At 46.1% G+C, this 57,671-nt stretch carries 47 protein-coding genes, 1 tRNA gene and 1 riboswitch (1 of these 49 running past the window's edge); of the genes, 11 read left to right on the top strand and 37 right to left on the bottom strand.

The annotated features are described in order from the left end of the window. The 8 genes from mgtE to FOT42_RS05290 all read right to left on the bottom strand — a co-directional run. On the bottom strand, nt 1-923 hold the 5' portion of the coding sequence (gene mgtE / locus FOT42_RS05325; protein ID WP_151889544.1) for a magnesium transporter. 433 nt of this gene lie to the left of the window's left edge; 923 of the gene's 1,356 nt are visible here — the first part of the coding sequence; the start codon lies at nt 921-923; its stop codon lies beyond the left edge, outside the window. After that, complete coding sequence (rsmA, locus tag FOT42_RS05320) at nt 910-1,770, bottom strand: 16S rRNA (adenine(1518)-N(6)/adenine(1519)-N(6))-dimethyltransferase RsmA (RefSeq protein WP_151889543.1); 861 nt, start codon at nt 1,768-1,770, stop codon at nt 910-912. Before rsmA ends, mgtE begins: the two co-directional genes overlap by 14 nt. A gap of 18 nt (nt 1,771-1,788) precedes the next feature. Then, nucleotides 1,789-2,097: a gamma-glutamylcyclotransferase family protein gene (locus FOT42_RS05315; RefSeq protein ID WP_151889542.1), complete on the bottom strand. Its 309-nt coding sequence runs from the start codon at nt 2,095-2,097 to the stop codon at nt 1,789-1,791. A gap of 4 nt (nt 2,098-2,101) precedes the next feature. After that, the gene (locus FOT42_RS05310) at nt 2,102-2,419 is read right to left on the bottom strand and encodes a DUF4286 family protein (RefSeq protein ID WP_151889541.1); all 318 of its coding nucleotides are present in this window, start codon (nt 2,417-2,419) and stop codon (nt 2,102-2,104) included. Between the two features lie 144 nt (nt 2,420-2,563). Further along, nucleotides 2,564-4,300 (bottom strand): tetratricopeptide repeat protein, encoded by a 1,737-nt coding sequence (locus FOT42_RS05305; RefSeq protein WP_151889718.1) that lies wholly within the window; start codon nt 4,298-4,300, stop codon nt 2,564-2,566. A gap of 129 nt (nt 4,301-4,429) precedes the next feature. Beyond that, entirely contained in the window at nt 4,430-5,701 is a 1,272-nt protein-coding gene (gene serS / locus FOT42_RS05300) for a serine--tRNA ligase (protein ID WP_151889540.1), read from the bottom strand. 52 nt (nt 5,702-5,753) lie between these two features. After that, entirely contained in the window at nt 5,754-7,070 is a 1,317-nt protein-coding gene (locus FOT42_RS05295; RefSeq protein ID WP_151889539.1) for an HTTM domain-containing protein, read from the bottom strand. Further along, complete coding sequence (locus FOT42_RS05290) at nt 7,071-8,000, bottom strand: bifunctional riboflavin kinase/FAD synthetase (RefSeq protein ID WP_151889538.1); 930 nt, start codon at nt 7,998-8,000, stop codon at nt 7,071-7,073. A gap of 56 nt (nt 8,001-8,056) precedes the next feature. Between FOT42_RS05290 and FOT42_RS05285 the strand changes: the two genes are divergently transcribed. Together FOT42_RS05285 and FOT42_RS05280 are read left to right on the top strand one after the other, a co-directional pair. Further along, entirely contained in the window at nt 8,057-11,827 is a 3,771-nt protein-coding gene (locus tag FOT42_RS05285) for a zinc-dependent metalloprotease (RefSeq protein ID WP_151889537.1), read from the top strand. Continuing rightward, nucleotides 11,824-12,510 carry a hypothetical protein gene (locus tag FOT42_RS05280; RefSeq protein ID WP_151889536.1) on the top strand — a complete coding sequence of 229 codons (687 nt, stop codon included), beginning with the start codon at nt 11,824-11,826 and terminating at the stop codon, nt 12,508-12,510. Before FOT42_RS05285 ends, FOT42_RS05280 begins: the two co-directional genes overlap by 4 nt. 3 nt (nt 12,511-12,513) lie before the next feature. Here FOT42_RS05280 and pth read toward each other — a convergent pair whose 3' ends face one another. The 3 genes from pth to FOT42_RS05265 form a co-directional block, all read right to left on the bottom strand. Continuing rightward, nucleotides 12,514-13,143, bottom strand: coding sequence for an aminoacyl-tRNA hydrolase (gene pth, locus FOT42_RS05275; protein ID WP_151889535.1), 630 nt, complete (start codon nt 13,141-13,143; stop codon nt 12,514-12,516). Between the two features lie 88 nt (nt 13,144-13,231). Next, nucleotides 13,232-13,876: a 50S ribosomal protein L25/general stress protein Ctc gene (locus tag FOT42_RS05270; RefSeq protein WP_151889534.1), complete on the bottom strand. Its 645-nt coding sequence runs from the start codon at nt 13,874-13,876 to the stop codon at nt 13,232-13,234. A 101-nt stretch (nt 13,877-13,977) separates the two neighbouring features. Next, nucleotides 13,978-14,919, bottom strand: a complete 942-nt coding sequence (locus FOT42_RS05265; protein ID WP_151889533.1) for a ribose-phosphate pyrophosphokinase — start codon at nt 14,917-14,919, stop codon at nt 13,978-13,980. A 159-nt stretch (nt 14,920-15,078) separates the two neighbouring features. On the opposite strand from FOT42_RS05265, the gene FOT42_RS05260 reads away from it, so the two are divergent. Then, nucleotides 15,079-15,160 (top strand) — tRNA-Leu (locus FOT42_RS05260). A gap of 295 nt (nt 15,161-15,455) precedes the next feature. Here FOT42_RS05260 and FOT42_RS05255 read toward each other — a convergent pair. The 3 genes from FOT42_RS05255 to FOT42_RS18475 form a co-directional block, all read right to left on the bottom strand. Continuing rightward, the gene (locus FOT42_RS05255) at nt 15,456-15,950 is read right to left on the bottom strand and encodes a PAS domain-containing protein (RefSeq protein WP_151889532.1); all 495 of its coding nucleotides are present in this window, start codon (nt 15,948-15,950) and stop codon (nt 15,456-15,458) included. A 52-nt stretch (nt 15,951-16,002) separates the two neighbouring features. Then, entirely contained in the window at nt 16,003-18,324 is a 2,322-nt protein-coding gene (gene metE / locus FOT42_RS05250; protein ID WP_151889531.1) for a 5-methyltetrahydropteroyltriglutamate--homocysteine S-methyltransferase, read from the bottom strand. Nucleotides 18,325-18,486: 162 nt separating this feature from the next. Beyond that, nucleotides 18,487-18,684, bottom strand: a riboswitch (cobalamin riboswitch). 69 nt (nt 18,685-18,753) lie between these two features. Then, nucleotides 18,754-18,957, bottom strand: coding sequence for a tyrosine-type recombinase/integrase (locus FOT42_RS18475; RefSeq protein ID WP_151889530.1), 204 nt, complete (start codon nt 18,955-18,957; stop codon nt 18,754-18,756). Nucleotides 18,958-19,369: 412 nt separating this feature from the next. Between FOT42_RS18475 and FOT42_RS05240 the strand changes: the two genes are divergently transcribed. Then, nucleotides 19,370-21,874 carry a hypothetical protein gene (locus FOT42_RS05240; RefSeq protein ID WP_151889529.1) on the top strand — a complete coding sequence of 835 codons (2,505 nt, stop codon included), beginning with the start codon at nt 19,370-19,372 and terminating at the stop codon, nt 21,872-21,874. Nucleotides 21,875-22,001: 127 nt separating this feature from the next. Here FOT42_RS05240 and FOT42_RS18020 read toward each other — a convergent pair whose 3' ends face one another. After that, nucleotides 22,002-22,157, bottom strand: coding sequence for a hypothetical protein (locus FOT42_RS18020; RefSeq protein ID WP_192938326.1), 156 nt, complete (start codon nt 22,155-22,157; stop codon nt 22,002-22,004). Between the two features lie 266 nt (nt 22,158-22,423). Here FOT42_RS18020 and FOT42_RS05235 point away from each other — a divergent pair, with 266 nt between their 5' ends. Both FOT42_RS05235 and FOT42_RS05230 read left to right on the top strand, forming a co-directional pair. Next, the gene (locus FOT42_RS05235) at nt 22,424-23,698 is read left to right on the top strand and encodes a ribonucleotide-diphosphate reductase subunit beta (RefSeq protein WP_151889528.1); all 1,275 of its coding nucleotides are present in this window, start codon (nt 22,424-22,426) and stop codon (nt 23,696-23,698) included. A 2-nt stretch (nt 23,699-23,700) separates the two neighbouring features. Next, on the top strand, nt 23,701-25,494 hold the full coding sequence (locus tag FOT42_RS05230) for a ribonucleoside-diphosphate reductase subunit alpha (protein ID WP_151889527.1): 1,794 nt from the start codon (nt 23,701-23,703) through the stop codon (nt 25,492-25,494). A gap of 57 nt (nt 25,495-25,551) precedes the next feature. Here FOT42_RS05230 and FOT42_RS05225 read toward each other — a convergent pair whose 3' ends face one another. The 15 genes from FOT42_RS05225 to FOT42_RS05155 form a co-directional block, all read right to left on the bottom strand. Then, nucleotides 25,552-27,783 carry a DUF5916 domain-containing protein gene (locus tag FOT42_RS05225; protein ID WP_151889526.1) on the bottom strand — a complete coding sequence of 744 codons (2,232 nt, stop codon included), beginning with the start codon at nt 27,781-27,783 and terminating at the stop codon, nt 25,552-25,554. A gap of 25 nt (nt 27,784-27,808) precedes the next feature. Continuing rightward, on the bottom strand, nt 27,809-29,221 hold the full coding sequence (locus FOT42_RS05220) for an alkaline phosphatase (RefSeq protein WP_151889525.1): 1,413 nt from the start codon (nt 29,219-29,221) through the stop codon (nt 27,809-27,811). Between the two features lie 23 nt (nt 29,222-29,244). Continuing rightward, on the bottom strand, nt 29,245-29,682 hold the full coding sequence (locus FOT42_RS05215) for a hypothetical protein (protein WP_151889524.1): 438 nt from the start codon (nt 29,680-29,682) through the stop codon (nt 29,245-29,247). Then, nucleotides 29,672-30,883 (bottom strand): ABC transporter permease, encoded by a 1,212-nt coding sequence (locus FOT42_RS05210; protein WP_151889523.1) that lies wholly within the window; start codon nt 30,881-30,883, stop codon nt 29,672-29,674. The genes FOT42_RS05215 and FOT42_RS05210 overlap by 11 nt, the downstream gene beginning before the upstream one ends. Beyond that, nucleotides 30,880-31,509 carry an ATP-binding cassette domain-containing protein gene (locus tag FOT42_RS05205; RefSeq protein WP_151889522.1) on the bottom strand — a complete coding sequence of 210 codons (630 nt, stop codon included), beginning with the start codon at nt 31,507-31,509 and terminating at the stop codon, nt 30,880-30,882. Before FOT42_RS05205 ends, FOT42_RS05210 begins: the two co-directional genes overlap by 4 nt. Nucleotides 31,510-31,565: 56 nt before the next feature. Then, complete coding sequence (locus FOT42_RS05200; protein ID WP_151889521.1) at nt 31,566-31,961, bottom strand: MerC domain-containing protein; 396 nt, start codon at nt 31,959-31,961, stop codon at nt 31,566-31,568. A 52-nt stretch (nt 31,962-32,013) separates the two neighbouring features. Beyond that, complete coding sequence (locus FOT42_RS05195) at nt 32,014-33,441, bottom strand: DUF3526 domain-containing protein (RefSeq protein WP_151889520.1); 1,428 nt, start codon at nt 33,439-33,441, stop codon at nt 32,014-32,016. Nucleotides 33,442-33,443: 2 nt separating this feature from the next. Then, nucleotides 33,444-34,850, bottom strand: a complete 1,407-nt coding sequence (locus FOT42_RS05190) for an ABC transporter permease (RefSeq protein WP_151889519.1) — start codon at nt 34,848-34,850, stop codon at nt 33,444-33,446. Continuing rightward, the gene (locus FOT42_RS05185; RefSeq protein ID WP_151889518.1) at nt 34,847-35,563 is read right to left on the bottom strand and encodes an ABC transporter ATP-binding protein; all 717 of its coding nucleotides are present in this window, start codon (nt 35,561-35,563) and stop codon (nt 34,847-34,849) included. The genes FOT42_RS05190 and FOT42_RS05185 overlap by 4 nt, the downstream gene beginning before the upstream one ends. A 29-nt stretch (nt 35,564-35,592) precedes the next feature. Further along, entirely contained in the window at nt 35,593-36,072 is a 480-nt protein-coding gene (locus tag FOT42_RS05180) for a DUF4625 domain-containing protein (protein ID WP_151889517.1), read from the bottom strand. A gap of 65 nt (nt 36,073-36,137) precedes the next feature. Further along, complete coding sequence (locus FOT42_RS05175; protein WP_151889516.1) at nt 36,138-36,968, bottom strand: hypothetical protein; 831 nt, start codon at nt 36,966-36,968, stop codon at nt 36,138-36,140. A gap of 40 nt (nt 36,969-37,008) precedes the next feature. Further along, nucleotides 37,009-37,788: a DUF4625 domain-containing protein gene (locus FOT42_RS05170; protein ID WP_151889515.1), complete on the bottom strand. Its 780-nt coding sequence runs from the start codon at nt 37,786-37,788 to the stop codon at nt 37,009-37,011. 39 nt (nt 37,789-37,827) lie between these two features. Then, entirely contained in the window at nt 37,828-40,197 is a 2,370-nt protein-coding gene (locus FOT42_RS05165; RefSeq protein WP_226789808.1) for a TonB-dependent receptor, read from the bottom strand. A gap of 202 nt (nt 40,198-40,399) precedes the next feature. After that, complete coding sequence (locus FOT42_RS05160) at nt 40,400-40,705, bottom strand: hypothetical protein (RefSeq protein WP_151889514.1); 306 nt, start codon at nt 40,703-40,705, stop codon at nt 40,400-40,402. A 100-nt stretch (nt 40,706-40,805) separates the two neighbouring features. Further along, nucleotides 40,806-41,714 carry an NAD(P)/FAD-dependent oxidoreductase gene (locus FOT42_RS05155; protein WP_151889513.1) on the bottom strand — a complete coding sequence of 303 codons (909 nt, stop codon included), beginning with the start codon at nt 41,712-41,714 and terminating at the stop codon, nt 40,806-40,808. Between the two features lie 78 nt (nt 41,715-41,792). On the opposite strand from FOT42_RS05155, the gene FOT42_RS05150 reads away from it, so the two are divergent. The 4 genes from FOT42_RS05150 (at nt 41,793) to FOT42_RS05135 (ending at nt 48,119) form a co-directional block, all read left to right on the top strand. Next, complete coding sequence (locus FOT42_RS05150; RefSeq protein ID WP_151889512.1) at nt 41,793-42,167, top strand: Fur family transcriptional regulator; 375 nt, start codon at nt 41,793-41,795, stop codon at nt 42,165-42,167. 261 nt (nt 42,168-42,428) lie between these two features. After that, on the top strand, nt 42,429-46,532 hold the full coding sequence (locus FOT42_RS05145) for a T9SS type B sorting domain-containing protein (protein ID WP_192938325.1): 4,104 nt from the start codon (nt 42,429-42,431) through the stop codon (nt 46,530-46,532). 7 nt (nt 46,533-46,539) lie between these two features. Further along, nucleotides 46,540-47,472 carry a PorP/SprF family type IX secretion system membrane protein gene (locus FOT42_RS05140; protein ID WP_151889510.1) on the top strand — a complete coding sequence of 311 codons (933 nt, stop codon included), beginning with the start codon at nt 46,540-46,542 and terminating at the stop codon, nt 47,470-47,472. Nucleotides 47,473-47,537: 65 nt separating this feature from the next. Then, complete coding sequence (locus FOT42_RS05135) at nt 47,538-48,119, top strand: precorrin-2 dehydrogenase/sirohydrochlorin ferrochelatase family protein (protein WP_151889509.1); 582 nt, start codon at nt 47,538-47,540, stop codon at nt 48,117-48,119. Between the two features lie 10 nt (nt 48,120-48,129). Here FOT42_RS05135 and FOT42_RS05130 read toward each other — a convergent pair whose 3' ends face one another. The 3 genes from FOT42_RS05130 to FOT42_RS05120 form a co-directional block, all read right to left on the bottom strand. Next, entirely contained in the window at nt 48,130-48,882 is a 753-nt protein-coding gene (locus FOT42_RS05130) for a LytR/AlgR family response regulator transcription factor (protein WP_151889508.1), read from the bottom strand. A gap of 10 nt (nt 48,883-48,892) precedes the next feature. Further along, nucleotides 48,893-50,677, bottom strand: coding sequence for a sensor histidine kinase (locus tag FOT42_RS05125; protein ID WP_192938324.1), 1,785 nt, complete (start codon nt 50,675-50,677; stop codon nt 48,893-48,895). Nucleotides 50,678-51,743: 1,066 nt separating this feature from the next. Then, the gene (locus FOT42_RS05120) at nt 51,744-52,421 is read right to left on the bottom strand and encodes a hypothetical protein (protein WP_151889506.1); all 678 of its coding nucleotides are present in this window, start codon (nt 52,419-52,421) and stop codon (nt 51,744-51,746) included. 118 nt (nt 52,422-52,539) lie between these two features. Between FOT42_RS05120 and FOT42_RS05115 the strand changes: the two genes are divergently transcribed. Beyond that, nucleotides 52,540-53,607: an IS481 family transposase gene (locus FOT42_RS05115; protein WP_151889505.1), complete on the top strand. Its 1,068-nt coding sequence runs from the start codon at nt 52,540-52,542 to the stop codon at nt 53,605-53,607. A 274-nt stretch (nt 53,608-53,881) separates the two neighbouring features. On the opposite strand, the gene FOT42_RS05110 is transcribed toward FOT42_RS05115, so the two are convergent. The 4 genes from FOT42_RS05110 to FOT42_RS18510 form a co-directional block, all read right to left on the bottom strand. Continuing rightward, nucleotides 53,882-54,268 (bottom strand): hypothetical protein, encoded by a 387-nt coding sequence (locus FOT42_RS05110; protein ID WP_151889504.1) that lies wholly within the window; start codon nt 54,266-54,268, stop codon nt 53,882-53,884. Nucleotides 54,269-54,466: 198 nt separating this feature from the next. Further along, nucleotides 54,467-55,471: a dienelactone hydrolase family protein gene (locus FOT42_RS05105; protein ID WP_151889503.1), complete on the bottom strand. Its 1,005-nt coding sequence runs from the start codon at nt 55,469-55,471 to the stop codon at nt 54,467-54,469. 12 nt (nt 55,472-55,483) lie between these two features. Further along, complete coding sequence (locus FOT42_RS05100; RefSeq protein ID WP_151889502.1) at nt 55,484-56,434, bottom strand: PorP/SprF family type IX secretion system membrane protein; 951 nt, start codon at nt 56,432-56,434, stop codon at nt 55,484-55,486. Between the two features lie 15 nt (nt 56,435-56,449). Then, on the bottom strand, nt 56,450-56,728 hold the full coding sequence (locus FOT42_RS18510) for a T9SS type B sorting domain-containing protein (RefSeq protein ID WP_470295078.1): 279 nt from the start codon (nt 56,726-56,728) through the stop codon (nt 56,450-56,452). Between the last annotated feature and the right edge of the window lie 943 nt (nt 56,729-57,671).

Here is a 57,671-nt window from a genome sequence, read left to right as displayed (position 1 = left end):
TGGAAACTGTTGATGATGCTTGCGGCGCCGATTCCCCCGAACATTCCTATGAGTAGCCAGGGCAGGCGTGCACGGGTGAGTTCCCAGATACTGTCATCGGCCTCCACTTCCCGGGAGATACCTGCAGCCATTTGGTAATCTTTATCAGCTTCTTCCCGGATCACGTCCACAATGTCATCAATGGTGATGCGGCCCACCAGTCTCCCTATCTCGTCCACCACGGGAATGGCCTCCAAGTCGTACTTGGACATGATCTTGGCGACTTCTTCTGCCTTTTCGTTCACATTTACCGAATCCACTTTAGGAATGTAGACATCTTTGATATTGGTCTTGGTAGAAGTGGTGAGGAGATCTTTTAAGGAGAGCCTTCCTTTGAGTATTCCGTCGTCATCCACTACATAGATGGAGTGTACACGTGTCACGTTCTCGGCCTGTGCCCGCATCTCCTTCACGCAGGTGAGCACGTTCCAGTTCTCGTTCACCTTCACGAGCTCTTTGGCCATCAATCCCCCGGCAGTGTCCTCGTCATAGCGCAACAGATCCACAATGTGCCTGGCATGCTCCCTGTCCTCGATCTCGGAAATGACCTCTTGGATGATTTCCTTTGGAAGCTCGTTGATGATGTCCACAGCATCATCCGTGTCCAGTTCCTCCAACTCGCTGGCTATCTCCTTTGCGGTAAGATTGCCCAATACAGCTTCCCGGATGTCCTCGTGCATTTCCGCAAGGATATCGGATGTCTTCTCGCTGTCCAGCAGTTTGATCAGATAGGTGGCCTCGTCCACGTCCAGTTCATCGGCAATTTCCGCGATGTCGGCGTAGTGGAATTCCTGCATCATCATCTGGAGCTCGGCGTTCTTCTGCTCCGCGATCAGTTGCTGGATCTCTTCTAAAAGCTCGTCTGTAAGTTTAAATGGGGTCATTGGCTATCTTTTGGGTCAACGTTACAAAATCTGCCACACTGAGCTGTTCCGGGCGTTGGTCAAAGATAGTATCTTCTTTGAGATTATTGGATAGGTCGAAGGTTTTAAGACTGTTGCGGATGGTCTTCCGGCGTTGGTTGAAGGCCGTTTTCACCACTTTGAAAAAAAGGCGTTCGTCACAGGCCAATTTCTGCTCATCCCTTCGTATCAACCTCAATACACCGGAATCCACCTTTGGTGGTGGGTCAAAAACGGTGGGTGCTACGGTGAACAGGTATTCGGCCTCGTAGAAGGCCTGTACCAGCACGGACAGGATGCCATAGGTCTTGCTCCCCGGTTTTTCACAGATGCGCTGGGCCACTTCTTTTTGGAACATACCCGAAAATTCCGGGATCTGTTCCCGCATTTCCAGCATTTTGAAAACGATCTGACTGGAAATGTTGTAGGGGAAGTTGCCCGTGATGGCAAATGGCTCATCGCCATAGAGCTCGGTCAGGTCGAACTTTAAAAAATCAGCCTCAATGACGTTCAGCCGATTGTTTTTTTGGAGGATTTCTGCGTGTTCCAAGGGAAAACTGTGGTTCAGGTACACGATGGATTCCGCATCGAGGTCCATGGCCACGAGATCCAAGTCACGCTTGAGGAGATGTTTGGTGAGCACGCCCATTCCCGGGCCGATCTCCAGCACGTTTTTATACCCTTTTAGGGTAAGGGTCCCTGCTATCTGTTCGGCAATTTCCTCATCCTTGAGAAAATGTTGTCCCAAATGTTTTTTGGCCCGAACGGTACCTTCTTCCTGTTTTTTGGTTCCACCTTGGGCAGACCATTTTTTCTTCTTTTTGGACACGGCCGGTTTTTTTGCAAGTTACTGGGAATTTTCGATATAGACCCATGCCTCCAGCCCAGATTCCAAAGGGATTTTTTCCCGTTTGTAGGCATCGGTCTCGTATGCATCTGCCTTTTCCAGGTCGATGATGGAGAGGGTGTACACGGTTCCTTTGACCTTGTCCTTCACATTCTCGGTCCGGATGACCACAGGATACTGGCCATACACGGCATTTTCCATCTTTTTGAAACTCAAAAGCACATCGGGATGGCCTTCCATAAGATGCCCAAATACATCTAGCTGTACCTGCCTTTCTTGCAGGGTGCCGTACGTGAAGAGGTGCTCCAAAGTATTAGGGAATTTGTTGGCTGATGACTTCCAATTCCGTTCTGAAGGTCACAAATTTGTTGGGAAAGTTTTTTTGTGCCTCGGCCCTAAGGCGGGTTGCATCTTCCCGATAATAGGCCTCAAGGGTCTGCCTGTCCTGTGTGGTGTATTGGATGGAATAGGTGACACCGCCCATATCGTCCTCCACCAGGACCTTGACCATTTTGGCATGCGAGAATTTACCTGTTTCCAACATATCGGGAATGTGTTTGTCCCTCATCCATACCAACCATTGGTCATGGACACTTTCATCAATATTGATGGTTACGTTGTATATGAGCATGCTTTGTCTGTTTCTATGCGGATGAAATTAGTGTATTTTTTAGGAAATTGGCAGCTATTTTTGAGTCATTTCGCATGGAGGGCCCATGGGTTGTAACGCTTACTCATTCTATGAGATTCCCGTTTTCACGGGAATGACAAAAAATCAATTAATGGCATCCCCACGGAGCTTTCTAAAATTGGTCCGGGCCTGTGGGAAATAATAACTATCCTGATAGTTGTAGATGATCTTTTCAAAATGGGTCTTTGCCTTTTCGGGCTCGTTCAAGATGTTTTGGTAGAGTTCCCCAAGAGCAAAATGGGCATCATCGGCCAAAATACCATCAGCATAGAACTCCACGATTTTTTGATAATTGAACTCGGCACTCTCATATTCCCTTTGTTCCACCAAAAGCTGGGCCTGTTTCAAAAGGGCCTCGTCCTCTATTTTTTCCCCTTTGTGGTTTTGCAAAATATCTTCCAACGCCTCAATGGCCTCTTTGTTCTTGTTTTGGTAGGCGAGCAAATCTGCCCGGGCATATTTTTTCAACGCGGTCTGGGTGGAATCTTCCAAAGAATTATCGGAGATCAAAAGGCTCAGCTGCATGGCGTCGTTGGCAATGAGTTGGGAGGTGGATCCCCTGAGAACTTTCAATTGGGTGAGTGCCCAATCAAAGTCCCCTTTGTAGAAACTGGTCTGTGCTACCTTGAAGCGGGCATCCTGTCCGAGCACATCGTTCTTGAGGCTTTTTTGTACTTGGGTGTAGAGGATAAGGGCCTCATTGAACCGCTGATCATACACCAGAATATCCCCAAGGGCCAATTTTACATAGGCCATGGCCAACCTTCCCATGGGCAGTTCCAGACTTTCCTTGAGCATGCCAATGGCAGGCTCTGGCCTTTCCCGTTTGAAGGTGAGGAAATTGGCGTAGGCTATCTGGAGTTGCAATGTTTGGCTTTGGTTCCCATATTCGGCGACGAGATTATTGAACTGTTTTTCCACATCGTCCAACATTTTTCCCGTGGGGTTTTCCAGTACGATATCGATGAGTTGGAGTTGGGCATTCAGTTTGACCCTTGGGTCGTCACTGTTGTCCACAATGTACTGGAATATAGAGGTGGCCGTTTCCAAGTCCTTGTCCCCTAGGGCAATATCCCCCAGATTTTCCAAGCGGGCCATGTTGCTTCCTTCGGCACGCTTGTAAATGGCCTTTTCCTGTCCAAAGGCGCTGTTGTACTGTTTTTGCTGCACAAAGAGCCAACTCAGGAGTTCGTTCCAGAGCACATCGGGATTTTGCTGTGCATTTCTGAGGAGTACCTTTCTGAGCAGCACGTTGTTTTCATCCGTGGGATCTTCGGAAATAAAATCATCGATGTTGCGAAGCACATTGGAGCGTGAAGTTTTTCCTTCCCAGATCAGGTTGATATAGGATTGGTACATTTTCTCGATATCTCCCTGTTCCCCATAAATGCGTGCCAGTTGAAAATCGTAGTTCAGGTCCGGTTTGAGTTCCATGGCCCTGGAGTAGGCCCGTATGGCATAGTCGAGCAGGGCATATTGTTGGAAACGATACCCTACACTGTATCCATAATTGGGGTTTTCGTCTATTTTTTGAATGGCCTGTTCATAGTGGACTGCTGCTTTTTCAGATTGTTCCTGAAGGGTGTAATTATAGCCCAGTTCAATGAAAAAAGTGGGAAAGGTGTAGGGGTCGGCTATCTTCCCCAGCAAAAAGGCCTCGGCTTCATCGTAGCGTTCCAATTGTTGGTAGCAGGCCACCAGTCCTTCGGCATAATCGGTGCGTCTGGGATTGGTCTCTGCCAACTTTTCGTAGAAGACCACTGCTTTTTCATAATCCCCATCATTGAAGTACTGTTTGGCCAAAAAGTCCTCTTGGGCCATGGCCGAGATGTGGAGCACGCAGAATGATATGAGAAACAAAAAGTGCCGCAAGCGCTTGTTTTTATTTCAAATATAACGTAGAAATGTCCGGGATTCTGTTAAGCGAATCCAAATAATTGATTGAAAACCCTAGTCGATTACATCGAACCCACAATAGGGAACCAAGACTTCGGGAATCTGGATGCCGTTTTCGGTCTGGTAATTTTCCAAGATGCCCGCCAATACCCTGGGCAATGCCAAAGAGCTACCGTTCAGGGTGTGGGCCAACTGGCTCTTCCCGGTCTCGTCCTTGTAGCGGAGCTTGAGGCGATTGGCCTGAAAGGTCTCAAAATTGGAAACGGAACTGATCTCCAACCAACGGTCCTGTGCGGTGGAAAAGACTTCAAAATCGTAGGTGAGGGCAGAGGTGAACCCCAGATCTCCCCCACAAAGGCGAAGGATGCGGTAGGGCAGTTTCAGTTCTCTTAGGATATTTTTCACGTGCTCCACCATTTCGTCCAAGGCCTTGTAGGAATTGTCGGGATGTTCCAAACGCACAATTTCCACCTTGTCGAACTGGTGCAGGCGGTTGAGTCCGCGCACATGCGCGCCATAGCTTCCGGCCTCCCTTCTAAAACAAGGGGTGTAGCCCGTGTATTTGATGGGAAAATCACTTTCGGCCAATAGGTCGTCGCGGTGCAGGTTGGTCACGGGTACCTCGGCGGTCGGGATAAGGTACAGGTCATCGGCCTGCACATGGTACATTTGCCCTTCCTTGTCGGGCAATTGTCCGGTTCCATAACCAGAGGCTTCGTTGACCAAGTGCGGCACCTGCATTTCGGTATATCCCGCTTCGGTGTTCTTGTCCAGGAAATAGGAGATCAGGGCGCGTTGCAGACGGGCACCCTTGCCTTTATAGACGGGAAACCCGGCACCTGTGATCTTGACACCCAGTTCAAAATCGATGATGTCGTATTTTTTGGCCAGCTCCCAGTGTGGCAATGCCCCTTCGGATAGTTTGGGAACGTCACCCTCGCGGTAAACCTCTTCATTGTCTTCTTCGGAACTTCCGGCAGGCACCAAGGCATGGGGCATGTTGGGAATCAGGTACAATTGCTCCTGCAGGGCGGTCGCGGTGGCATTCAGGTCGTCGCCCAATTGTTTTGAGGCTTCCTTCAGGCCAGCGGTCTTTTCCTTCAGTTCATTGGCCTCTTGTGCCTTTCCAGATTTGAAGAGCATCCCGATTTCCTTGGAAAGTTTGTTGGATTCGGCCAATGTGTTGTCCAATTGGGTCTGTATGGCACGTCGTTTTTCATCGAGTTCCAAAACCTTGGACACCATGGGTCCTGCATCGATATTGCGCTTTTTTAGAGCAGTGATGACATTTTCCTTGTTTTCCCTGAGAATCTGTAATTGAAGCATGGCCTTATTTTGAGCCGCAAATTTAATCGAATATTAAGAAGTCCCCAACTTATTATTCCTTGGGTAAAGGGAGAATCCATTCGTTGTGGGAGAAATGCTTCCACGGCACACTGGCCAGATCTACTTCCGGGTCGATGAACTCATGGTACGACCCTTGGTTCACCTTTACCTTGTTGTCCACAAAAACTTGGACATCCTCTCCTTTTTCGGCAAATTCTTTTTTGAGGCGTTGGGCAAACTGCCATGAAAAATCGGGATAGCAGGCCACTCGATTACGCTGTTTGGCGGTGAGGTATTCTTTGAGGTCGATGTAGGTCACCTTTTCGGTTTCCTTGTTCACCACCCGGTAGCGGATGGTCCCGGAGCGGCTGCGCAGCATCATGCGCCAACTCAATCGATGCCCCTCCTCGGTCCAGAGCACATCATCCACAAAAAAATGATGCCTCAGCGGCAATGAGATCTGGATTACAAAGTAAATCCCCAAGATGACCAGAATGCGGTTTTTGGATTTTGGAATGACGATGGTTTTGTCAATTTTAACGGCCTTGGTCTTGAGAAAAATATTCCGGATGGTCTGTGGTTCAAAAAAGAATAGGGTAAAGGCAAGGGACAGATAGGGAAAGATCCCGATCTGGAACACAATGCTGTTGAAAAGATGAAAAAAAATGGACAGCACAAAGGCAATCTTCCGTGTGGGCTTCCACAAAAGCGCGGGAACGATGAGCAGGTCAAAGAGAATACCGAAGATGGCCACAATTTTGTGCACCCACTTTTGTTGGAGCAACTCACCAATAAGAAAATAATCTTTTTTGGACTGCATCAAAACATCTATCATGCTGAAATCCAGCCAATCGGCATACAGTTTGGCAACGGAGGCATAGGTATAGACAATGAACAATTGCAAGATGATGGTCCACCGTATCCAGTTGAACATACTGTGCGACCGTAGGCTGGGATTGCGCTTTGCGTCCAGCGAAGCATCCTTGTGGGCCGGAAAAAAGGCCATGATGTAGGCCAACAGCATCAACAAGTAATAATGGTTGTTGTAGGACGTCTTTTGCATGAGATAGACCCCAGTCCACATCACGGCGAAGGCAAGTGCCGAAAAACGGTACCGATAGCCCAGGGCGATCATCAGGCCCAAAGTGCCCATGATAGCGAAATAGATGTACATGCCGTTGCCTGGAAGGGGCTGTAGCCATTCAAAACCGATAAAGGAGAAGGTGAACTTGGGTTCCACCAAGGTTCTCCGCACCCAACCGGTGGCTATGGCACCATAGCATTCCGCGCTCACCAAAAGCCCGTAGAAAATCCGAAAGACGATGAGTTGGGCGTTGTCTATCTTTTTGAACAGGAAATGGGCCAGCATCTATTTGGAGATTAGTTCCAACGAGTAGTCTTTGTCCTTTTTCAGTTGCGTCTTGAGTTCTTCAATGGAACTGAATTTTTGTTCGTCCCGAATCCGGTGGAGGAGGGATACCTGTATCTTTTGACCATAAAGGTCGCCTTCAAAATCGAAAAAATTGACCTCGATGCTCTTTTCGGTGCCATCAACTGTGGGGTTGAATCCTATGTTCATCATCCCAAAATACACTTTACCATTGATGGTGCTGTTGACCACATAGGCCCCTGTCTTAGGAATGAGTTTATAGGTTTCGGCAATGTGTAGGTTCGCAGTCGGAAACCCGAAGTCCCTTCCCATTCCCTTGCCTTTTTTTATGGTTCCGGTGAGCATATAGGCATAGCTCAGGTAATTGTTGGCCGTGGTGATGTCGCCTTCCAAAAGTGCCTTTCGGATCTTAGTGGAACTCACCGAAATGTCGTCCACTTCCTGGGCGGGGATTTCCTCCACCTCAAAGTCCAAGGTTTCGCCAAAGGCAATGAGGTCTTGGATGTTGGCATTTCTGTTGCGCCCGAACCTATGGTCGTAACCGATGATGATTTTTTTGGTCTTGAGACCGTTCACCAAAATATCGTTCACAAAATCAGTGGCGGACAACCTTGAAAACTCCTTTGTAAATGGGTGTACGATCAAATATTCCAGGCCCAAGGTTTCCAATATCTGGGTCTTTTCCTCCAGGGTGTTCAACAGTTTGATGTCCACATCTTTCTGCAGTACCATCCGCGGATGGGGAAAGAAAGTGAGCACGGTGGATTTCAGCCCTGTTTTTTTGGCATTATTTGTGAGGCGTTCCAATATCTTTCGGTGACCTAGGTGCACACCATCAAAGGTGCCGATGGTGGTCACTGTTTGGAATTGGATATCATTGAATTGAGAAATGTTATGGATTGTTTCCAACTGATCAAGAAATAAAAAAGGCTTACATTTGAATTAATACTACGCCCTGAATCGGTATGAAAGCTAAATTACACCTTGTTTTTTCAATAACCATAATTTTTAGCTGCTTTTCCGTTCGTGGGCAGCAGGGGTATTGGAAATCCATCCCCAAACAATCCCATCTGAAGAGTGTGTCCATCAAGGACATGGGAAAGGCCGAAAAGGTCTTTACGCTGGATAGGGCCCTTTTTTCCAAAGAAATGGGGTCAATGTCTACTTCCAAAGGAAAACAAGTGGTCTATCTGCCGGGTGCCGATGGGGAGGTCGTTCCTTTCTATTTGGAGGAAACCCCAGTATTCCACCCTGATCTCGCAAAAAAATATCCGGACATCAAATCCTACACAGGGGTAAGCCCCGACGGAAAATATAAGATCAAACTAAGTAGCTCGCCAAAGGGCCTTGAAGGTATGGTAGTGGATCTGGGCACACACAAAAAGACCTTTATGGAGCCCGTATCCAATGCCACGGACACCTATGTTGTTTATAATGAAGGGGCAGGGGCTGCCGAAAAGGAGAACTTTATCTGCGAGACCCAAAAATCCGTAATGGCCACGGGAAAGACCATTGTGCCCTTGGTGGACGATCAGGTATTGCGAAAGTTCAGGATCGCTGTGTCGACCACAGGGGAATATACGGCCCACCATGGGGGCACTGTCGCAGGGGCTTTGGCAGCCATCAATGCCACCATTACACGGGTGAACGAGGTTTTTGAGACCGATCTAGGAGTCACTTTGGAGTTGGTCGCCAACAACGACCAGATTATTTTCACCAACGCCGCTTCGGACCCTTATAGTAGCAGTTTCAATTCGCAGGTACAATCTACGCTCACTTCGGTCATTGGAGAGGCCAATTACGATGTGGGCCATTTGTTCCACAAGGTGCAATCGGCTTCCCAGAACAATGGGAATGCAGGGTTTATTGGCTCCGTTTGCATCGATAATAGAAAGGGTAGTGCTTTTTCATCTGCATCCATCCCGCAAGGTGATGTTTTTGATATTGATTTTGTGGCACATGAATTGGGGCATCAGTTTGGGGCCTTCCATACTTGGTCCTTTGAATCCGAGGGTACAGGTGTGCAGGCCGAACCGGCCAGTGGGAGCACCATTATGGGCTATGCAGGAATCGTGTCAGGGAACAATGTTGCTGCCAATGGGGATGATTACTTTCATTATAATAGTATTCTACAGATATCCGCGTATTTGGAAACGGTTTCCTGCGCTGTGACAACACCATTGACCAACTCACCTCCTGTGCTGACCCCGGTGGACGATTTTATCATACCCAGAGGCACGGCTTTTGTGCTGGAAGGAAACGCAACAGATCCAGATGTAGGGGATGTGCTCACCTATACTTGGGAGCAAATTGACGATGGGGTTGTGACCACGGCAAATTTTGGGCCCACAAATCCCAGTGGCGCCATTTTTAGGTCATTGCCGCCCAGTACAGACCCAGCCCGTTACTTTCCCAGACTTTCGGAAGTGGCCCAGGGCAATTTGATCCAAACCTCACCTGCGGAGGGCAGTGCATGGGAAACCGTGTCAGAAATTGAACGTGATCTACGCTTTGCCTGTACCGTGAGGGACAATGTGGCTGGTGGTGGACAGGTCATTTCCGATGTGTTGGAGGTAAAGGTGGTGAAGGCTGCTGGACCCTTTGTGGTCACCTCACAAGCTTCAAACGAAACTTACGAAGCTGGTTCCGTACAAGAAATCACATGGGACGTTGCCCATACCAATATCTTGCCCATAGATGCCAAGACCGTGGATATTTTCCTTTCCTTGGATGGAGGGTTGAGCTTTCCCATCATCCTGTTGGAAAATACCCTCAACGATGGAGGCGAGGAAGTCCTTTTACCCGGAAACGTTACCAGTTCGGCCAGAATTATGGTGAAAGCAAGTGACAACATATTCTTTGCCATGAACGCATCCAACTTTACCATTGAAGAATCACAGGTGGTATTGAACTTTGATGCCCTGGATTTTGAGGTCTGCCAGCCAGATGATATCGTGATCCCATTTGTGTATGAAGCCTATTCGGGCTTCGGCGAAACATCCACTTTTTCTGCGGATGTCCCTGTGGGCCTCAACGCCATTTTTACTCCCTTGGATGCCAGTGCCAATGATACGGCTGTGAATCTGACCCTATCCAACACCATTGGAGTTGCTCCTGGCGTATATGATATTACGGTGACCTCCACTTCCGCTTCCGTGACCAAGAGTGTGGTCTTGTCCCTAACGGTACAGGATGGGGTATTTGCAGATGTTTTGCCCAGTTCCCCCGCCAACGGGGAGACCGGGGTTTCCTTGAACGCCCAACTCCTCTGGGAAGAAAATCCCCTTTATTCAAGTTATGATGTGGAAATTGCCACGGACATTGGTTTTGTGGATGTGGTAGAATCCGTTACGGTGCCTTTCAATTTTTACAAGACCACGGCCCTGGAACAGGAAACCGAATATTTTTGGAGGGTTCGTCCCAGTAATGGCTGTGGCACGGGAGCCTTTGGTACTGTTTTTAGCTTTACCACTTCGCAGGTGAATTGTAAGAGCTACGAGGCCAGGAACGTCCGTCAGGATATTTCATCCGTGGGGACACCTTTGGTGACTTCTTCCATTCAATTTTTTGAAGACCTCCCGATTTCCGACATCAATGTGAACTTGGAAATTGACCATTCCTATCTGGAAGACCTTATCGTCACCTTGGTTTCGCCAGCGGGCACAAGAGTGGCCCTGATTTCCAATACTTGTGGCGAATTGAACAATGTCAATGCGGTCTTTGATGATGATGGTGAACCCATTTCATGTTCCGGTAACCCCGCAATTTCGGGAATGGTTCGTCCTTTGGGCTCGCTGGGTTCGTTGCAGGGAGAGTCCATTTTAGGCGAATGGACGTTGGAGGTGCAGGATACCGCTCCAAGCGATGGCGGTGAGTTGGTGGCATTTTCGCTCGATATCTGTGTCGAGGGAGTTTACAGACCGGATGATGATGAAGACGGGGTTTTTGATGATGGCGACGACCTGTGTTTGGGAACGCCGAAGGGCGTAGAAGTGGACACCAATGGTTGCGCCATTTATCGGTTTGCCTCGGATAATTTTGGGATAGAGATCCAAAGTGAAAGTTGTAGGAACAGCAATAATGGTTCCATCACCATTGTCCCAGAAAACACATCCATCGCCTATAGTGCTGTTTTGGAAGGTGGAGGGGCTCCGGTGAATGTTGATTTTACCAACTCCCATACTTTTGGAAGCCTTAGTGCAGGCGAATATTCCGTATGCATTACGGGGACCAATGGAATGATCACCTATCAGGAAGTGTGTTTCACCGCGGTGATTACCCAACCTGATGAACTGGACATTTCAGCCCTTTTGAACTCAAATGTCTTGGACCTTACCTTAAGCGGGGCGACCTTGTACAATGTGGAGCTCAACGGTCTGGTCACCCAAACGGAATTGTCCAAAGCACAAATGACCCTGAAAGAGGGCGTCAATATACTGAGGGTCTATTCCAATTTGCCATGCCAAGGGGTTTTTGAAAAGACCTTTTTCTATTCTTCTAGGCCGATACTTTCCCCCAATCCGGTGGATGCCGTTACCGAAGTTTATTTGGGCGGTTTTGTGGGGAATGTGGGTATAGAGGTTTTTTCGGTCAATGGGCGATTGGTTTTAACCGATGAAAGAAAAGCTACTGGGGAGAACCTTCAACTGGACCTGTCCATGCTGCCAAAGGGAATCTATTACCTTGGTCTGGACAAAAATGGGGCAAGGGAAATGTTTAAATTCATAAAAAGATGATTCGGAAGATTTTAGGGCTGTCCATATTGGCTTTGTTGGTTTCATGCGGGGGTGATGATGGTCCGCCGCCTGCACCCGAAGGGGCGGAATTGGTGTTTCCAGATGAAAATTCCGAGTGTACCACCGGTGTCAGTGTCAATGAAACCTTGAGCCAGGTCACTTTTCAGTGGAAGGCCTCCAAGAATACGGAAAGTTATACCTTGAGTGTGGTCAACCTTGATACCAATGTGCCCCAGACCATTTCAACATCGTCTACTTCGGCCAGCCTTTCCATTGCCAAGGGCACCCCTTTTGCATGGTCGGTCACTTCCCGAAGTTCCCGATCTGATCAGGTGGCTTCAAGCGAGACATGGCTTTTTTACAATGCGGGATCGCAGACCACGTATCCTCCCTTTCCTGCCCAATTGGTAAGTCCGTTATCAGGATCTACCGTATTGAAAAGTATTGCCAACGAAGTCGTCTTGGAATGGCAGGGTGCAGATGCGGACAACGATATAGCTTCCTTCGAGGTGTTCTTTTCAACAGATAGCCTTCCAGAAGACTCTGTGGGAACCACTAACGCCAATACCATGGAATTTCCGGTAAGTGTGGAATCTGCAACGGTATATTATTGGAAAATCATCACCACCGATGAGGAAGGCAACACTTCGGATTCCGGGGTATTTGAATTCAAGGTGTACTAAGGGCTATTTCCCATTAAATAGGTTCATGGTGTTCTTTACACCGGCAAAAACAAAGGATCGGACAAGTTCTGTCGCTATTTTTAAGCGTTCGGGCATGGTCTTCATCTCTTCCTCGTTCCATTCGCCCAGAACATAATCCACTTGTTTTCCTTTGCCAAAATCGGCCCCTACGCCAAACCTAAAACGATTGTACTGGATCGTCTGCAATACATTTTGGATGTCCTTGAGCCCATTGTGGCCCCCATCACTTCCTTTGGTCTTCAGTCTGATGGTGCCAAAGGGGAGATTGATGTCGTCTGTGATGATAAGGACGTTGTCAAGGGGGATGCCCTCTTTGTCCATCCAATATTTTACCGCTTTGCCGCTAAGATTCATATATGTGGAAGGCTTTAGACAGATGATGCTTTTTCCCTTATGCTTGAAGGTGGCCGCTGCACCCAGTTTAGCATCTTCAAAAGTAAAATCCTCCTGTTGCGCCAAAAAATCCAGGACCTTGAACCCGATATTGTGGCGTGTTTCGGCATACTTTGAACCAATGTTCCCTAGGCCTACGACGAGAAATTTTTTCATGGGGTCTTTTTCTTGCAATAGCTGCTTTGGTGTGCCAAAAAGCTTGTTGATGAAACTGAACACTCGGTGAATGGAATTTTCTTAAAAATACAAAAGCATCCCAAATTTTACCGAAATAAAAACAGGGATGCTCTTGAAAAGGTTATCTGGACTATTCCGTAGCCTCTGCCTCGGTAGTTGCTTCGCCACCTTCAGCAGCTTCGGCTCCTTCAGCTCCTTCTTCTTCATCTTCCGCCTCATCGGCAATGGAAGTCCTGGAAGCTTTCACCTGTACAATGGCGGTGCTATCTGGGTGAAGAATCGTGTAATCATCGCTCAACACGGTTTCCACGGCAATGGTACCGCCTATCCTCAACTTGGAAATATCCACAGTGATAAAATCGGGAAGAAGTTCAGGTAGGGCCTTGATGGAAAGTTTTCGCTTTCTGAAAAGCAAACGTCCACCGTTACGTACCCCTGGGGAGTTTCCTTCCAAACGAACAGGGATGTCCATGGTCACAGGTTTGTCCTTGAACAATTGGTAGAAATCCACGTGAAGGATTTTGTCGGTCACTGGGTGGAACTGGATGTCCTGCAGTACAGCATCTAATTTTTGGCCATTTTCCAACTCAATCACAGCGGTGTGTGCGTTGGGAGTGTATACCAAATCTCTGAATTCCAGCTCTTCAGCTGAAAAGTGCAATGGTTTTTCCCCTCCGTACAGCACGCAAGGGACCTTACCAGCATTACGTAGGGTCTTGGTAGCAACCTTGCCCACGCTTTCTCTTTGGGATCCTTTGATTGTAATTGACTTCATAATCTATATTAATATTTAATTTATTCTAAATTTATCTTCGAAGTGCCCGGTTTTATCAGCCTGAGCACTTCGACTTCGCTCAGTGTAAACTTCATCGAAGGCTACATTAAAAATTTTGATGATATCGAGGTGTTGTGGTGCACCCGGTGCATGACGTCCGCAAAAAGGTCGGCGCAGCTCAATACCTTTATTTTATTTTGGTTGTGATCGATCGGAATGGAATCGGTGATGATCAGTTCCGTCAATTTTGATTTCTCTATTTTTTCGTAAGCGTTTCCAGAAAGCAAACCGTGAGTGGTCACGGCACGCACGCTTTCGGCCCCTCTTTCGATCATCAGGTCGGCAGCTTTGGTCAATGTTCCTGCGGTGTCCACCATATCGTCCACCAAGATCACATTTTTGCCCTGTACATCACCGATCAGCTCCATATGCGAAATGACATTCGCTTTGGCCCGCTGCTTGTAACAGATGACTACATCACACTCCAGTGCCTTGGAATAGGCATAGGCCCTTTTGGAACCTCCCATATCGGGTGATGCAATACAGAGGTTGTCCAAATTCAATCCTTTCAAATAAGGAAGGAACAGGGTGGAGGCGAATAAATGATCTACAGGTTTTTCAAAGAATCCCTGTATCTGGTCCGCATGTAGGTCCATGGTGATGATACGGGTGGCACCGGCGGTTTCCAACATTTTGGCCACCAATTTGGCAGCAATGGGAACACGGGGTTTGTCCTTCCTATCTTGTCTGGCCCATCCGAAATAGGGCATTACGGCCGTAATGTGCCTAGCGGAAGCCCTTTTGGCAGCGTCCAGCATCAGTAGCATTTCCATCAAGTTTTCCGAGCTTGGGTTGGTGGAGCCTATGATAAAGATCCTTGTTCCACGAATGGATTCCTCGAACGAAGGTTGAAACTCCCCGTCGCTATATCTGGAGAATTGGATGTTTCCCAGTTCCGCACCATATGAGGCGGCTATTTTCTTGCCCAACTCAATACTTTGGGTGCAGGCAAAAATTTTGGGTTCGGGAACTTGATAGGCCATTACAAACTCTTGTTAACTAGCTTTTTAAAGTACTTTTTTGCAAAGAGGTGCAAATTTAAAAATTAATTCGGGTTGCTAAAGGATAAATGGAAGTATTTTTTGATTGTAAATAAAATTATTTGTTTAGCTTTGCAGTCGCATTTCAGAAAATGCCAGCATGCCTTGGTGGCGGAATTGGTAGACGCGCTGGATTCAAAATCCAGTGTCTTCGGACGTGTGGGTTCGATTCCCACCCAAGGTACTGAAAAACCCTGATAAACATTTGTTTGTCAGGGTTTTTTTAATGATGTAAAGGTGGCGATGTTGTCAAGACCACGCTCTTTTAGGGCTCAACTGCCCGGGGCATGGTGTGTCAGTAAGGGCAATACATATTTGCTTGCCATTTACACATTGGAAATCAAAAAATAGAATGTCCGCAAAGCCTCTGGGATATTCTTTGAGTCCTATTGTAGGAGGCTTTGGTCTTTTGTTCTGTTTTCTTGGAGCATTTTGGACAAATAGAAACCAGTTTTACAGTCCGTCATGGGCTTGTCCTTTCAGGCTGCAAGCAACTCCTTTTCCAGGGCCAAAAAATTCACCAACATCCTTTTGGAATCATAGATAGGGACTATTTTGATCTGACAGAGATAGGGTTCCCCATTTTTTCGGTAATTCAAAACGGAACCTGTAAAGGTGTGCTCTGTTTTTAATTGCTCCCGAATTTTCTGTTTTGTACTTTCTGAAGTTTGGACTCCCTGAAGAAAATGAGGACTTTTCCCTATGGCAAAACTTTTGGAATACCCGGTCATTTCCTGAAAACCATCGCTTACCCAAACAATGTTCTTGTAGGGGTCGGTGATGACCATCGCATCATAGGTTTCGAGCTGTATCAAATTTTCCACGTCTCTTTCAACAACCCCATTCTTAAGGATAGATCTCAGTTGTGATAGATCTGTATCTTTTCTGAATTGTTTGATCAGTTTGTGATAGTGCTCTGCGTAAAAATCGAAGCACAATAATGGGGAGATGAATTTTTTTCCTTCTACTTTCATAGGTGTATGACCATTTAATTTGGGGCCAATGCAAACATCGGCCCCGATAATATTAATGTGATGGATGTGCTACCATATCCCTCATTTGTTGGGCGGCAGAAACCATGATTTTCAAGGCTTCCTTGGTTTCTTCCCATCCTCGGGTCTTCAACCCGCAATCCGGGTTCACCCACAGTTTGGATGCGGGCAACACCTTTTCCGCTTTTTTCAAAAGCCCCAAAATCTCCTCGGATGATGGCACCCTAGGGGAATGGATGTCGTAAACACCAGGTCCAATGTCATTGGGATAATCGAACTCGGAAAAGGCATCCAAGAGTTCCATCTGTGATCGGGAGCACTCAATGGTGATCACATCGGCATCCATGTCCGCAATGTCCTTGATGATATCGTTGAACTCGGAATAGCACATGTGCGTATGGATCTGTGTGGAATCCTCCACGCCGCTTGTGGACAGTTTAAAGGCCCCAATGGCCCAGTTCAGATAGGTTTCCCAATCCTTTTTGCGCAAGGGCAATCCTTCGCGTATGGCAGGTTCGTCCACCTGTATGATCGCTATGCCCGCTTTTTCAAGGTCCACCACTTCGTCAAGAATGGCGAGGGCAATCTGGTTGCAGGTTGAGGAACGGGGCTGATCGTCCCGTACAAAAGACCATTGTAAAATGGTGACCGGCCCCGTGAGCATGCCTTTCACCGGTTTTTCCGTCAACGATTGCGCAAAGGAGGTCCAAAATACCGTCATGGGCTCTGGTCTGGACACATCCCCGAAAATGATGGGGGGTTTCACGCATCGTGACCCATAACTCTGCACCCACCCATTTTGGGTAAAGGCAAAGCCTTCCAACTGTTCGCCAAAATATTCCACCATGTCGTTGCGTTCAAATTCGCCATGTACGGGCACATCAAGACCAATCTCCTCTTGGAAGTGTATCGCCTTTTCGGTTTCTTTTTTCAGAAAATCAATGTATTTCTGTTCGTTGAGATTACCTTTTTTGAACAGCGATCGAGCCTGCCTCACCGCTGGGGTCTGCGGGAAGGAGCCAATGGTCGTCGTCGGGAAGAGCGGCAGTTTTAGATGCGTTTCCTGAAGCACCTTTCTCTTTTCAAAGGGAGATGTTCTTCGGAAGTCACTCTCGCTGAGGTGTTCCACCCGTTTCTTTACCTCGGGTTTATGGATCAATGCAGCGTTCTTCCTTTTCTCCGTTGAGGCCAAATTGTCTTTAAAGAGTGGGTGGGAGATGTGTTCAGGGGTTTCTGAAAGGGTTTTGAGGCTTTGGAGTTCCTCCAGTTTTTGCTTGGCAAAGGCCATCCAGTCCTTCACTTCCTTTGGAAGTGTCTTTTCATTGGTCTCCAAATCCAGATCATTGGGGACGTGCAATAGCGAACAGGAAGGGGAGATAATCACTCGCTCTTCGCCCAACTGCGTTTTTGCTCTGCGGATGTGTTCCAATGAAGAGGAAAAATCATTTTTCCAGACATTGCGTCCGTCCACCACACCCAATGACAGGGATGTTTTTTCTCCAAGCTTGCCAGATTCCAATACTTCGCCCAATAGTCCTGGGCTTCGCTTCAGATCCAGGTGTAGGGCGCAAACGGGCAAGGACAACGCTGTGTCAAGATTGTCCCCAAAGCCTCCAAAATAACTGGACAATAGAATTTTTAATGAAGGAAACTTCTCAGCTATGCCCTGATATACTTTTGCAATGGCCTCTTCTTCCCTGGCCGTCAGGTCTGTGGCAAGAACAGGTTCGTCCATTTGGATCCAGGTCGCTCCGGCTTCCACCAATTTTTCCAAAAGGATATGGTAAACAGGGAGTAGTTTGGGCAAGAGGTCAAGCCTATGGAACCCTTCTTCCTTTTCCTTGCCCAACAGGAGATAGGTGACAGGGCCCAAGAGCACAGGTTTGGTCTGGATCCCCAAAGCCTTTGCTTCATTGAACTCATCGATGATCTTTGTGGAAAGCAACTCGAATTCTTGGTCCTTTTCAAATTCTGGGACGATGTAGTGATAATTTGTGTCGAACCATTTGGTCATTTCCATGGCGATGACGTCCATTTCTTTTTTCTGATAACCCCTTGCCATGGCAAAATACAGGTCCATAAGGTTTCCTTGGGATTCCTTCACATCGAAATAACGTTTGGGAACAGCTCCGACCATCAGGGTGGTGTCCAAGACCTGATCGTAAAATGAAAAATCGTTGGAGGGAATAAGGTCGATGCTCTTTTCCTGTTGGAGCTTCCAGTTTTCCGTTCGTATGCTCTTTCCGGTCTCGAGTAGGTCCTCCAAGGAGATCTTTCCGGACCAATACTTTTCGCAAGCCCTTTTCAGCTCACGGTGGGTCCCGATCCTCGGGTAGCCCAAATTGGTTGTTTTCATTGCTAAAGCTTTTATAAAATTGAACAATTAGATAAAAGCTCCTTAGCTCAACTTCGCAATGCCTTAAAACAAGAAGAACGCAGAAGGAATTTGCCGAGGGGTTCCCGGTAAGGTTCAAACGTTCGACCTGCCCTGTACGCGAAGGCACCGTCAAAATCCTACAACGTAGGAACGATATGGGCAGGTATCCTGGCTTGTCCGATTTTTACCGCCTTCTCATCCTTTCGGACAATGGCTCTTTTGGCAAAAACATGCTATCCCAAATGGGATCGGACTTACAGTTGCGCGTCAGCTCGTGATTTACACACGATTCCCTTTTAATCCCGACCTATGTCGGAAACCCTTATCGTTTTGATAAAGAAATTAAGTAAAGAACTTATGGGTATAAAAGTAGGTAATAATCTGCGCATTTAGATATTTAGAAAAGGATTAAATAATATGCCAATCAAATAAATTGTAAAGTAGGTCACTTATCAATTGCTTCATCTTGTAACTGTGAAGATGGTTAAGATATTTCAAGGTGCTTCTGATAGAACTATGACCCATGGCATCGGCAACGGTTTTTAGGTTAGCCCCATTTATCAATAGCTGATGAGCAAATGTATGTCTTGCACAATAAAAAGGAATATGCATATCTATTCTGGCCCCTTTTTACCCAATTTCGAATTGCTTTATTGGCTGCATTGTCACTCAGCAATTGTAAGTTAAAGACATGTTTTCCTTATCGTCCGGTCCGCCAAGAATTTTCTGAGCGGTTTGGTTAAGTCTGTTGTTAATCAATTCTCCTGTTTTTATTTCTAAGTGTTATTAAGCGCCCTTTATTGATATTTTTCCATTTAAGCTTTTGGGTTTCAGCAAGACTAAGAGAAGCACACAAACAGGAAGGTCTTTTTTATATCAATGTTACCGCCCAAGGCGCTAAAGAACCATGATGGTCATTTGATTATCAGGGTTGTGTGTTTTTCACATAACGTAAAAGTGGCAGATTTTTTTGAGATTGGCCGTTTTTTAACAAAATTGCTCTGCTGAAAATTAAGGTTGGATTTTGAAATGGATTTTAAATCCATTTCAAACATTTAGCATCTTAGTCCCGAAAACTTGTGTTGTAAGTAGGGCGGTGTTTCTTAAACTTGTTCTTGAAGGATGGCAATTGGCCGATGCTCAAAAGGCTGGTTTGATTTGCACTGAGAATATCCTATCTTTATTAAAAGTGTTCCATATTAAAAAAATTACCACTTTCCTATTTTTTATCACTCTGTTCTTTGTTGCGCTTGGACAAGATGCTCCAACAATGGATACAGAACAAGTCCCATTGCTTGAGAATATACATTTACACCTGAACAAAACGGTTTTTTTCAAAGGGGAACACCTTTGGTTCAAGGCATATGTTCAAGATCAATACCAACAACTACCATCTTCAACAACCACCAATTTACATGTAGGCATTTTTTCAAAGGATGGAAAGGTCCTGATAAAAAAAATGTTCTTCGTCAATAATGGCAGCTCTTACGGTGATTTCAAAATTGACTCGACTTTTGTCGAGGGTTCATATGCTCTTATGGCCTGGACCAACTACATGAAAAATTTTGAGTTTGCCACCCCCTTTCTTCAAAAGATAACAATAATCGGGCCTACCAATAAACCAAAAGTAAAAGCAGAAAACGGAATGACCATTTTGGTTCATCCAGAGGGCCAGAAAATTATGGCTGGTACATTTAATAGTGTAGGACTGATGGTTTTTGACGAGGCTCTAAACCCTTTAGAAACCAAGGAAATACAGTTGGTGACTGGGGATGGCGATAAAGTTCAATCAAACATTCAAACAAACGAGTTGGGGCAAGGTAGGTTTGTTTTTTTTGCCAATCCTACAAAATCATATTTTATAAAAATCAAAGATGCGAATGGTGCATGGGTTACCAAAGAGCTGGAAAACAAGCTTCAACAGGGAATAGGGGTCAGTGTGGATAACACGGCAAAAGATGTTGTTGTCCTAAGCCCAAAATGGTCAAAAGCCACTTTCAACTCAAGAGAGGGAGCAAGATTTTCAATGGCAATTTTTAACCATATAAGCCGTTCGTTCGTATATCGTCATGAAATTGATGGTGACAGTATTTCCATCTCAGTGGACCGTTATCAAATTCCCAGCGGAATCAATACGGCAATGATTTTGGATGAAGAAATGCGACCTCTTTCGCAACGAATGTTTTTCAATAGACGGACAGCAAGCAAAAAGGTACATTCGGTAGAGGTCGACTATTGCCTGACCAAAGGCCAAGACTCCCTGCAGTTGGATGTGATACTTCCCAAAGGTCACAAAATGGCCAATTTGAGTATGTCGGTGCTCCCTGCCAACTCAAGTGCGTGTTTGCCCAACAATTCCATAGTCTCGTCCTTTTTGGTGCAGCCTTACCTCGAGAAGCAATTTGTTAAAGGGCCCTATTTTTTTGAAGGAACCCACCGTTCAAGTGACTATCAATTGGACACCAGGTTGCTCATGGAAGGAACAGAAAAGTTTGACAGTTTTAGGTCAATGGATGTGCAAAACACTCCATATGAAATGGAGAAATACATTGCTTTTAATGGTAAGATTTTGGATGCCGACCTCAAAAATGAAAAACAGGTTTCCCTAATGTCACAAACATCGGGTGCCATCAATCTTTTTGACCTTTCAAAGAACAAAAACTTCAAAGGGAACCTTCCTTTATTTGAGGGGGACTCTATATTGGTAAGTGTTTTGGACGAAAAAGGAAAACTCAGAAAGCCCAAAGCGGAACTCCATTTCAAAGATTATAGTGGTGACACTTTTGATTATACAAAATGGTTGGCGAATGTTAGTGAGGTTGAGCCAGAAGCTATGCTTTTGGAAATAGATCACGACCTGAACCTATCGGAAAGGACCATATTGCTTGACGAGGTTGTGGTTTTGGAAAAAATGAAGGATAACACCAAATTCCAAATAACCGCTTTGGCTGAAGGACGAATCATTGATAAAGGGACCGTGAATCGATATAGATCTTTTCAAAATTATGTCCATATATTGGGCTTTCATACTCGTCTGAAACTAGAAGAAGGGGGTATTGGTGTGTATATTCTTGACCCTCCCGGCCTTAGGGCTGTACCTGTCTTTGTTGAAGGTATGGTGGCCAACCCGGTTGAGTTGATGAACATGCCACTTTCTTCTATAAAATCAATAGTTTATAGCAAAAGTAGACAAGGACCTTTTATTTCACTGTCGCTACGGTATGATTATGATGAATTGTATGACAGAGTACGGTTTGCAAGTCTTTCTTTGCCAGAGGGATTCAGTCGAGCACAAAGCTATTTTAGTCCAAATTATCCAGATTACACCTCATTTTTGTACAAGAGATATGGTGCCATTTGGTGGGAAAGTCAACTTGGGGTCAACTCGGAAGTACCACATATGATCACCGTGCCTCTGAATGAACAGAAAAAAGTAAAAATCATTATTGAGGGGATGTCTGCCAATGGCATTTTGTATCATACGGAACAAATCTGCAGCCCTTTTGAAAACAATTATTCCGCAAACTAGGTTCAATGAAACAGACCAAAGGAGCTGTAGGAAACCCGAAATTTTACCAGAAATCAAGGAATGTGATTATAATTAATTGACTGTCAGACTATCATTACGTGTAATTCTTTTTCGGAGGTTATAAAGGTCAAATGTTGATGTTCACATAGACCGATAGCCTGTTCTTTATTTCCACTTTGCCGTTGTTGAGGTTTTGTGAAATGGGCAACATGATTGAAACTCCAAAAAGCATAGGTCCGGTAATTAACAACAATGCCGCCTTTTCCAAAAAAGACAGTTCCATCCCAGATTATTATGCTTGAATAGGTTTCATGGAAATATGGAAATAGTATACGTGCCTCATCTTTTTTCTAAAAAATCCTTTGGGTTGACACTTATCAGCTTTTCCGCAAAGCGCACTTTTTAAGTTTGTTCCATCGATTTTTAGGCCAAAAAAAAGGAATGTTGATAAAAGTGTTGAGAACCTAAGAGGGCCAATGTGAAATCCAAGTAAAGAAAATATGAATTTTACAATCGAGCTATTTCGTGCAACTCCAAAAAGTTTTCCAAATGCATATTATCCAAATCACTAAAAGAGATTTTAGTACCCAAACATTTGATTTACACAAAATTACCAATGCCATTCTGAAGGCCATGACCGCTGTGGACCATGGGCAGATCAGTGACGCGCAGGCCATTGCGGACAACGTTCAGCGCACCTTGTTGGAGCGAAAGAGCAAGGACGAGCAGTATGTGCCCACCGTGGAAGAGGTGCAGGATGTGGTGGAGAACGAACTCATGAACAGTGAGTTCCATGACGTGGCCAAAGCATATATCATATATAGGAACAAGAGGGCCCAAATGCGCCAAACGGACATTTTCGAAAAGCGCATCAACCTAAAGCCCTACGAGTATCCACAATTGTATGAATATGTGCCAGCGATCAGGCATTCGTATTGGATCCATACCGAGTTCAACTTTACCAGCGATATCCAAGATTTCAAATCCGGTCTTAGCGAAATTGAAAAAAGTGCCATCAAGAACACCATGTTGGCCATTTCCCAGATAGAAGTGGCGGTGAAGACCTTTTGGGGGGATATTTACCACCGCATGCCCAAACCGGAAATAGGTTCAGTTGGGGCCACCTTTGCCGAGAGCGAGGTGAGGCACCACGATGCCTATTCGCATTTGTTGGAGATATTGGGCCTGAACAATGAGTTTGAGAACCTGAAGAAAAAGCCCGTCATCATGAAGCGGGTACAGTATTTGGAGACCGCCCTCAAAAACGCCAAAAGCGAGAACAACAAGGAGTATGCGGAGTCCATTTTGCTCTTTTCCCTGTTCATTGAGCACGTTTCCCTCTTCTCCCAATTCTTGATCATTATGGCGTTCAACAAGCATAAAAATATGCTCAAGGGAATTTCCAATGTGGTCGAGGCCACTTCAAAAGAAGAACAGATCCATGGTGATTTTGGGATCGATGTCATCAACATCATCAAAAAGGAACGGCCAGAGTGGTTCGATGAGGAATACAAGACCATGATCCAGGAACTATGCGAAGAAGCTTTCCAATCCGAGAGCAAGATTGTGGATTGGATCTTTGAGGAGGGCGAGCTTGACTTTTTGCCGAAGGCTGTGGTGAACGAGTTCATCAAAAATCGGTTCAACAATTCCTTGGAGAGCATAGGTATTGCCAAAATATTCGATGTCGATCAAAAACTATTGGCACAGACCGAATGGTTCGATGACGAGATCATAGGAACAAAACACGGAGACTTTTTTGTGAAAAGATCCATCAACTATAGCAAGAGAACACAAAGTATAACCAGCGACGACCTTTTTTAATTATGGAGAACAAGACCCCATCCTCACAGATCACGGACCAAATCAAGGACAACAAGACCCAAGAACTTGTAAATGCCAGAAAGGATGCCCTGTCCAAACTCAAGACCAAAGAGGAAGACAAGGGCTTTGAATGGCTCAATGAATACAGTCGCAGCTTTTTGGGGTCGGGCTACCTCACCGAAGGGGCAACCCCGGAGGGACGTATCCGTGAGATTGCGGAAAGGGCCGAACATATTTTACAGATACCCGGCTATGCGGACAAGTTCTACCACTACATGTCCGAAGGGTTTTTCTCCTTGGCATCGCCCGTTTGGTCCAATTTTGGGAAAAGAAGGGGATTGCCCATCAGCTGTTTTGGGTCCCACATCGATGACGATATGGGGAACATCCTCTACACCCAGTCCGAAGTGGGCATGATGTCCAAATTGGGCGGGGGAACGTCCGGTTATTTTGGAAAGATCAGGCACAGGGGCGCCCCGGTAAAAAATAATGGACAGGCTTCAGGAGCGGTCCATATCATGCAACTGTTCGAGTCCATGGTGGATGTGGTGAGCCAAGGTTCCGTACGTCGCGGCCGTTTTTCGCCCTACCTGCCCATAGATCATAAGGACATCATGGAGTTTTTGGAAATAGGGACCGAAGGAAACCCGATCCAACAGCTTACCCATGGGGTCACCGTGACCAACCAATGGATGGAGGAAATGATAGCCGGTGATGAGGACAAGCGGGTCGTTTGGGCCAAGGTGCTCCAGAGAAGGGGAGAAATGGGGTATCCCTACGTATTCTTCTCTGACAATGCCAACGATGGCGCCGCGGATGTATATAAGGACAAAGATCACCGTATCTATGCCAGTAACCTGTGTACGGAGATCATGTTGCCGTCCAACGACAATTGGTCCTTTGTCTGTGTGCTTTCCAGTATCAACCTGTTGCACTACGACAAATGGAAAAATACCGATGCCGTGGAGACCATGGTCTATTTCTTGGATGCAGTGATCACTGAATTCATCGAAAAGTTGGAGGCCTATCGGGATTCTTCCGACCGTGATGACAGACAGACCTTCCTCTTTATGGAAAGGGCCTATAACTTTGCCAAGGAGAACCGCGCTTTGGGCCTAGGGGCCTTGGGCTGGCACTCCCTCTTGCAGTCGAAGAGGCTTGCTTTCGATAGTCAGGAAGCATACAATCTCAACAATGAAATATTCAAGGCCATCAAGGATCGTTCCTACAAGGCATCTGAAGAGTTGGCCGAACGTTTTGGCGAACCTGAAGTATTGAAAGGTTATGGCCGAAGGAACACGACCTTGAACGCCATTGCGCCCACCACTTCCTCAGCCTTCATCTTGGGCCAAGTGTCCCAGGGAATCGAGCCCATCTGGAGCAATTGTTACGTGAAGGACATTGCCAAGATCAAGGTGACCATCAAGAATCCTTATCTGATGGACCTATTGGAGGAAAAAGGACAGAACACCCCTGACGTCTGGAAGAGCATCCGCGATATGGACGGTTCCGTGCAGCACTTGGAGTTTTTGACCGAAGAGGAGAAGGCCGTGTTCAAGACCTATTCCGAATTGGACCAGTTGGACATTGTGTACCAGGCTGCCAACAGGCAGAACCATATCGATCAAGGGCAATCGGTGAACATCATCGTGCACCCCGACATGCCCACGAAGGACATCAACAAGATCCATGTAACGGCATGGAAACTGGGACTGAAGTCTTTGTACTATCAACACAGTATGAATGCCGCACAAAAGTTCAAACAAAAGAAAGAGTGCACCAGTTGTGAGGCATAAACGCCACCTTTTTAAGATATAGAATAAAGAACGATGCGGAAACGCATCGTTTTTGTTTCAAAACTGTTTTAAGAATGTGATTTTGCTGATAAACTGTCGTGAACTTTGTACCGGTTCAAAAATATGCGTTTGGGTATCATTGAACACTAGATAGATGAACGAAAGGGGCATATATTCCCAACTAAAACGGACGTTCCAACGTCCCTGTTCGTCAAAACTGTTGTATTGATAGAAAGTGGACAGCTGTACCCTTGGGTTCAAGGCCACCCTTACATTTGCGGAATAGAGGTCGGTATCCAGATCTTCCTGTAGAATGCCGAGACCGTTGATATTGTTGTTTTCATAATTGGCGGAGAAGGCAATATGAGGTATCGGGGCATAGCGCATTCCAAGGGTAAGTGTTTTACGGTCGCCGTTATAAAATTTGCCTAGGTCGTAACTTACTGAGCCCGATAATTTCTTGGACTGATCGGTATTGTACGTGCCAAAAAATCGAGTGTATTGATAGTTTCCCTGCTCAATTTCCAATCCCAAAGGAGCGAAATCAAAGTTGATGTTCTGCCATGTAGGGGTAAAGGAGAGTTCCAAAAAACTATTGTCCTTGAACCAGGTGTAAACAGGAAATAGATAGAGACTTGCTTGCTGAAAACTTCCAAAATCCTCGAAATCATGGTAATAGTTCACGAACACCCCTGGGTCCCACCTTCTCACAAACGGCAACGATTTTGGCCGTAGGATGGCATAACCTCCGGGGCTATGGTACATCACGTCTTTTTGGAAGACAAAACCCATATCGGGACTATAAGACTTGCTTACAAAGGCATTTACATAGCCCACATAATAATTGTTCGTAGAGGTGCCACCAAAAATCCTTCCGGAATATCCAGTCTGTCCCGTTTCACTGTCCAGGGAAGTGCTAAGCAAATAAGTAAAGGTGATCTCGCTCTTGGGCCGGATCATTCCATCGATTGAAATGGTGGTATTGTTCTGGCTGGAAATCCCAAGGTCACTCGCCGTATCGTCCAACCGATAGGTCACCATGGCACCAACATTGTTTTCCTTCCCATAATTTTGGGCATATCGGGCCACGCCAAATGTGCTCCCTGTACTATTGTCCGTTTCCCTTTGTCGTACTACCAGTCCTGCAAGCGTTCTATTTTCATTGCGATCGGTAAACCGGGCACCAAAATCCAAGGGAGCGGGTCTGGCATTAAATGTGTTTTCCAAGCCGATGGTACGGCTAAAGAAGGGCCTTACCTGAGTGTTGCCCCCACCGGACCAAATACCCGAATTTTCCAAAAAGAACTGTCTTCGCTCCGGAAAAAAGATATTGAAACGCTCCAGATTGTTCACCGCCCTGTCCACATCGGCCTGGGCAAAATCCGTATTGATGGTCAGATCTAGTACACTGTTCGGGCTTATGGCCCATTTTACATCACCTCCAACTTTCGGGTCACTTGATGTATCGATGAGTTGGTTTCCAGATTTGGATTCTTCATACTGATAAAGCGTATAAGGCTCTACCCGAACATTTGCCGAGGGAGGAGGTACATCAAGACCGGTCAACTTGGCAGCATAGGTCATCCGGTTTTCCGAGAAAGATTGGGGAATGGCGGGAAAAACCGTTTTCTCAAAATCCTTTCGGGCCAATCGATAAAACGTGATGCCCCACTCCACAGGAGCGCCTTCCATAGGCTTGTCATATCTGATGGACTTGAAAGGAATGGCGAACTCTGCATAATATCCTTCAGCTGTACGTTGTGTCCGTACACTCCATAGCGCGTTCCAATCGGCATCCGTATTGGAATCGTTGAAGCTCTGCTGGTCCAGTTGGTTCCCATGGGGCGTGGTTTGGAACGAAATGGCATATTGCTTGGTGTTCTGCGCATCGATTTGAATACCGAACACATCATTCTCATCATTATTGAAATCACGACGAAGATCCTGCATCCGTACGCCCTTTTTTCCCATGGAATCCTTACAGAATACTCCGAAATACAAGTTTCGGTCATCGTAAAGCACCCTAACCGTTGTAGGGTTTTTGATATCCCCTCCCTGAACGGGTTCCACCCTGAAAAAATCTGTGATGGTCTCGGCATTTTCCCATTCAGGTTCGTCCAAATAACCGTCAACCGCTATTTTGCTTTGGGTTCGCATAGCGGATATAATGGGGGGATTTTCGGGTGGCGGAAAATTATCTTTTTGGTCTTGGGCAAAGAGGCCGCCAAGGGACACGAATAGGAATATCCCAATTGGGAAGATGTTGGACAAAGAGCTTTTTGGTTTCATTTTGATTGGAAATTGGGTGGTCCATTTAAAAAGTATTCTCTACCTCTGCGGCTTCGAGCATGAGATAGTGTAGTTCGGTATTTTTCAAAAAAGGCTTCAACAATTGGCTTCCAGGGCCGTACATGGCCAGTTCCACATAATCGGCGGAGTGCTGCATGCTGATCCAACCCACTGAGTTATGTTGTTTTTGGATTTCGGCCAAAGCACTGAAAGGCAAGTGCTTGGGATTGTACAAACCATCTTCGGCATTGAGGGAACCGTAATACCCCAAAAGTGTATTGGCTTCCCCGTCCGTCAACTCAAAGCCGTTGGCATATTCCACACGCTCTTTCACACTGCTTACGGATGTTTCCCTACCGATACCGTTCAAAATCCATTCGTTGGTGTGCTTGTAGTTTTGGATGGAATCAAAATGGTCATTGGCATAGTTCCCATAGATGACCCCAGGGTTGGCATTTCCATGGTCGGTAGTGATGATCACCAAGGTCTCCCCGTCCTTTTCTGCGAAATCCATGGCAACTTGGATGGCTTCATCAAGGGCAACTTGATCATAGATCAACCCGGCAATGTCGTTGGCATGGGCGGCCCAGTCCACTTTCCCTCCTTCAACTTGGAGCACGAACCCTTTGGGGCTGCCCTTTAGATTATCAATGGCCTTTTGGGTCATTTCGGCCAAACTGGGGGTGCTTTCCTTTAGTTCTCCATTGTTTTCCCGATCCTTGGCATAGGGTAGGCCATTATTGGTAAAAACACCCAAGATGGATTGGTCCTTCGGGGCGGCCAACATTTCATTTCTGGTCTGGGCTACGTAATAGCCATTGCTTTCAAAGGCGGCGTACATATTTTTTCCATCTTTTCGCTTATCCGACGCAAAGTATTCGTTGCCCCCACCCATCAGTACATCAAAACCGTGCTCCAGATATTTTTCAGCAATGGATTCTTGGTCATTTCTGGATTTTTCGTTCACACAAAACCCAGCAGGGGTCGCATGGGTAATGGGAACCGTGGTCACGCATCCGGCCTTTTTGCCGACAGCCTTGAATTTTTGCCATATGGGAAGATGGGCTTCGCCATTGACTCCAATATTGATGCCGCCGTTCTTGATCCTGACACCACCTCCCCATGATGAACTGGCAGCAGCAGAGTCGGTGACGATGGAACTTGCCGACGCCATGTCCATCAGGGCACGTGAAACTTTATTTTCCCGATACAGGTTCAACCAGTTGCTGCCCTTTCCCGTTTTTCTGGAAAGATAGAGGTCGGCCATGTTCAGGGTGCCCGTGCTCATGCCATCGCTGACCAGCATAATGATGTTCTTGGCCTTTTTCCGTTTCCAGCCATCCTCAAAGTCGGAAGCCCTAATAGATTCGAATGGAGCAAAAAGGGAAGCTCCCAAGGCTGATAGTGTTCCGTTCCTGAAAAATTTTCTTCTGTTCATTTTTATACTGTGTTATTGGTTTTTCATTTCATTTTTTGGGCAACACAATCGGTAAGGATGTAATTAAAGTGTTGTACATCATCTGCATTGAGCTTCAGTATGCCGGTGACATGAAGAATATCATCGGTTTTGAAACCCGGTTTCGATTTAAATTGAATTTCCATGGCCGTTTCTGGCCCTCCCATACCACAAAAAAAGCAGGAGGCCATGGGGTTTTTGGAAAGGATGAACAGTTTGCCACTAGGGTCTATATCCAAAAAAAAGCCAGTAATGGATACTTTCTTGCCTTCAAGGGACTTCATCCGTTCACTAAATTCTGGGTACAAAAAATATTCCCCGTAGCTTGGAAAATACTTTTCCGTATAATTGATACGGGACAAATCCCACCATGTTATTTCTGTTTGCGAGAAACAGGCTGCGGAGGATAGAAAGAAGAAGGCGACAAGGATTTTATTTTTCATGACTCAATATTTTGGAGATGTTCATTTTAATGAGGGGGTAAATGGCAAGTGCGATGGACAACAAGACCATCGACAAAACCAACACTCCTGTTTGCAATACTTCTTGGTATTTGAGTTGGAGCGGCATGGTTTGTTTGTATTGGTCCGCTATCATTTCAAAAATGAAAAAGACGCCGATCTGCGATAAGAGGATACCCATGAGAAAGGCGGTCCCGGCCATCAAAACACCTTCATATAGTACCATTTTTGCCAATTGGAACCTATTGGCCCCATAGCTTCGCATGAGTGCCAGGTCAAAGGCCCGATCGCGTACCATTCTGTACAGGCTTATGAATATGGTGATGCAGGAAATGACCAAAATCGCATAGGCTATCCAAGTGATCGTTTTTACCCCAACACCTGTAAACTGGTACAGACGTTCCAGTTCAAATTTGGGCAGGGCTGCCTGCATATTGGTGTTTTCGTTGATACTGCGGGGGACGGTCAGCAGTGCGATGGGATTCCTGAAAGAGACCAACAATGATGTGATTTCCTGCTCATGTTCCTCTTCTCCTTCCTCCTGATGTTCTTCTTTATGCTCCTCTTCATGGTGATGCACTTCCCAAATGGTCTCCAATCCGGTAACAATCAAACGGTCCAATACTTTGTGGGTCGTGTTGTAGATGCCCACCACGGTGAGAGGTTCTTCATGCGTATGTGCGCCCTTTTCAATCAGTCCGTGGGAACTTTGGAAGGTGTCCCCGATGCGAAGCCCCAATTTTTCGGCCACGGAAGCCCCAAGGACCACTTCCATGGGTTTTTCCATAGATCGACCGTGTGTTATGCTTGCGCTATAGAGCGTGGCAAAGTCATCGGTGGTGCCCACAATTCTATATCCTTTAAAATTATCGCCATAAGAGATGGGCACGGCTTTTTGGATCATGGGGTTTTTCATCAGTCCCTTCGCTTCTTCAAAAGGAATGTTTCCCGTTGGATTGTCTATATGGAGCACGGATGCGAGTACCAGTTGGAGAGGGCTTCCCTTGGCTCCCACAACCATATCGATTTCTCCCAAATTGTTGTCCAATTGCCCCCTGAAAGATTTATCCAATTGTTGGATTCCTACAAGAAGGGCAATGCTTACCGATAGCGTTAGGATGCCCAAAAAAGTGTAAAGGGGCTTGAACCTAAAATTTCTTAAACTGATTTTCCAAATGTTCATAATGCCAGTGTTTTGGTGAACAAAGGTTTTATGCGCTGGTCATGTGTTATTACAATTAAATTGGCACTGTTCATCTCGGCTTGCTCAATCAAAAGTTGCATTACCTTGGTGCAATTGTCATCGTCCAAACTGGAGGTGGGCTCATCAGCAAATATGATCTGCGGATGGTGTACCATTGCCATGGCGATGCCCAAACGTTGCAATTGTCCTTCGCTCAACTCCCTGATTTTTTTGTTTTTGCAATCCGAGATGTCAAGGTGTTCCAATAAGTCCTTGATCACGGTTTGAGAGATGGTTTTTTGGGCAAAGAAAAGCCTGGCCTCTAAATTCTCTATGACGGTGAGGGATTGGATGGCATGGTTGTTTTGGAACACAATCCCGATGTTCTGTCCCCTGAACCTGTCCAACTGTCTATTTGAAAGGGTGTGGATGGGAACCCCGTCAATTTCGATGCTGCCATCCATGGGAGGCAACAAGCCTGCCAACAGGTGCAGCAGGGTGGTTTTGCCGATTCCGGATTTTCCCAAGATCAGGAGGTTCTGGGACGCATCCAAAGAAATATCAGGAAAACGGAACTGCTCACTTTTTTTATCGTATTCGAATTTTAGATTACTCGTCCTTACCATAAATTATGGGGTATTTGTCAAGTTCTTCGAAAATTGAAGGATGGATTTTCCATTCCTCAGGATTTACAGTTGGTATGGTTGCCCGTCGCACGAAGCAGTTTCCAGTTCACATAGTGGGCCACCGAAACCATCAGGGCTCCCGTTACGGTATTGGCCACTTCCCAGAGTTCATTCAAATCCAACCTGCCCAGGGCGATCAGACCAAAACCACAGCCGGCAATGAGCAATGGTTTCAGTTTGTAATGGGCCTTTTTATAGCTTGGCCAAAGGGAAACAAAGACAAATACCACCCCGATAGCAATGAATGACCACTCAATGAGCGGATGGTGTAAAAAATGGAGACTTGCCAAAGAGGAGAAGGATAGCACAATGGGGACCGCTGCGCAATGGATGGCGCAGATCAGTGAACTGGATAGGGCGATGATATCGTAAGTCGGATTTTTTATTTTCATTTTATTTCGTTTATACAGATTCTTGCTTAAGCTTTTAGTATTTGTAATAATATCAATCGGCCAATATTCCTTTTTGCCGCGTCGCGCCCTGTACTGCAAAACCTAGACCCAACAGGACCAATGCCATCGCCAATAGGATCAGGATTGCTTTGGGAACGCCACTTTGGCCAAGGGCATGGTATTGGAACTGTGGCAGATTGGTATGGTCCTCACTCTTGAATAGGGTGTTGTTGTACAAAAAGGACATGAAGTGTTCCCTCCATGATTCTGAAAAGGCGATGACTTGCCTTCGGTAGTTTTCATAATCTGCCGTTGAGGTCCCGGATAGATTGTTCAGGGATTCCTGCACCACGATAGCGGGGGAGGTCCACTGCAATTGCCTTGACCAGGATTGTTGTTTTTTCAACTGCGTTTCGTAGGCGTTCACAATGGGTGCCAATTCTTCTTTCACCACTTTTTGGGAAGCCATATAGTTGTGGTAGAAACTTCGGGTCTGTGTCGAATCGTTTATGGCATATTCTGGATGGTCCCGGAGGAAGTTGTCCAAGATCTCATCCTGTCTTTTGGTGGCTTCTACTTTACGCTCGCGCATTTCATTGATCATGAGGGTCCTTGAGGGCATTGGGTATAGGGTTCCCGCCAATTGGTTTAGGACCGAGGGCACCAATAGCACAAAGACAACCCATAGACCCAAGAGGGAAACGGCATTTTTGGCCGAACTCCCCACATACAGGTTCACCAGGAACGCCAGGGAAAACCAGAAGAGCATATAGCTCAGGGCCAGGCCCAATAAACCAAATACCTTGCTCCATTCCAACGGTTGAATGCCCACGATCAGAATTACCAACACCAATGTGGTCACTACCAGAACGGACAGCCAGAAAAATCGGAGGATAAGTTTCTGGAACACCCATTTTCGGATGGATATGGGCTGTGACGCCAACAAACGCAATGAGCCAGATTCTTTTTCAGACGAGAGCACGTTGTACGAAAAGGCGATGATCAACAAGGGCAGCAAATAAACGATCACAAAGGCCAAGTCAAAACTACCGAAGAGTAGTTGCACGGGACTGGTCATTTCCGTAAAATTCAATGCAAAGTCATCCCCAGTTGCGGTCGGTTTCACATAATGGGTGAAGATATCGGCCTGCCCTGTAGAAACGAAAGCCATAGGCTGCGGATCCATGGCCACCACTCTTGGGTAATAGTTGGCCACAGCCATGGGACTGGTGGGGATGGTCCAGGGAGAGGCACTTACGGCCATGCCCCGCTCCACGGAATCCAACAATTTCAGCATGGATTGGTCGGTATCGAGTACTTCCTGTTTGGCTGCAGCAATATCCACCTTTCTTTTTTCTACTTTTTCTTTCCCGTTGAATGCTGAAAAGCCAAAAAGCAGCAACAAGAGGAGGCTCAGCAATTGGATCCAACGACTGCGCAACAAAATCCGTAATTCATAAATAAAATTGTATCGTAACATGGTCATATCGTTTTGGTGGTAATGAGAAGAATGCTGAAGGAAAGAGCCAGCCATGCCCCTAGGATCCAAAGGCTGGACGTGTTGTCGGTAAGGATTTCTCCCAACTCCGGTGGGTCATATTCAAAGCTGGGCAGCCCTACCCAAAAATTGGCATCGGCCTGATAGGACCAATCCCCATAATTGGAATTTTCCGCAAAATGATCGTTCAAGAATTTCTGTGTAGCAATACGATAATCCTCCGCAGCATCCGCAAAATCCCAATGTGTGGCATAATCGGTCTGTGCGACCGCCATGCTCAGAAAACGGGTGGGGAGATAGGGAGAGATGATGGCCAACCCTTTATACACTTTGGATTGTTGGGCAAACTGGTCTTTTAGGTAATTGTAATGTTTGAAATATACTTCGGCCTCATGTTCCTCCCCTTTTTGCATCCGGTAGGCGTCAAAATTGAAGGGCAATTGGTGAAGGCTGTCCACCCCATGCTCGGCCAGGACTTGCTGTTCCAATAATTTTGATTCCTTGCTCCAAGGATTGTGTCCGTCCAAGCCATCCTTTTTGTCCTTTAGCACATTGGCGGCAAATTCCTGTCGGGTGGGGTAGGGGTGTTTGGCCTCGGCAATGTTGCTGGCGGCCTTTGGAGCGGCGAGACAGGCCAAAATCCAGACGGAAAGGGACAGTACCAAGGCTATCCCGGATTTTTTTGCCCTTGATGAAATGATCAAAACAATATTGATGAATATGATGTAATAGCCCATGTAGATGACAAACATGGTGAGCAGCGATTGCCATTTAAACACCCCGAAATCCTTGAGATTGGACAATAGAATGCCTGTTATGAGGAACAATAGTGCGGTAATGGCAAATATGGGAATGAAGAGGGACATCCATTTGCCCATGGCCCATTTCCAATTGGAGGCCCCTTGGCTCTTAAGAAGGGTATAGGTTCCCATTTCCCGTTCTTTGGTAAAACTATTGTACCCAAGCAGGATGATGAGCAATGGAATGATGAACAATAGGATGAAATCCGGGGTAAGGTCCCCGAACCGGGCCAAACCTGTTTGGTCCGCGGCGGCACTGAACTGCGCTTCATTTCGTTTGTGGGCCTCTAAAAAAATGGAGGTGCCCACATATTTGTCCACACCTTGATCCACCAATGACAAGGGATATTTGGGCTTGAAGGCATAAGTGCCATAGTGGGCAGCGGAATGCGGGTTCTTTTCCCCTTGGTTGTCCCACAAGATCCTTTCCGTATTTTTTGCCGTTCTGTACTGTTCATTAACATTTTGGTACTGGCGGACACCGACCCAAACGGCCATGGCCAAAAGTAAGAGGACGATCAGGAAAGCGATGCGCACTCGCCCATCCCTCCACGATTCCTTGGTTTCCTTGACAAAGGTTTTGATGATCATGACAAAACTTCTTTATAGTTCATGGTTTCCAGGTAGGTTTTCTCCAATTGGGGGAGCGAAATATCGTCGGCAACGAACTGCTGCACCAGCTTGCCATCTTTCATGATACCAATGTGGGTGGCCACCACTTTGGCCCTGAACAGATCGTGGGTGGCCATGAGGATGGCGACCCCCTTGCCCCTCAGCTTTTGCAATAGATTTCCAAATTCGTTGCTTGCCTTGGGATCCAGTCCCGAAGTCGGTTCGTCCAACAGGAGCACCTTGGTGTCCTTGGCCAGTGCAATGGCAATGCCCACCTTTTGCCGCATTCCCTTTGAAAAGGTCGATATCCGTTTGTGGAAGGCGTCTTTTTGAAGGCCGGCCTCTTCCAAAAAACCAGTTAAACTGGATTGCGCCAATTGTCTGCCTGTAATGCCCGAGAAGTAGTCCAAGTTTTCAATGGCCGTGAGCATGGGATACAGCATCAGATTTTCTGGGATATAGGTGATGAATTCCTTGGTCTTGATAGGATGTCTGGTCGCATCCAGGCCATTTATTGTGGCCGATCCAGAGGTAGGGGCCACAAAATTCAACAGCATGTTTATGGTGGTTGACTTTCCGGCACCATTGGCTCCCAATAGGCACAGAAGCTCACCTTCTTTTACTGAAAGGGAAAGATGGTCCACTGCTGTGAGATCACCGAACTTTTTGGTCAGATCCTTAGTTGATATCATAATTTGAAAGTTTTAAAGTTGAAAGTGGATCAATCCACAATTTTGATGTCCACCGAAGTCCTACTCTGCCAACCGGTCTGGTCGGTCACGGAGTAAGCACAGTGGTAATCCCCGGGATCCACGTCATCCGGAATAGTGATGGAAAGGTTGATCTCATAAGAGGTCACCCCTCCTTCAATGGCATGGTTTTCCATGAACATCATGGGGTTGATGGCTGTTTTTACTGGTTCCAGGTCGCACTGTGCACCTTGGTCATCATGGGTATGGTGGTCAAAGTTGTGGTGGATGTTCACGCTATAGGCGGCCAGTGCCACATTGTCCGTAACTTGTGCCCGAAAGGAGTAGGTCTGTCCCCTTTCCAGTGTTTCACAGGCCTGTGGGAATCCTTCGGCATAGTTTACGCTGATGGTAGGTTTGTCCTCATCAATATCCCCGTTATCACTGCTTGAGCATGCGAACAGCAACATGATGGACAAAAGTGGAAAGAACCGTTTTGAAAATGTTTTCATTATTGAAATTTTAATTGGCCGCACAGTTTTTAAAGCCGTGCGGCGTATTAAGCTATTGTTTGCAATCATTCGTCCATAACCACACTAAAGGGCACGGACAGTTTTACGGCCTCTTCCGAACCGGAATCCTTTACGTAGATGTTCAACCAGTAATTGCCCACTGGAAATTCTGGGTCGATGGACATGTGGTAATGGATATGTGGGTTGCTCGAATTCTCATAGAGCTCTTCGGGCAGCGTGTGCAGCACTTTGTCCCAACTGCCCACTGGAACATTTTGTCCTTCACGCCATTCCTCAAACCACAGTTCGAAGGTTATTTCGTTGACGGTGTTGTCCCCCGCCTGATATTCAAATTCGGTATGGAGTTCATCACTGCCAAAATGAACGTGTCCATCATGCCCGACTTCCACATCAAAAAACCTTTTTACAACCTCAAACTCCTTGGAAAGTACGCTCTCTGAACCATCTTCCTCGACTACGGTAATGGTCAATTTATAGACGCCTTCCGCTGGGCGGGTGCTTGGGATGAATTCATTCTGGGGGTCGAACAGCACATGATAATGGACATGTGGGTTGATCTGGCCCTCATAGTAGTCCTTTGGGATCAAATGGTTGGAAATGTTCCAGTCCACTTCATCACCGACCGGAGTTTGGATGTTTACCGACTCAATGTCAAAATATATTTCCGTGACCTTTTGCTTTCCGGTATAATCGAACTGTGTGTGAAGGTCCGGATTGGCTTGGGGCACTTTAAAATCGGCATTTCCAATCTCAAGGTTCTCAAATCGTTCCGGGTTGATGTCCCCTTGTGGGTCCAGCGCATCGTCATCACTGCTACACGATGCCAAAAAGATAAGCGGGATTGCAAAGAATAAAAGTCTTGCTATGTGTTTCATTTGATGTGGTTTAAGGTTGTACTGTATGATTGATTTTGGGCTATGATGCGGTCACATCGATATGGGTTTCATATTCCACAGTGTTCCCATCCTCATCTTCAACAGTGAAAATGATATGGTATTCACCCGCAGGGGCCGTTTCCGGCACATCTATATGCTCGTGGAACTCCGCTTCGGTGAGCTCATGATATCCTTCGGAATAGATGTTCTCAAAATCCCATTCCACTTCTCCTTCGCCAACTTCAAGGTCATGGGCGTGTACATCCACGGTAATCTGGTGGATGCCATTTACGGCAGATATCACAAACTCAGTATGGAAATCGGTACCACGTACAACGGTCTCGCTGATGGAAATTTCACTCAGTGTGATCGGGTCCAAAATCTGAATATGGCCTTCAGCCTCTGTGCTGTTGCCCAACTCATCCGTTACGGTCAAGGTAACATGGTATTCACCTGCTGGAATGTTGGAAGGAACATCGATGTGCTCATGGAAAGTGGGGTTGATGACCAAATAACTGGCATCGGTAAAGGTCTGTTCAAAATCCCATTCCACTTCCCCTTCGCCCACTTCGAGGTCATGGGCATGGATATCAATGGAAATGCTGCTTACCGTTCCTTCTGCCGTGATCTCTGCTTCCAGATGGATGTCAGATCCTTTGTAGGCGACTTGGTCTTCGGAATGGCTGCTACCCTCACCATATTCAAAATTTGAGATTACGGGGGCGGCTACAGGAGGTGTGCCTTCGTCATCACTGCTACAAGAGTAGGACAGGATTCCCAAAAAGGCGACAATTGCTAAAGGTTTAAGATTTGTTTTCATTCTTCTTTTGTTTTTGGTGTTATACTTCATTTGATTTAATTAAAATGGAACGGTCATTGAAATGGATAGGTTCCTGCCAGGTTCGGGAACATCAATGAGCCTATAAAAACTGGTATGGTCGTAATATTCGGTGTTGAACACATTGTTCAGCTTGATGCGTAATTGGGTCGGTTTTTCCGTTCCAAAAAGGTGGATTCCGATCATGGCCGATATGTTCAGGGCTTGATAGCCCTCTGTTTTCTCCTCGGGCGGGACGATGTCGTTCTGTGCGGCCGTTACCCTTAAATCGGCCATGAGTTGTGGGGATTTAAAAAAGGCAATGTCCCTGAACCGATAGCTTGCAGAGAACAGCCCGGACAGGGGAGGGGAAAAGGGCAGCGTAAAGTCTTTTTTGGGTCCACTCGTCTGTCTGGAATACACATATTCTACGGAAGCATCCAAACGCAGGGCGTCGGTCATGTTGATACCTGCCCTTGCCTCGCCCCCAAACCGGATGACCTTGCTCTGCGTGTATTCATAGATTTGGAGCGTCTCATAATAATTGGGCGTGGGGTTCAGGTAGATGAAGTTTTCAAAGAAATTGATGAAAGGGCTGACCCCTAAATTGAACTTCGTGGTGGAGTGGTCCACACCCACGTCCAATTGGTAGGACTGTTCCGGGTCCAGGTCAATGTTCCCCCGTTCATATCGGTACATGTGATAGTTGACCCCATCCGAGGCCAGTTCGTTGGCCAAGGGCATCCTAAAACTTTTCCCCAAATTGATTTTGTACGTAGTGTTCTTGTTGAGGTAGCTCAACCCAATGGAACCACTGAAATTGCCAAATTCCAGACGTCTGTCCTGTGCACGTTGCACATACACATAGGAAGTGGTGCCATCTGGATTGTTGATGGGAGTTTGCCACCAATCAAAATGCGATCGGGTATCCACAAGACCCACATCGTACCGAAGGCCGCCTTGCACATGAAGGTTTTCGTGTATCCTGAAATGGTCAAACACGAAAGCTCCCACGGTAAACCGATCGTAGGTAGGGATCAAAAATCCCCATCCGCCAATATTATTGTTCTGGAATTCTGTATTTACCCCGAAGATCAGGTCATGTTCGGCATTCGGACGATAGGTGTCCTGTACGTTCAGGGAATAGGTGTTTTTGGTAAAGATTCGTTCCCTACTATCGGGAGGGGTAGGCATATGACCATGGGGCACTGGCTCTGAGCGTTCTTCCCTTTGGTTGTTTTGATAACCAAGATCTACCTGCAAAGTGTGGTCTCCCCTGTAGAATGTGGTATTGTTGGTTATTTTTATATGGTTCACTTGATGGAAGGGCAAATCCACGTCCCTGATGGAACTGTCATAGTCAATGGAAGAATTTCGCACCTCCAGCCCATGCGCATTGGCAAAAAAACCGTTCTTGGCGTTCACATTGCTGAAAAAGGTCTCGGATTTGATATGATCGGATACAAAGCCGATGCTGAAACTGGCATTGGCCTCTCTTCCTGCGGTATTTCTCAAGTGGTTTTCATGCAGTTCAAAAATGTAGTTTTCATAATTGATTCGATCGGCGGGCACTTTGTAGTCACCGTAGTCCCTGTAGGTCAATCTGCCCCTATAGAACCATTGCTCTTTCCGGCCCTGTATCCCTGTAGAAATACCAAAAAGGTCATTGTTGGTCTCTCCCAACAGGTTTACTTCCCCCTCAAAAGAATTGGGCATGGGGGTCTTGGGAGGTTGGATGTCCACTACTCCGGCAATGGCATCGGAACCATAGAGCAAAGAGGCAGGCCCTTTGATGATCTGGATGTTGTCAATGCCGTATTGATCGATTTCCAGCCCGTGGTCGTTGCCCCATTGCTGTGCTTCATGTTTGATGCCGTTCTGTACCACGCTGACCCTGTTGAACCCCAACCCCCTTATGACAGGCTTGGACTGTCCCGAACCAATGGTGATGGTGCTCACCCCAGGGATTTTCCGTAGGGTCTGCATCAAACTGTTTTCCCTGTTGTTCTCCAAAAATTCCTTGGAAACCCCCACGGTTATGGTGGAGAGTTCCTGTGCCTTGCGTTGCTCGGTCTTGCCCATCAGCTCCACACCATCTAGGCTGGTGACGGCCTCTTTGAGTTGGACCACCACATTCTCCAGGTCGCCAGTTATGGCTATGGTGAGCTGTTCCGTGGCATAGCCTATATGGGTAATTTCAAAACGATGAGTGCCATTGGGCACTTTGCCCATCGTGAACTCTCCATTTTCGGCTGAAACGGCATATAGGTTTTTACCAATAATATTGGCTCCAACTATGGGCTTTTGGGTATTTGCATCCACAATCATCCCTCTCAAGGTATAGGTGTCCTGTGCGGATGCGTGTGTGCACAGACTGATGAACAGCCATGCCACGAGCATGTTTTTGAACATTATGGGAAACTAAAATTTCTTGCAATTGCCCCCACATGGAGGCTTTAACACTGTTGGTCTTCCCTAAGTCTTTGTAGTGTATTAAACTGAAAATCAACAGATTATCTTACTTTCTGACAACAAATGGGTTGCGACGAAAGCAACACAATTCCAATCGTGGAATGGAACTGTTCAAACAGCGAACAAAGAAAAAAGGGATGGGTTAGACAGAAGGGGGAGGTCTAGAGAAAAGAAGGCTGGGATCAGTGTTGCAAGAAATTTGAAAATCGTACCCAGCTTCTACTTTATGATGAAGGACAAATTCAATGGTTGGGGACAAAGGTTCTCCAGGGTCGCTAAGCACGGCTGGAGTATGGCTGTCTGCGGCAATGTTGTGGCAGATGGCGCAATGGTCCACATAATCGGAATCGTCATGGTGGGTAAGCACATGAAGCCCAATAAGTTTCGTTGCCAGAAAAAGGGCAAGAAAGATAAAGGAAATGCTATTTTTGAGACGATATGCCTTCATAAGACTACAAACATATTAAAAAAACCGCATTTGGTACCAGCAATCCGTTAGTTGTGTTGGACTTTTGCCATATCTCGAATTTTGGCCGCACATAATTTCCTTAAAAGGAAGCTTCGGTCAGTTCCTTGTTTACCACAGCCCCTGTAAAATTGCCAGAATGTACCGCATTGGCCACTGACCGCATGGGGTTGGAGTTGTCGCCACAGGCATAAATACCCTCCACTGTGGTCCGCTGGAACATGTCTGTTTTGATGTACCCTTGTTCATTAAGTTCACAGCCGAGTTCCATCGGGATCTGTGAATGCTGTTCAAAGGGAACGGCGGCATAAAGCGCATCCAAATTGAGTTTTTCACCATTTTGGAATACCACCTTTTGCATTTGTCCATTTTGATGTTCGATTTCACCAATCTCCCTTTCATCAACAATGATATTGTGCTTTTTCAACGTATGGGATTGTTCCAGGGAAAAAGAAGCAGGCCCAGACGTTAGGATGGTCAGGTCATGGGTGAGGTTGTTCACCAAAGAGGCCAAATGAAATGCCCGATCCGCCGGCGCAAAGATTCCGGTTTTCTTGCTTTTGAACTCATATCCATGGCAATAGGGGCAGTGAATTACGGTTTTGCCCCAACACTCGGAAAATCCTTTGATGTTGGGCATTATATCCTTGATGCCAGAGGCAAAGATCAATTTTTTCCCAAAAAATGAGTCCCCCGATTGGGTTCTGAGCTCAAATTGATTGCCTTTTTGAATCCCTTCGGAAGCAAAACCTTCAAAAAAATGCACTGATGCATATTGCTCCACTTGGTGTTTTGCCAATGATGTGATTTCGCTGGGCGTATTCCCATCCTGGGTCAAAAAATTATGGGAATGGGGTGTTTTTTGATTGCAGGGATTACCACTGTCAATGACCAAGGTCTGCTTCAACGATCGTCCCAAGGACATGGCAGCTGATAATCCTGCATAACTGCCTCCGATTATGATCACATCAAAAATCCTGTCTTTTTCCATAAGTGGTTTTATTTTGGGATGGAGTTGCCAAAATTAGAAATAATTTTTATTATTGCAACAAAGTCGCATTAATATTTTATGAAACGAAGAAAAACCCCAGCCAAAGAAGCTGTCCTGAAGCTGTTGTCCCAGAGGCAGAAAGCCATGAGCCACGATGCCATTGAGCAAGAAATCGAGGTGGATGCCAACAGGGCCACCATCTATCGGGTGCTGAACCAATTTTGTGATGATGGGATTGTGCACAAGGTGGTGGCCGAGGATGGCAAACAGTATTTTGCGGTATGTATGGACTGCAAGGGCGAAAAGATACCGAACCATCATTTTCATTTCAGATGCACCACCTGCGATACCATAGAATGTTTGGGGGAATCGGTACATTTTTCAATCCCCGAAGGGTACAGGGTAAAGGATGTAAACTGCCTACTATCGGGCACCTGTCCGGATTGCACATAGAACGGACAAAATTAAAGGACTGAACATCAATTTTTTGATTCAAATTCTTGAGTTGTAGGGCGTGTTTTGTTAGATTTCGTGAAGAGGTATGGGTTTCATCATTTATCCCATGTTTCACAACAAATGATGGATGCAATACAACATAACTTCCTTTTTTTGCTTTGTAGTTGATATGTTTGGGTGGTCTTGCTTTGCAAGGGCAGCCTCATCGACCCAACTATGAACAGACCCCAACCTCGAAAAAAACCAAGCCATTTTCTATTGTCTTTTCTTCTGCTGTTCGTTTCCATACAGATGGGGCATTCACAACAATGTGTGGTAAATGCAGGAGCGGACCAGATTATTGCCCAAATGGCCCCTATCTTTTTGGATGCCGATACCCCCGTAGTGGGAACCGGTATGTGGACACAGCTATCCGGCCCAACATTGGTCACTTTTGATGACGTTTCCAACCCACAGACAGAAGTGTTGGGAGCTGTCCCAGGAACCTATTTCTTTCAATGGACCGTATCGGATGTGAGTTGTGATACGGCTTCGGATACCGTAGGGATTTCCATTGTAGGAGTGGATCTGGAAGTGATTTTGTCAGCCAGTGATACCATGCCCGATATCGGTGATGTGGTCACGTTCACCATCAATCTTAGCAATTTTGGGGATATCGATGCCACAGGGGTCTCCCTTGAAAATTTGGTCCCGGAAGGATATGGGAGTGTAAGTGGGATCAACAATGGGGGCACCTTCAGTTTTTTGACCCGAAATGTGACCTGGTCCGGACTTAATGTCCCATTGGGCAGTAACACGGTTGTTTTAAGCTTCAATGCCACCGTATTGTCGCCAACAGGGAGTTCAGGAGAATACACCCATATCGCCGAGGTGGTTTCAAGCGACCAATTTGATCTGGACAGTTCCCCCAACAACGACGATGGGGACCAGAGCGAAGACGACGAGGCTGCTTTGACCGTGGCCCCGCTACAGGCAGACCTTTCCTTGACCAAATCGGTTGTTGGAAACAACCTCACCCCCAATGTGGGCGAACAGATCAGTTTCGAAGTGTCCGTTGCCAATAATGGACCGCACGTTGCCACCAATGTGGATGTGGAAGATAGTTTGCCATCCGGTTTCAGCTTTGTTTCCTATGCCGCAACATCGGGTTCGTACAATGCGTCAACCGGCTTATGGCAAGTGGGCGCAATCGCCAATGGGGGTACGGAGATCTTGGTCCTCACCGTTCGGGTGAACCCTTCGGGAGATTATACCAATACCGCAGAGGTCATAGCTTCGGATGCTTTTGATATGGATTCGACCCCGGGAAACAATAACGGCACCGAGGACGACCGAGTTGAGGTAGAATTGGTCCCGGTGGATGTCATAGACCTGTCCTTGACCAAAGAAATCAACAAATCGCCACCTTTGGTGAGCGATAATGTCATGTTTACCCTTACAGTGAGCAATGCAGGGCCCAGTGAGGCCACTTCGGTTGAGGTGACCGATCTGCTGCCTTCAGGATATACCTATGTCTCCGATAATGGGGGCGGGGATTACAACGATGCCAATGGGATTTGGAATGTGGGCACGTTGGCCAGTGGGGTTTCGGAAAGTTTGAACATTCTGGCCACGGTAAACCCTTCGGGAGATTTTACCAATATTGCCGAGATCACGGCGCATGACCAAATCGATTTGGACTCGAGCCCCAACAATGGGGTTCCAAGCGAGGATGACCAAGATGAAGTTACCATCATACCCACCCCAGTTGTGGATGTTGCCTTGACCAAAACGGTCGATAATCTTATTCCAGACGTTGGGGAGGAGATTGTTTTTACCATCACGGTATGGAACGATGGTCCCAGTGATGCCACCAATGTGGTAGTCACGGATCTTTTGGCCTCTGGCTACTCGTTCATAAGTGCAGTGCCATCCACCGGAACTTATGAGGAGACAAGTGGGTCATGGTCGGTGGGAAATTTGGACAATGGCACTGTGGAAACTTTGGATATTACTGTGGAAGTGCTCCCTGCGGGAAGCTATATCAATACGGCGGAAGTGACACAGGTGACGGAGGATGATGTGGATTCGACCCCAGGTAACAACAACAGTGCGGAGGACGACCAGCAAACCGTGGAACCGGTACCTCAACCCGTATCCGACCTTCTTTTGCGCAAATCTGTGAATGTGTTGAGCCCTTATGTGGGCCAAGAGGTCATATTCAACATCAGTGTGACCAATTTTGGACCCAGTGATGTGACCGGGGTGGAAATCATGGATATTTTGCCAACGGGATATACCTACGTGTCCAATAGCAGGACTGCGGGAGTGTACGATCCCATTTCAGGGATTTGGGCATTGAATGGCACCTTGGTAAACCAGAACACGGAAACCTTGAACATTGTGGCCACAGTCAATGCTACCGGGGAACATTTCAATGTGGCCGAAGTGATTGCTTCCAACAACTATGACCCCAATTCAACACCGAACAACAATAATGTCTTTGAGAACGACCTGGACAGTGCGGGCACGACCCCAGTCCCAGCAGCCGATCTGATGTTGGAACTAATGGTGGACAATGGGTTCCCTGATGTGGGTTCGCAGGTCACCTTTACTATCAGATTGACCAATGAAGGCCCTAGTGAGGCCCTTGGGGTCATTGTAGAGGCCCTTTTGCCCTCCGGCTATACCTATGTGTCCGATGGCGCAAGTGGATTGTATAACCCTGTCAACGGTCTGTGGAATATAGGGAACATTGAAGCGGACACCAGCATGGAATTTCAGATGGTTGCCGAAGTGGATCCGACGGGCGACTACCATTTTAAAACTGAAGTGGTCACCTCCAGGTTCCATGATCCGGATTCCACGCCGGGGAATCATGAGCCATCGGAGGACGATCAGACAGAACTTGCCACCGTGCCGAGGCATGTGACGGATATTTCCATTTCAAATACCGTGGACCATATGAACCCAGATGTGGGGGATACCATTGTGTTTACTGTTGAGGTGAACAATGCAGGACCCAATGATGCCACGGGTTTGGTGATAGAAGATGAATTACAAACAGGATATCGGTTTATTTCGGCCCAAACAACTGCCGGGATCTATGATGAGGCATCCGGTTCGTGGGACTTACCCGACCTGTCCAGTGGAAGTTCGCAGACATTGCAGATCACGGTAGCGGTCCTTCCCGAAGGGAATTACAGGAACACGGCCGAACTGATTGCCCTGGATACCTATGACCCGGACTCCACGCCGAACAACAATTTAGGGTCTGAGGACGATCAAGATGCCGTATTGCCAGTTCCAGGGGCCTTGGCCGACCTTTCCTTGACCATGACCGTGGACAATCCCGCGCCCAACGTGGGGGATGTGGTGCGGTTTGTGGTCAATGTTGCCAATAGTGGTCCTTCCGATGCCCTTGGGGTTGAGGTTACCAACCTGCTGCCCAGTGGTTACACCTACCAGTCCCATAGTTCCACGGCAGGGGTCTATACTGCCGGAACGGGTGTTTGGAGGGTGAACAGGACCATTTTTGACCAAAATACCGAAAGTTTGGAACTCCTTGCCCGAGTGAATGCCCCAACTGCCTTGGCTGACGAATATCTGAACATCACCTATATATCGGGCAGTCTCTTGGCCGACCCGGACAGCGATCCTCTTCAGGGCATTGACGAAGATGACCTTTTGGACGGTCTGGAAGACGATGATGAGGCAAGTGCCTTTGTGGTGCCACAGACCACGGACATTGCCATTTCAAAAGAAGTGGACCATCCATTTCCGAACATGGGGGATGAGGTCGTGTTTACCATCACCATCACCAATTTGGGTCCCGGATTGGCATCTAACATCGGTATTGAGGAACAATTGCCTTCGGGATATAGGTTTGTAAGTGCGGAAACCTCATTGGGGACTTTTGAAGCATCTTCAGGATTTTGGGAAATTGAAACGCTCCAGGTACTGGAATCGGCCACTTTGGAATTGACCGTTGAGGTGCTGGACACAAATGATCATGTGAACCAGGCACTATTGTCCTATGTGGACCAATTTGATAGTGATGGTTCCAACGATAGGGCAGAAGCTTTTGTGACACCGAGCTGTTTGGTAGTGTACAATGAATTTTCTCCCAATGGGGACGGGGTGAACGATTTTTTCACGATCGATTGTATCTCCCAATACCCCAACAATGTACTCCAAGTGTACAACCGATGGGGAAATATTGTGTTTGAGACGCGGTCCTACAAAAATGATTGGGACGGGACCCCCAACGGGCGGGCCATTATCCAAAAAGAAGACCGACTGCCCGTGGGCACATATTACTACCTTCTTGATTTGGGGGATGGGTCGCAACCACGAACCGATTGGCTTTACATAAACAGATAGGATGGGAATGGGAAGGAAAAAAAATAGGATAACAGTATTGAGGTGTCTGTGCAGTTTGGCACTTTTGGGAACCATCTTCGTTTCGGCCCAACAAGATCCGCAGTTCACGCAATACATGTACAATACGATGAGCGTTAACCCCGCTTATGCAGGTTCGCAGGGACATCTCACGGCACTTTTGATGCACCGTTCCCAATGGGTGGGCATCAATGGGGCCCCCAATACACAGGTCTTGGCGGTGGATTCCCCTTTGGAGAACAAGATCGGGGTGGGAGGTGTGCTGGCCCATGACGCTTTGGGCCCTTCTTCAGAAATATTTGTGGACGGGAACGTGTCCTATACCATACAGTTGGACAGCACCAACAGACAATTGTCCTTTGGGTTGAAGTTAGGTGGGAGGATCTTTGATGTTGATTTTTCCAAAGGACTCACGGAAAATCCTGATATGGCCTTTCAGGACAATCTGAAGAGCAAATTCTTCCCTACCATTGGTGCGGGGTTTTATTACCATACCAAAAAGGGGTATCTGGGCTTTGCCGTGCCCAATTTCTTTTCTCAAAAACATTACGATGGGGAAGAGCAGGAAATTGCGGCAGAACGCCTTCACTATTATTGGATAGGGGGGACTTTCATGGACATCACAGCAGATGTGGTGCTCAAACCTGCTTTTTTCGTCAAATGGGTACCCGGTGCGCCTATGATCGCCGATATATCGGCCAGTGCCCTGATCAAAGAGACTTTTACCGTGGGACTCGCCTACAGGTGGGACGATTCATTTTCTACCTTGTTGGGAATGCAGATCAATCCCAACCTAAGCGCAGGCTATGCCTATGACCTCACTTCTTCCAATTTGGCAAGCTATACCGGGGGCTCACATGAAATATTCCTTAGGTATGAGTTCAAATCGCCCCAAAAGCAACTCCAACGACCCACATTTTAGGGTAAGGCCCATCCGGAATAGTCATTATCTTTATGGTGTCAATACAGAAAGATTGAAAAGGTGTTATGGAAAGAAATGAACTGTACCCAATTTTTTTGAAGGTTTCCCAATTGGACGTGCTTATTGTGGGTGGGGGAAATGTGGGTCTGGAAAAGCTGACCTTTTTGCTCAAGTCCAGTCCCAATGCCCGAGTACAGATGGTAGCATTGGAATTTCTGCCCGAAACTGTGGAATTGGCCCAAAAGCACCATGTGGAAATAGTCCAAGAGGCCTACCACAAGCAATTTTTGGAAGGAAAGCACATGGTCATTGCCTGTACGGACAAACCAGAAGTGAACGAACAGGTATATCACGATTGTAGGGAAAGGAGCATTTTGGTGAATGTGGCGGACAATCCACCCTTCTGTGATTTTTATATGGGCGGAATCGTGACCAAGGGCAATGTGAAGGTGGCCATATCCACCAATGGTAAATCGCCCACAACGGCCAAAAGGCTCCGCCAGTTTTTTGAGGACGTGCTTCCGGAGGATATCGATGATTTGGTGAAGAACCTCAACGAATACCGAAAGACCTTAAAGGGTAGTTTTGAGGAAAAAGTGGAGGCCCTCAATGAGTTCACCAAGGGGTTGATCGACAAAAAGGAGTAAGTGCCCGTTTTTATAATCGTTTCATGGCCTCGAAAAGCTCATCTTTTTTACGGGACGAAATGTTCACTTCCAGATCGTTGGTCATGATGAGGTACCCCCCATCTGCCTTGACATATTTTTTCACCTCTTTTAAATTGACGACATAACTATTGTGTACCCTCATGAACTGGTGTTCGGCGAGCAAGTTTTCGTACTCCTTCAAATGTTTGCTCACCATGTAGCTGCTACCATCCTTTAGAATAAAGCAAGTGTAGGAACCGTCCGCTTTACAGGCAACCACATCTTCAATGGCAATGAATTCCATCCCAGTGGTGGTCGCCAAGCAGATTTTCTCCGGTCTTACGTCCCCTCTCGAAATGTTCTGCATCAGAGTATCCAATTGTTCCCTGTATATGTTGGTGTCCCTGCGGGTCCTTGCCTTTTTTACGGCGTCTTGCAGTTCGTCAAGGTCTATGGGCTTTAAGAGGTAGTCCAGTGAACTGAATTTTATGGCCTTGATGGCATACTGTTCAAAGGCGGTTGTGAAAATGACCTCAAAGTCTGGGTCCTTGATTTGGTTGAGAACGTCAAAACCTACGCCGGATTTTAGTTCAATATCGAGAAAAACGACATCAGGGCTATAAACGGACAACACCTTGACACCTTCTTCTACGGAACCGGCCATGGCGATGACTTTTACATCTTTGCAAAATTCTTCGAGCATGGATTTCAAGGTTTCCCTGCTGTGCTTTTCATCTTCGATTATTACTGCTTTTAGGACCATTGGGTTATTTTTAGGGGTTATAGACTATTTTGATGATGATTTTGGTTCCGGATGGGTGGTTTCCCGAATCATATTTGTCAATGATTTCCATAGTGTTCTTTTTTCCATTTTGGCTATGGCGCATATTCAATCTTTTTTCGGTAATCTGCATGCCCCTGGATTTTCTGAGGGTCTTAGCGGCCTTGGAGGCTTGCCTTCCAATGCCATTGTCCTCAATTTTGATGACACAGAGGTCATCTTTCTTTTCAAAGCGAAGTGAAAGGGTCCTGTTTCCCTCTTTTTTGCTCGAAAGCCCATGGATTATGGCATTCTCCACTAGGGGTTGGATCAGCATCAAGGGAATTTCCACTTGGTCCGTATCCAGTTCCTTGTCCAAATGGATGGTGTATTCAAAACTGTTGTCGAACCGCAGGGATTCCAGTTCCAGATAGGAGCGAAGCAGCTCTATTTCCTCGGTGAGCGTCACCAATACCTCATGGGAACTTTCCAGTACGTTCCGGGCAATCTTGCCAAATTTTGAAAGATATTTCAGTGCGGACACCATATCGTCCTGGAGTATGAGATGCTGTATGGAGTTCAAGGAATTGAAGATGAAATGTGGGTTCATTTGGGCCCGGAGCGCATTGGTCTCCTTCATCGAAACCTCTTGTTGGAGCACTAGCTTGGACTCATATTCCTGTTTGATCTTATAGGCTAGGCCTAAAGAAAAAATGATGATTTCCAGTGTGGAACCGATGATCATATAATATTTGGAAAGGGTGAACATATACAGTAACGCGCCGGCCATGTAGATAAAGGAACCGGTGACTATGAAAATGGCCAGTTTGTTCTTTGCCTTCAGCAAAAGATAACCCATGGAAAGGATGCCGAAAAGGGTCATCAACAACCTTTGCAGATCCAATGTGACATTACTTATGGTGTACTCACCCGAAAAATAGGAATAACTGAGCAGTAAAATCAATAGGATAAGGGCAACAACAATTATCTGCATGGCCACATGAAGCCTTGGATATTTTTTTTTGGTGTTCAGGTAATACATGGCAAAAAGGACATAAAAGAAGTTGATGAGGATTTGGGAGATAACAACACTGCAATACCCAAACATAGAACTGATATAGGTTTGATATCCATGAAAGAACAATCGAACCAAAAAAAAGGCCGAAAAGAATATGTACAGCGCATAGAATAAAAATTCAGCTTTTTTTGTATAGTAAAAGATAATAAAAAAGGTGATGAAGAAGATGAGGCAGGCACCTAAATATACGTGCTCCATTATGACCCTATCGAGGTCATGGGTCGTATAATAATCGGTATAGAATCGGTTGGCCCTTTCCGAGAGATACTCAAACCTTGGCGCCCGACCATAAGGCTCAATGACCTGTACTTTGATGAATAGATATTTTTGTTCGAACAGGTATTCCTTTTTAAAGCTTACACCCTGAAGATGGACAAGGGATTTGTTTTTCTCCATTTTGTTGAAATGGCCAAATGGTTTATGCTCGATGTGGCCATCTTTTTGATAGTAGAGAATGGCCATGCTAAAATTAAGGGTGCGCAAACGCCAGGAATTCTCAGTGCCCAATGTGTCGAGTTCATGTGTGAAATCCAGTTTCACCCAATACGTGGCATTTACATCGTTGAACCTCCATGATTCATCGGTGCTGAATTGATGGTCACCGTTCAGTATTCCATCTATTTCCAGATCATGGTTGTTTACCTTTAGTATGGAATGAGGTATTTTCTTGGTCTTCCTGTCCATTTCCATGTTCTGGGACAGTAAGGGCGTTGTGCCCATGAAAAATATCAGACAGCAGGTTAGGACTGCAATAGGCTTTTTTCTTTTTTCTTTTCTGGCAAGGCGTTGTGGTATATATTTTACGGCCAATCTTCCAGTACATGGGCTACAGTGTTTGTTTTTAAGTAAGGATATGATTGCACTGTTGACCATTGAAAGAAATTATAAAAGGATTTTTCCTATTAAACTCGAAAGAATAGGATTATTTCTTATATTTGTTCCATAGTGGGGCTCTTTATCCTTGAGCAAAGGAATTTTTCTAAAGGGCATTGAACTAGAACAAGGATAGTTCATGGAGTCGTCAATTTAAGTCAACAATTCTTTGTTTTGTCGCTCATCTAGAAAACCTGCGATGCTTCCCAAAGGAAATGATATAATTTTCAGTAGACTTGTTTTCAGGGACATAGATTAACATTTTAATCTTTGTTCATGACAATCCACACAATTCCAATGGTAATCCATAAAATCCCCTTCAAGAAGAAGGTTGGTTCCTCGATGGATTAAAGTACAAATTTTTTTGAGGGGGAAGTTTATTAATTTATTTGGCCTATAATGTTTTTTGATAAAACGGAGCCAGTGGGACGGGGTTATCATAAATTCAGTTTTTTGCACTTTGAAGCTGTTCAAAGTGAATGTCTTTATACATTAAAATAACTCACCATGTTCGTCCCATTATACAACTGTGTGCAGCATAACCCCATACTAGCTCTCAGCTTTCCAGGAATTACTTATGGTGAGTGTCCTATCAATAACTTGGATTCATGATCCAATTCAGAAACTGTTTTGAAAAACTATGGGACTGCACAATCTTCATTGCCAGAACTGAAGAAGTGGACCTATTGCCCGTGTGCAGTCCAATCCCTTTTTCTTTTTTTCCAGGATAAATCTACTTTGGTTCAATGAATATTTAAGGGCCCATTTGACGTAACTGGGGTTTGGGTTTATGGATGGCCCTTCTGGGTTCACGGATGATGTTTTAAAGCTCAAAAAATTAAAATGGAAAGTGGGATTTCCACATGGGATTGATCCCACTTTGACTAACATGAACACTATAGACAGATGTGTTTTATCCAACGGAACGGAGCTCATGGCCATGACTGGATACGGGGGATAAGGCTTTCTGGCGAACTTTTCTTGGTCTTTTGATCTTCCTCTTGGCTATAAAATGCCCTTTGAAATCTATGGTCGCAATATTGCTGAAGTACCCTAACATGTCCTCATAGTCATAGATGTTTATTCCCGCTTTGGATAGGCCCTTGTGAATTGGTGATGCATTGGTTTTTTCGGTCCAGTCCCCATATATTCTTTTGTCCTTGGATTTTATGATGAGGATCTTGAGTTTGCTCAAATGCCAAGCGGGCACATAGAAGTTCGAAACACCATCATTAAGGGACTTGAATGTGACATAGACCTTGCCCACATTTTTGTAGACACTTGCCCTGTATCCCAATTGGGAATTGTTCAAGGGTAGTTTCAGACAACTGTTCTCCGATTCCAAGTAGAACAAAATAGGATTGTTATACAGCACTTCTTCCGTAATTTGTGGAACATCCAAAGTGAAAGACCAGCCTGGGAGCTGCTCACGAATATCAAAAGACAATAACTCCACACTATTGGATGGCATGGTATGTTTAGGGTCCATGTCACTATCCATTATTGAAGAGGACTTGTTGAAGAGATAAATGGGGTAGCCAATGATGATAGTGGCACAGATAAGGGTCCATAAAATGGTCAAAGAGAGCATGATCGATTTTGTTTAGATTAAAATTTGGGAACTTTGAAATATGGACTAAATTGTAATAGTTAAGACTTAATCTGACAATCTTAATAACTTAGTTTAACCCATAAATTAGATTTGTCAGATGAGTACAGAAGAAAAGATCATCAAACCAAAGTTGGGACTGCTTGAACTTGCCAAGCAGTTGGGCAATGTATCCCAAGCCTGTAAGGTGATGGGATATAGCCGGGATAGTTTCTACAGGTTCAAAGAACTTTATGAACAGGGAGGAGAGTTGGCCCTTCAGGAAATTTCGAGAAAGAAGCCGATTCTAAAGAACCGTATCGGCGAAGAAATCGAGAAGGCCGTTGTGGCTATGGCCACCGAACTCCCCGCCTATGGACAGTTACGTGTTTCCAATGAACTGAAGAAGCGGGGAACGTTCATATCTCCCGGTGGCGTACGGAGTGTTTGGTTGCGCCATGACCTGGAGACCTTTAAAAAGCGGTTGAAGGCCTTGGAGGCCAAATCCGCACAGGACGGTTTTGTTTTGACCGAGGCCCAGTTACAGGCCTTGGAACGTGCAAAGGAGGAAAAACAGGCCCATGGCGAGATAGAGACCCACCACCCGGGTTATCTGGGCGCACAGGACACCTATTACGTTGGTTCCGTCAAAGGTATTGGCCGTATCTATGCACAGACCTTTATCGATACCTATTGTAAAGTGGCATTTGTAAAGCTCTACGACCGAAAGAACGCTATTACGGCCGCCGATTTGCTCAATGACAGGGTAATCCCCTTTTTTCAGCAGAAAGGGCTTCCCTTGCTGCGCATATTGACCGACAGGGGAACCGAGTACTGTGGAAAACGGGAGCACCACGAATATCAGCTTTACCTGACCATTGAGGACATCGACCATACCAGGACCAAGGCAAAGAGCCCGCAGACCAACGGTATCTGTGAACGTTTCCACAAGACCATGCAGAACGAGTTTTTCTTTGTCGCATTCAGAAAGAAGGTGTACAGATCCATCGAAGAGCTTCAGGACGACCTTGACCAATGGATCGGATGGTACAATACCGAAAGGACACATACTGGAAAACACTGCTACGGAAAGACCCCTTTGCAGACTTTCGAGGATTCCATACTTTTAGCAAAAGAAAAGCTCATCGATCACAATGAGCTTAAAGGTTCTTTTCAAGTGTCGGATTAACCACAACTGTCAGGTTAAGTAGTGGCTAGTACAACTAAATAACAAATTAAAATGATGCCATATTTGCCCAATTGACGGATGTAGGCTCTCAATTGACGGATGAAAAATGAACGACCAAGTGCAAATTTTCATCGGTGAAAGGCATGGTTTGAGTCTCATTTTGTAGTGTTTTTCATGGAAATCCAGCATAGTCACACATTTTCGACCTAGGTTATGGGTGTGTTTTGGGATTAAATGTCCAAAAACCGGCTCATCTAGATTGGAAAAGGCGCATTTAGGTCTTTGTCTTTTTTCCTGAATTCACGTTTTCCAATTGTCCTATCACCGCCATTACATCATAGTTTGCAATTTTCCTAGTGCTATAATTTCTTTTGATATGGTTGATATAGGTATGGATTTCCAGCGTATAGTAGTTTTCGAGCTCAAAAATGGGATCCTTCACAATTTCAAGGCTTTCGTCCGCTTTCATTTTGCCATAAGATCTTGCGTGGTAAACAATCTTGTGACTGTTGTTCTCAGGGTCCATCCACTCTATGGTCACCTCTATGAAGTCATCCATCCTTTCCCTAAGCTTATAGGTGGCCTGTTTGGGGATCTTTCCGTATTCATATTCAGATTTGACAAGATCCAAAATCCATTTTTCAAGAAAATTTCCTTTCATCGTCGATTACATTTATTTAGGTGTTCTGATTTGGGCCCGTTTCCGGGTTTTTTGGTTCAATCTTTGTTTGAGGATGATAATTGGTTTCCTGTTGCTCCCAAGTTTCTTTTGGGATGAGGTATGGTTCACAGGGTATATTTGTTCCAAGTCAAACTTGGGCTTACTATATGTTCGGAAAACATGTTCCGGATGATACTATTATTCCATGTGCAATTTTTCTTTGAACCAGGCTATGGTTCGCTCTCTCGCCAAGGCACTTTGTGCATTGTCATCAAAATCGAACCCATGCTCGGCCCCTTCATAGAAGTTCAATTCGACAGGATCGCCTTTCTGTTCAAGGACATTGAACATGCACAAGGTATTTTCGGTCAGCTCGTCCACTTCGGGAATTTGGTACAGGATAGGGGCATAGGGCCTATATATGTTACCTTGCATGGCATTTGGTCCGCATATGGCCGACCCCCAATAATCATAACCCCCTGAACCTCCATAATAGAACACGCCTGCTGCAAATCCAGCATCCGGTCTTGGCTCCGGGGCCAATACTCCCAAGGATTCATCATATTCCTTACCATTGAAAGTCTGTGTCCATTCCCAACCCTCTGGCGTGGCATCCGTATCATATAAAGTGGATGCGACTGCAGTTGCCCCATCGGAAAATCCGAGTAGGCCAATATCGTTTGGGCTGACTACCGAACTTCCGTCACTATATCTAAGGTTTTGGAGCAATGCCAATGCTACATTGGCATCACGTGGGCGTACAAACTGGGAACTTATCTTGAAATTGTCAGGGGCCGTGGTCCATTTTCCTGTCCTGGTGGAAACACCCCGACCGGAATAACTATCGACAAAGGCACCTACCATACAATTTTCGTCGAAAAATTGGCGCCATTCATTGAACTGTCCGGACATTGTCCCTTTGCTTGGATCGTGGTTTGCCCACATGCCGTCGGAACCGTGCATCACCACTACAGCAGCATGATTTTTTTGGTCGCAATCCTTCGGAATCGACAAATAGATGGGAATACGGTCGTTACCCACCATAACATGTACAATGGTGTCCGATATTGTCGGTGAGATTACTGCTTCACCATCTTCCAAAACCGAAGGAGGATTTATACCATCTTCGCTACAGGAGGACAGTAATAATAGAAATATCAGAGATAGGTTGATCAGGTGCAATGATTTGGGATTTGTTTTCATAGTTTCTCTTTTTTAATAAGTGCATGTACAATTTGAAATACCTTGGAATAGATCTATCCCTAGGGTGAACACATGGGTTCCTTTGGAATACCCCAATATTTCGTTCATGATCACCTGATAGGAATATCCAAAGTAGAAGTCGCCTTTTTTGAGTCCCATAATTGGGGCCACATACAGAGGGGAACCTAGTTGATCATTCAGGAACCTATAGGTAAAACCGGCGTAGTAATAATCCTGAAAATCGAACCATTTGAACTTGGTGCTCACATCTGTCACAGATCTGCCGTCATTTTCAAAATATTGGTAGAAAACGGAAGGCTCTATTTCAAAATCGTCCCTTCTGTTCTTTCTGAAGCTGTATCCCGAATACACATAGTAATTTCGTAAGGTATTGGGTTCATAAATAGGGTTGAACTTTCTAAAATCCTTGTTTAGAATGTTCGCAACATTCAGGCTTAGGTAAAACCCACCTCTCCTATATAAAGTGCCAAGATCAAAATTGGGATTGCTGGAAGCCCTATCGTTTATGATCCCTTGATCACTTTCTGCTTCTGGGTCAAAGTTTTCAATATCAAGTCTGATTTGATTGAGATTAAAGGATAGCGCGAAAGAGAAGAAACTTTCCTCATACTTGTCAAAGGTTAAGTGATGGGCAAAGGAAACCTTCCCCCCACGCTGTTTGGTTTCCCCGTTGGCATCATTGTAAAGAACCATGCCGATTCCCGATCGGTTTCCCAACCTGACATCTGCGGACAGGGACTGGGTATCAGGAGCATCCTTGACACCCACCCACTGTGTTAATCCGTTCATCCTGACCTTTACGTAGTTCCCGATACCGGCATAGGTAGGGGACATCAGAAAAGGGTTGTCGGATAAGTATTGGGACAACTGCGGAATGGTCAGTTCCTGTGCATTCATCAGGCACATATTCATCCACATCATAAGTACAATAGCTTTCTTCATGTATCATCTATTTTTTTATCGGTACAGGGTGAAGTGTCCAACAAACTCACGTCCAGAACCATCATTTAATTTCACAATGTACCAGTAGTCGCCTGAAGGCAGGGGCTTGGATTCATAGTAACCGTTCCAAACATCGGATTGCCCTAGAATCTGGATTTTCCTGCCATACCTATCAAAGATGTATGTCTGGATATTTGGGAAGGCCTCAGTATTCCTTGGTCCCCAAAAATCGTTTTGTCCATCATTGTTGTCAGGGGTGAAGAAATCCGGTATGGAAATATCCACAAAGTTCATGGTGATACTTTCTGTGATTTCACAACCAATGGCATCCATTACCGTCACCATGAAAGTGCCATTTCGATTGATGGTATAGGTGTTGGAAGATGTTCCGTTCCCATTGTCAAAATAATAGGTATAAGGAGCGGACCCACCAGTCACATTTGCGGTTATCCCGTTCACAAAATCGTTGGAAAGAGCAAGCTCTAAAGGCTCAATTCCATCAATGGAAAATGGATATTCAGACAGACAACCATTGTTGTGAATGATAAATAGGCTATGGTCACCAGGACTTATGTTATTGAAATTTGGACTCAACACAAAGTCATTCGGGTTCATAGAATCCAGGGCATACATCACATCATCATTCATGGATGGGTCAAACAAAGTGACCAGAATGCTGTTTGTTGGCTGATTGGCATCACATGAATAAACAGGTTCCACGGAGGCTACTAAATCTCCTTCGGTCACGGTGACCTGTGCTGTCGCGTCGTTGGNTGCTGTTTGTTGGCTGATTGGCATCACATGAATAAACAGGTTCCACGGAGGCTACTAAATCTCCTTCGGTCACGGTGACCTGTGCTGTCGCGTCGTTGGCGCATGGCGCTGTCGCCGCCACGGTATAGGTATAGATCCCTGCTCCCACGAGCGCTGGGCTCCATGTCCCGCCAAGATCGGGCGTTCCCCCTAGCTGGGCGAATAGCTGTGCTTCGGTGGGGACATCCCCCTCACAGATGGTCAGGTTGCCATCAGTGCCCGCGTCTGGCCGTTGCTGTTCAGTCACGATGACGGTTGCCGTCGCATCGGTGTCGCATGGCGCTGTCGCCGCCACGGTATAGGTATAGATCCCTGCTCCCACGAGCGCTGGGCTCCATGTCCCGCCAAGATTGGGCGTTCCCCCTAGCTGGGCGAATAGCTGTGCTTCGGTGGGGACATCCCCCTCACAGATGGTCAGGTTGCC

Origin of the sequence: Flagellimonas hadalis (genome assembly GCF_007785775.2) — a bacterium.
In the GTDB taxonomy this organism is placed as follows: Bacteria; Bacteroidota; Bacteroidia; order Flavobacteriales; family Flavobacteriaceae; genus Flagellimonas; species Flagellimonas hadalis.
This window is presented reverse-complemented; position numbering and strand designations above follow the sequence as displayed.

What these genes read in the sequence shown, in the direction of transcription:
- FOT42_RS05235 (WP_151889528.1), top strand. Translation starts at nt 22,424, where the DNA reads ATGCATATTATCCAAATCACTAAAAGAGATTTTAGTACCCAAACATTT.
- FOT42_RS05200 (WP_151889521.1), bottom strand. Translation starts at nt 31,961, where the DNA reads ATGAAAATAAAAAATCCGACTTACGATATCATCGCCCTATCCAGTTCA.
- FOT42_RS05255 (WP_151889532.1), bottom strand. Translation starts at nt 15,950, where the DNA reads ATGAAAGTAGAAGGAAAAAAATTCATCTCCCCATTATTGTGCTTCGAT.
- FOT42_RS05105 (WP_151889503.1), bottom strand. Translation starts at nt 55,471, where the DNA reads ATGAAAACAAATCCCAAATCATTGCACCTGATCAACCTATCTCTGATA.
- FOT42_RS05295 (WP_151889539.1), bottom strand. Translation starts at nt 7,070, where the DNA reads ATGCTGGCCCATTTCCTGTTCAAAAAGATAGACAACGCCCAACTCATC.
- FOT42_RS05130 (WP_151889508.1), bottom strand. Translation starts at nt 48,882, where the DNA reads ATGGTCCTAAAAGCAGTAATAATCGAAGATGAAAAGCACAGCAGGGAA.
- metE (WP_151889531.1), bottom strand. Translation starts at nt 18,324, where the DNA reads ATGAAAACAACCAATTTGGGCTACCCGAGGATCGGGACCCACCGTGAG.
- FOT42_RS05225 (WP_151889526.1), bottom strand. Translation starts at nt 27,783, where the DNA reads ATGAAACCAAAAAGCTCTTTGTCCAACATCTTCCCAATTGGGATATTC.
- serS (WP_151889540.1), bottom strand. Translation starts at nt 5,701, where the DNA reads ATGCTTCAATTACAGATTCTCAGGGAAAACAAGGAAAATGTCATCACT.
- FOT42_RS05165 (WP_226789808.1), bottom strand. Translation starts at nt 40,197, where the DNA reads ATGTTCAAAAACATGCTCGTGGCATGGCTGTTCATCAGTCTGTGCACA.
- FOT42_RS05205 (WP_151889522.1), bottom strand. Translation starts at nt 31,509, where the DNA reads ATGGTAAGGACGAGTAATCTAAAATTCGAATACGATAAAAAAAGTGAG.
- FOT42_RS05135 (WP_151889509.1), top strand. Translation starts at nt 47,538, where the DNA reads ATGGAAAGAAATGAACTGTACCCAATTTTTTTGAAGGTTTCCCAATTG.
- FOT42_RS05215 (WP_151889524.1), bottom strand. Translation starts at nt 29,682, where the DNA reads ATGAAAAATAAAATCCTTGTCGCCTTCTTCTTTCTATCCTCCGCAGCC.
- FOT42_RS05195 (WP_151889520.1), bottom strand. Translation starts at nt 33,441, where the DNA reads ATGTTACGATACAATTTTATTTATGAATTACGGATTTTGTTGCGCAGT.
- FOT42_RS05160 (WP_151889514.1), bottom strand. Translation starts at nt 40,705, where the DNA reads ATGAAGGCATATCGTCTCAAAAATAGCATTTCCTTTATCTTTCTTGCC.
- FOT42_RS05310 (WP_151889541.1), bottom strand. Translation starts at nt 2,419, where the DNA reads ATGCTCATATACAACGTAACCATCAATATTGATGAAAGTGTCCATGAC.
- FOT42_RS05125 (WP_192938324.1), bottom strand. Translation starts at nt 50,677, where the DNA reads ATGGGCACAACGCCCTTACTGTCCCAGAACATGGAAATGGACAGGAAG.
- FOT42_RS05180 (WP_151889517.1), bottom strand. Translation starts at nt 36,072, where the DNA reads ATGAAAACATTTTCAAAACGGTTCTTTCCACTTTTGTCCATCATGTTG.
- FOT42_RS05220 (WP_151889525.1), bottom strand. Translation starts at nt 29,221, where the DNA reads ATGAACAGAAGAAAATTTTTCAGGAACGGAACACTATCAGCCTTGGGA.
- FOT42_RS05110 (WP_151889504.1), bottom strand. Translation starts at nt 54,268, where the DNA reads ATGAAAGGAAATTTTCTTGAAAAATGGATTTTGGATCTTGTCAAATCT.
- FOT42_RS05155 (WP_151889513.1), bottom strand. Translation starts at nt 41,714, where the DNA reads ATGGAAAAAGACAGGATTTTTGATGTGATCATAATCGGAGGCAGTTAT.
- FOT42_RS05170 (WP_151889515.1), bottom strand. Translation starts at nt 37,788, where the DNA reads ATGAAAACAAATCTTAAACCTTTAGCAATTGTCGCCTTTTTGGGAATC.
- FOT42_RS18020 (WP_192938326.1), bottom strand. Translation starts at nt 22,157, where the DNA reads ATGGAACTGTCTTTTTTGGAAAAGGCGGCATTGTTGTTAATTACCGGA.
- FOT42_RS05265 (WP_151889533.1), bottom strand. Translation starts at nt 14,919, where the DNA reads ATGGCCTATCAAGTTCCCGAACCCAAAATTTTTGCCTGCACCCAAAGT.
- FOT42_RS05150 (WP_151889512.1), top strand. Translation starts at nt 41,793, where the DNA reads ATGAAACGAAGAAAAACCCCAGCCAAAGAAGCTGTCCTGAAGCTGTTG.
- FOT42_RS05280 (WP_151889536.1), top strand. Translation starts at nt 11,824, where the DNA reads ATGATTCGGAAGATTTTAGGGCTGTCCATATTGGCTTTGTTGGTTTCA.
- FOT42_RS05210 (WP_151889523.1), bottom strand. Translation starts at nt 30,883, where the DNA reads ATGAACATTTGGAAAATCAGTTTAAGAAATTTTAGGTTCAAGCCCCTT.
- FOT42_RS18510 (WP_470295078.1), bottom strand. Translation starts at nt 56,728, where the DNA reads ATGAACTTTGTGGATATTTCCATACCGGATTTCTTCACCCCTGACAAC.
- FOT42_RS05230 (WP_151889527.1), top strand. Translation starts at nt 23,701, where the DNA reads ATGGAGAACAAGACCCCATCCTCACAGATCACGGACCAAATCAAGGAC.
- FOT42_RS18475 (WP_151889530.1), bottom strand. Translation starts at nt 18,957, where the DNA reads ATGCATATTCCTTTTTATTGTGCAAGACATACATTTGCTCATCAGCTA.
- FOT42_RS05175 (WP_151889516.1), bottom strand. Translation starts at nt 36,968, where the DNA reads ATGAAACACATAGCAAGACTTTTATTCTTTGCAATCCCGCTTATCTTT.
- FOT42_RS05140 (WP_151889510.1), top strand. Translation starts at nt 46,540, where the DNA reads ATGGGAAGGAAAAAAAATAGGATAACAGTATTGAGGTGTCTGTGCAGT.
- FOT42_RS05270 (WP_151889534.1), bottom strand. Translation starts at nt 13,876, where the DNA reads ATGAAGTCAATTACAATCAAAGGATCCCAAAGAGAAAGCGTGGGCAAG.
- FOT42_RS05100 (WP_151889502.1), bottom strand. Translation starts at nt 56,434, where the DNA reads ATGAAGAAAGCTATTGTACTTATGATGTGGATGAATATGTGCCTGATG.
- FOT42_RS05120 (WP_151889506.1), bottom strand. Translation starts at nt 52,421, where the DNA reads ATGCTCTCTTTGACCATTTTATGGACCCTTATCTGTGCCACTATCATC.
- FOT42_RS05285 (WP_151889537.1), top strand. Translation starts at nt 8,057, where the DNA reads ATGAAAGCTAAATTACACCTTGTTTTTTCAATAACCATAATTTTTAGC.
- FOT42_RS05185 (WP_151889518.1), bottom strand. Translation starts at nt 35,563, where the DNA reads ATGATATCAACTAAGGATCTGACCAAAAAGTTCGGTGATCTCACAGCA.
- FOT42_RS05305 (WP_151889718.1), bottom strand. Translation starts at nt 4,300, where the DNA reads ATGGCCCAAGAGGACTTTTTGGCCAAACAGTACTTCAATGATGGGGAT.
- FOT42_RS05190 (WP_151889519.1), bottom strand. Translation starts at nt 34,850, where the DNA reads ATGATCATCAAAACCTTTGTCAAGGAAACCAAGGAATCGTGGAGGGAT.
- FOT42_RS05115 (WP_151889505.1), top strand. Translation starts at nt 52,540, where the DNA reads ATGAGTACAGAAGAAAAGATCATCAAACCAAAGTTGGGACTGCTTGAA.